Origin of the sequence: Arthrobacter vasquezii (assembly GCF_029455255.1) — a bacterium.
GTDB classification, from domain to species: Bacteria; Actinomycetota; Actinomycetes; order Actinomycetales; family Micrococcaceae; genus Arthrobacter_D; species Arthrobacter_D parietis.
This window is the reverse complement of the sequence record NZ_JAROKN010000029.1, coordinates 1-42,671: the sequence shown is the minus strand read 5'-3', so window position 1 is coordinate 42,671 and position 42,671 is coordinate 1. Positions and strand designations below refer to the sequence as shown.

Here is a 42,671-nt window from a genome sequence, read left to right as displayed (position 1 = left end):
CGCCTCACCTGTCGCCCCGATCGCCGGTGCAATCTCGGCCGTCGGCGTGCTCAGCGGCGCGCTCCTCGCGGGCATCCCCCTGACCGCAGCGGTGCCATCATCGGTGGAATCATCCGCCGTCAGCGCGGGCCCGGGCAGCGTTCCGCAGCCCCACGCGCAAAGCATCAAGGCCGACCCGAAAGCCAGGGTAGATTTCAGCCGTGCTCCGGTGCCCGGTGCTGCCTCCTCCCCAGAGCCGGCGACAGGGTCGGTCGACTCATCCCACTTGTTGGCTGATGGTCCCATCCAGACGGACCCCGGCGATGACGCCGACGAAGAACCTACTACTGAACCTGCGGTCGAACCAGTTGAACAGGCCGGCCTTGGCGCACCACTGGCCCAGATGAGCACGGTCTCGACCTTCGGATATCGCACGAACCCATTGACCGGGGTGCCGGGTGAGATGCACACCGGCATCGACCTCACCGGCTCATGTTCCACCCCCGTCATGGCCGCTGCCAGCGGAGTCATCACCGAAGCCGGATGGAGCCCCTACGGTGGTGGCAACCGGATCGTGATTGATCACGGGGATGGGCTCAAGACCACCTACAACCACCTCGCCACGATTGCTGTCAGCGTTGGCCAGACAGCTACTAGGGGAGACGTTGTGGGCGGAGTCGGAACCACCGGCAACTCCACCGGCTGCCATCTACACTTCGAAGTTATGATCAATGACACGCTCGTGGACCCCGGCAGCTGGTTTTAGTCAAGGACAAGCACTAGAGGGCGAGGAAAAATCCCGGCCTCCGCGGTTTCTCATCCAGTGCGGGAACTGCAGTGTGCGTCGAGCTGCAGCGGAGGGGCCACCGCCGCGCGGGTCGCACCAGTCATATAACCATCCCGCACCGGGTCGACCTGAGCTGATTGCGAGGTCATGATCGACCTGAACCTGCACCTGCATCTGTTCGTTCTGGTTTGTTTCTCCTGGCAGGCCTGCCCGCCCCATCAAGTCGCCGTGCCCAGCATGGTCTTCAGGAAATCTGTTCTCTAGCTGACGCCCGCTTCACTCCGAGTCGAGGAATCAGCCCCACCTAGTGATGGATCGATGGCCGCGATGACACCTGGCCTGGCGTCGTTGGATAGCTAAACGCTGGCCCGTTGGACCTTGGAAGTGGTGAACAGAAGAAAAAGCGGCAAGCACCCCCGTTCCAAGGTGCCTGCCGCTTTCCCATCCTAGGGAAACGCTCTAGGAATACTTAGCCGTTGACTCGCACGTAGGACGAGCCTGCAAGGTCGGACAGCGGGTGCTTGAGGGTGAGGTTCGCACCGTTCATGCCGCTGCTGATGACTTCGCCGTTACCTACGTAAATGCCGATGTGGCCGGGCCGGATGACCAGGTCACCGGGAGCCGGGGTCCCGACGACGGTGCCGTACTGATAGAACTGTTCGGGCCCGAGGTCGCCGACAGACTTGCCGATGGATCGCAGTGCGCGCTCAACGAGGATGGTGCAGTCCTGAATGGAGCCAAGCTGGCCGTACGCCGAGGCGACCAGAGCGGCACCGACACCACTGGAGGAAACAGCCGGAGCCGGAGCTGACCGCTGGGCCGGAGTGATGCTGCTCGAAGCGAGCGAAATACGGGCTTCCTGCTGGCCGCCCACCGTGTAGGAGACCTCGTTCGCCGGTGCTGCTTCAGGAATGGCGGCAGGAGCCGCGGGTACCGAGGCTCCTGCCGAGGCGGCCGCTGCGCCCGACACAGTGATTTGTTGGCCGGGGTAGATGATCGACGTGTAGGACAGGTTGTTCTGGGCCAGCAGGGTGTTGAGTTCAACGCCGTAGCGAGCTGCGATGCTTCCCATGGTGTCACCGGAAACCACGGTGTGAACCGATGCCGAGGATGCAGCCGGAACTTCTGCGACCGGCGCGGGAACAGGTGCCTGAGTGGCCGTGGTAGCCGCTTCCTGGGTGTAGGTTCCCGCCTGGGCAGGTGCCCCCACGCCAGCAACGAGACCGCCGGTTGCTGCGATGATGATGGCCGGCCTGCCCAGTGCAACCGCACCGGCTTTGGTCGAGTGGGACAATCCCTCTAGGGCGATCGAGTGGGTTACGGTGGCGCGGTGGCGCGCCGGAGTGTTTCGTGACATGCGTGGTTGCCTCTCCCATGCCTGCGGGGTGAGCTGTCGGGTTCGGATGGGAGTCACCCGGTCGTTCCTGATATTCCGGGAAGGAAAGCAGCAACGTCTTAACCCCAAGGACCATGTGATGGCCCGTCGATCTGTGGGTCCCCCGTTCCTGCCGAACGGAATTACGGACGAATCCCGGGCAGCGGCAGGACTCAGCATTCTGCACGGAAATATTCTCGGCTGGTGCCGGGAACACCTGATGAGGATACCCCCCACAGGTACCAAATGTCACGTTTAGATAACAGAAGCCCCGGCCTTGCGGGAGGACATGGATCTCGGAGTCCGTCACCATCAGGGCGTATCACTGCCGCGCATCCCATCCGGTGGACCCGAACGGGTGGGACCGGCGGCACTTGTAACCATGCTTAGTGTTCATTAGGGTGGGAAGGCAGGCAGCGTTCGGGAGGGGATAACCATCACGCAGCGAGCACGCGTTCATCTACGTGGCACCGTACAGACGGTGACGCTGGTGACGCTGGCCTTTTCGCTGATAGTCGCGTTCACAACTTCGGCTGCCGCCGCATTGTGCCTGCAGATGGAGCACACTTCTGGTGCGATGACCGGTAGTGCTGTAGCTATGGGTCCGACGGTTCCGACCAGCAGTACCGAGGCCGCAGTCCTGGCCGCGGTCCCGAAGGGGTCGCCGTCCACGCAAGCCTGCTGTCATCAACAGGTCAGCGCTCCTGATGCCGTAGTCCCACCGCAGCGTGCGGTCCCGGCTGAACCAGCTGACGTCCTTCCCCCAGCCCTCGGGCAACTTTTTGCCGAGAATGGGAACGCACCACCGGGGCTGTTTGATCCGGCGCTGGAGAAACTTGACCACCTCACTCCGTCCTTGACTGCGTTGTCGATCAGTCGCACATAAACCCTCCTCACGGGCGCGCGGAGGCCTTCCTTGGCGTGACCTTTTCAGTCTGTTCCCGGGCCGACACCGTCGGTCTATGGCTGCCCACCGGGGTGCCATACCTACAGAACGAACGAAACCGCAGCCTGACCTCGGTCAGCTGCACCCTAAGTTGAGGAGAAACCAATGACACACCATGTGACGTCCATGCTGGATACCTACCCCAAGGACCTTGGGGGAGTGGACAAGGAAAAGCTCGCCGAATGCATCCAGGCGTGCTTTGAATGCGCCCAGACCTGCACCGCCTGTGCCGACGCGTGCCTGAGTGAGGATATGGTCGCGGAACTGACCAAGTGCATCCGCACCAACCTGGACTGCGCGGACATCTGCGCAACGACCGGCAACGTCCTGTCCCGCCACACCGGGTACGACGCGAACCTCACCCGCGCAGTACTGGAGGCCTGCCGCACCGCGTGCAAGGCCTGCGCGGACGAATGCGAACAGCACGCCGAGATGCACGACCACTGCCGGATCTGCGCCGAAGCGTGCCGCCGCTGCGAGAAGGCCTGCGCAGAATTGTTGTCCGTGCTCGGCTAGAGCCTTCCTCTTTCCCTTTCGTGCTGAAAGGGAAAGAGAAACGTGACGAATCGCAGCAGAAACACCCGTGGCCCTGGGCGGGCACAACCGGCCCCAGGGCCCACCGCCGATGATGACCGCGATCGATAGGGGTCATTCGAAAGTTCACAGGTCTACTGCTGTCTGAACCTTCATCTTCAGCAGCCGCCCTGGGATCAATCAGGTATTCAGATACTGAAAAGGAGCAGTCGGTGTCGAACACGGAAAATAGCCGGTCCAACGAGCAAGGTCAGGACGAGCAGCAGTCCCATCACATGCGGAACATGTACCTGCGTTTCGGGGCGATGATCCTGACCGCCATGGTGGTGATGTACTTTGTCATGTTCATCGGCTCCTACGAATGGAGCCATATCCGCTTCAGCGAGAGCCGCGTGTTCATGGCACTCGCGATGGGCGGCACGATGGGGTTGATCATGCTCGGCTGGATGCTGAACATGTACAAAAATACGAAGGCGAACATAGCCGTGGTGGTGGTCAGCCTCCTGCTGCTGGGCGGCGGGGCTTTCCTGGACCGCAGCCAGACCACCGTGGATGATCAGGACTTCATGAGCGCGATGATCCCGCACCATTCCCTCGCAATCACCCGGTCCGAACGCGCGGAACTGGCCGACGTGCGGGTATGTCAGCTCGCAGTCGAAATCAGTGAGGCCCAGCGTAGGGAAATCTTTGAGATGGACTGGCTGATCGAGGACATCGCGCAGAACGGTATCGCGGCAACCGTCCAGGAAGCGGCAGACCGGCCCGTTCCTGAGTACGAGGAACCCGCGGAACGCGAGTGTGCTGGAGAGTAACCGGCTGCCGAGTGTCAACCCGGATAACAGCGGTCCAAGGTCCCCGGCTGGTCCCGACCGATCGGTGGCTGAGGAAGTTTTCCGACTCTCCCGTCACAGGGAAATCGGATAGCTGAGCCGCAGCGCGGTGCGGCCCCTGTACGAGGAGATCACGAGGAGATAGGAAGCATGCCTTGACCTATACCCCCTGGGGGTATAGATTCGTGGGTACCGGAGCGGGAAGTCCGAGCCCATCAGTGGCCGCATACTCCTTGAAGGTCACCTCAGGCGGCTGTAGCCGGCAGGAACGACCACCGGCTGCAGCCGCCGCTGATTCCCGAAAAACCATTCCCTTTTTGTTTGGAGATCACCATGTGCGGCGCTACTTCTTCCGATCTGACCCTGACAGACAAGTCCTCCGCTGGCTGCGCCTGCTGCGCACCCCAGGACACCTCGGCTGAGCTGGTTCCCGCGGCAGCAGACGATGTCACTGCCAGTTTCGCCGTGACCGGGCTGACGTGCGGGTCCTGCGCCTCCCGTGTCACCTCAGCCATCAGCGCTCTCGATGAGGTCAAGGACGTCACGGTTGACCTCGTGTCGGGTGGGGCCTCCACGGTCACCATCCACAGCAGCCAGCCCGTCCCTTCCGCAGCAGTACGCACCGCGGTCGAGCAGGCAGGCTATCAACTCACCAACGCCTGACTTTTCCAGGTCCGGGACACAAGCCCCGTGTGACCGAAGGAGAATTCCCATGAAACACCAGACACCCACCGGCTCCGCGGCCGGTGATCACGACACCCACGGTCAGGCCATGCCCACGCAGGAGCCGACCTCCGCGCTCGACGCCGACCAGCACGAGGGCCACGGGGGACATGCGGATGCTGACCATGAGGTACACACCCACGGACAGCACGCCGGGCACTCCACCGCCATGTTCAAAAACAGGTTCTGGATCAGCCTGATCCTGACCGTCCCGGTCGTCCTGTTCAGCCACATGTTCGCCATGATCGTCGGTTACACGCCGCCGGAATTCCCCGGCTCCATGTGGATCTCCCCGATCCTCGGCACCATCATCTTCATCTACGGCGGTGCCCCCTTCCTCAAGGGCGGACTCACCGAGCTGAAGTCCCGGCAACCCGGCATGATGCTGCTGATCGCGATGGCGATCAGTGTCGCCTTCATCGCGTCCTGGATCACTACCCTCGGCATCGGGAACTTCAACCTCGACTTCTGGTGGGAACTGGCCCTGCTGATCGTCATCATGTTGCTGGGCCACTGGATGGAAATGCGGGCACTCGGCTCCGCCGCCGGCGCCCTCGACGCTCTGGCAGCGCTCCTCCCAGACGAAGCCGACCGTGTCACCGAGACCGGGGTCGAAACCGTCCCGGTCAGCTCACTGACGACCGGGGACGTCGTCCTGGTCCGTTCTGGCGCCCGGGTCCCGGCAGATGGTGACATCGTCGACGGCGCAGCTGAGTTCGACGAATCCATGATCACCGGCGAATCCCGCACCGTCCCACGGACCATCGGTGAGACTGTGGTCGCCGGAACGGTCGCCACCGATAACGCGGTACGGGTCAAGGTCACCGCCGTCGGATCCGACACCACCCTTGCAGGTATCCAACGACTGGTCGCCGAAGCACAAGCCTCCTCATCGAAGGCCCAAGCACTGGCCGACCGCGCAGCAGCCCTGTTGTTCTACTTCGCCCTGATCGCGGGCATCCTCACCTTCATCGCCTGGCTGCTGCTGGGCAGCCCGGATGACGCGGTGATCCGCACCGTCACCGTCCTGGTCATCGCCTGCCCCCACGCCCTCGGCCTGGCCATTCCACTGGTGATCGCCATCTCCACCGAGCGGGCAGCAAAGAGCGGGGTGCTGATCAAGAACCGCATGGCCCTGGAACGGATGCGCACCGTCGACGTCGTCCTATTCGACAAGACCGGCACCCTCACCGAAGGCCGCCACGCCGTCACCGCCACCACCACAACCGGCGGTATCAGCGAGGCGGAAATGCTGGCGTTGGCCGCGGCCGTGGAATCCGACAGCGAACACCCCGTTGCCCGGGCCATCGTCCAGGCGGCCGCGGATCAATCGGAAGCCATGGCGTACGGTTACCGCGGTAACGGATTCTCGTCCATGACCGGGAGGGGCGTCCGCGCGACCGTCAACAGCTCCGAGGTCGCCGTCGGCGGACCGAACATGCTCAAGGAACTTTCTTTGGAGACACCGCCGGACATGACGGGCACCATCCAGGAATGGGTGGGCCGCGGCGCTTCGGTGCTGCACGTGGTCCGCGACGGTGAGGTGATCGGAGCGGTCCGGCTCGAGGACCGCGTCCGCGACGAGTCGAAGGCAGCAGTTAAAGCCCTGCAGGACCGTGGGGTGAAAGTAGCTATGATCACCGGTGATGCCCGGCAGGTCGCCGACGCTGTCGGCGCTGAACTGGGCATTGATGAGGTCTTCGCCGACGTCCTGCCGCAGGACAAGGACTCCAAAATCGCTGAACTGCAATCCCGCGGGCTTAAAGTGGCCATGGTCGGGGACGGCGTCAATGACGCCCCTGCCCTGGCCCGCTCAGAGGTCGGCATCGCGATCGGTGCCGGCACCGACGTCGCCATGGAATCCGCCGGCGTCGTCCTCGCAGGAAACGACCCACGCTCGGTCCTGGCGATGATCGACCTGTCCAGGGCGAGCTACCGCAAGATGATCCAAAACCTCGTCTGGGCCACCGGCTACAACATCCTCGCGGTGCCATTGGCCGCAGGCGTACTCGCCTTCGCCGGTTTCGTCCTCTCACCCGCAGCCGGAGCAGTGCTGATGAGCGTATCAACGATCGTGGTCGCACTCAACGCGCAACTGCTGCGCAGAATCGACCTCAGCCCCGAACGCATCACAACATAGGAACCGACCTGGAAACGTCGGCGTCCCGCCGGATCGCCGATTGGGCAAAGCATGAGTACTCCTTCGGCTGGCTGATACCACGCGTTTTCATAGGCCACCAGCTCGAGACCGGCATCCTTTCGCTCTGTCCGTCTGGAGTGGGTGGACCACAGTTTGACGGCAGTCGGATCAGTTTGGCGGGCCGTGATGATAAGGCCAGTGGGAACAGCAATGATCGAGAGAGAGGAACGTTGGAATGAGTGTTGTGCTGACGATCGTGGGGATCGTGATCATCCTGTTCGGGCTCATGGACATGTTCCACACCTTGTTGCACCCCAGCGGTCAAGGGCACCTCAGCGGGCTCGTACTGGCTGTGGCGTGGCGGTTCTCGAAGATGATCGGACACCGGTTCGGATCAAGCCTCGGGCCAGCAGCAATGGTCACCGTGATCTTGCTGTGGGTGGCAATCCAAGGGACAGGCTGGGCACTGATCTACTATCCCCACATTCCCGGCGGGTTCATGTACTCACCGGGCGTGGATCCGGCAGCCTATCCTGACCTGCACGAAGCGTTCTACATTTCCTTCGTCACTCTCTCTACCCTCGGCTACGGGGACGTCGTCGCTACCGACACATGGATCCGCTTGGCCTCTCCCTTGGAAGCACTGACCGGTTTCGCTCTGCTCACCGCAGCACTGACCTGGTTCACGCAGATCTATCCGCCGCTGTCCCGACGTCGGGCCCTGGCGCTGGAGCTCAAAGGCCTGGCCGATGTCGGTTACGCCGTGCGATCAGGGAAATGGACGCCGCCACCGTGTCACGGGTTCTGGATACTCTCGCTGCTGAAGTGGTGAAAGTGCGCCTGGATTTTACGCAGCATGCCGAGGGCTTCTACTTTCAAGAGCAAAACCCTGATGTGTCTCTATCCCGCCAGCTGCCCTACGCGCTACGCCTGCGCGATGCCGCCCTGGATCGGCAGGAGACCGCGGTACGGCTCAGCGCACGGCAACTCTCTCTGGCGCTGGACCAGTTGGGGTCTGAGCTTAAGGAGAGCTTCCTGCACACCGGGGAAAACCTTGAGGAAATCATCGACGCGTATGCCACGGACCACGGACAGAAACCGCGGAGCTAAACGTCAATGTGGCTAGCCCGAAAATCACGAGGAATCTCAGCCGGCACGGCGCGACAATGAGGCACAAGATCAGCAGTAATGAACACATTGACGTATGGGCCGTTATCGGCAGTTCCGAACTTTGCAGCAGGAGTCCGACGTTCGACCTCGGTCACGTGGTGGGTGTGTGCATGGCACCATGCTCGTTCCGGCTGACCAAGTGCAAGACGGACAAGCAGGCCGAAGCCTGCGCCCATCCATGCAATCAACTCGGGAATCATTGTTCGTGCGCTAACCAGGGAGAAGGGAACGGTCCCCCGTAGCTTCAGTTATCCACGGGGTGTGAACAGTCAGCGCTGCTTCCGCTGCCCGTCCCGGATCTCGCGGATGGAAAGCGCTCCGGTGACGTCTTCGGCGGCTGATCGGCCGAGCACCACCACGCGGTCGGCCAGCCGGAGCGCCTCTTCCATGCTGTTGGTCGCCAGGAGGACGGTGGTGGGAAGCGCGCGGTGAAGGGTCTGCAGTACGTTGTGCAGCACGGTGCGGGCAGCGCCCTCGACGGCTGCAAACGGATTGTCCAGCAGCATGACGCCCGGCCCGCTGGCCAAAGCCCGAGCCAGTGCCGCCCGGCGGACTATTTCAGCGGTGACGTCGGTCGGCAGCAGCTTCGCGAAGCGATGGAGGCCCGCAAGGTCGAGCAGTTCAGCGATCTTCGCCTTGCCTTCGCTGGCGCTGGAACTCTTACGAAGCCCGAGCGCGAGGTTCGCCTGCAGCGAGTGGGTGGGCTGCAGAGCGGCATCGCTCGGCGTCCAGGAACAGCGGTCGTCGGTCCGGCGAACAGGTTCCCCGCCAACCAGAACCGATCCTGACCGGGGATGATCGAGACCGGCGACTGCACGCAGCAGGCGGGAGGCGCCGTCGTTCTCTGTGCCCAGAAGGCTCTCTGTTCCCACGAGGTTCTCGGTGCCGGGCGTGGCTCCTACGAAGGCGAGCACTTCGCCCGCGCGAATCTCGAGATTGACATCCCGCAAGCCCTCGGCGTGGAGGCTCACAAAGGAGACGGGCAACGGCATGGAAGCGCGCTTCACCGCGGCGTGAGGGGGTGGAACCGTGCTGGGACTCATCGGTTACTCCGTAGCATCCAGGTGGCGGGGCAGCCCCGTCCGCCCGCCAGTGATCTCCACTAACCTAGCCGGAGCTGGACTGCATATGGCCACCTCGGGGATATGTCTCGAAACATTACGAACGGCATGTCACCGGCACGGGCGGAACGCTTCTTCGATTCCTGCCGCACTCAAGCTGATCCCGCCTGCCGTCGTGCTAAGCGGTCACCTGACGCTTCGAGGAGATGACTCCAGTGTTGAAGCCAGCCAGGTTGAGGCCGCCATGGAAACGTGCGTGCTCGATCTTCACACAGCGATCCATGACCACGTTCATGCCGGCAGCTTCGGCGTCCCGCGCCACGTCCTCGTGCCAGGAACCCAGCTGAAGCCATAGAGTTTTCGCGCCGGCGGCTTTGGATTCCTCCAGGACCGAGGGGAGGTCATCGTGCTTGCGGAACACGTCAACGATGTCCGGCTGCTCCGGCAAGTCCGCCAGGGACTTGTAAACCGGCTGCCCGAGAATCTCGGTCGCTGTCGGATTCACGAAGTACAGCCGATACGGCGCGGATGACTGCAGGTACGTCGCCACGAAATACGACGCTCGTGACGGCTTGTCCGAGGCCCCGACGATGGCGATCGACTTCGCGTTGCGGAGGATGTTCAGGCGTTCGGGGGCCGACGGGCCCTCCCAGGTGCGGTCCTGTGTGCTCATGCCTTCACTCCCTCTGCGGCGATTTCCTCTTCGCTGACGTCCAGCGTCCGTTCAAGGTGCTCGGATGTTCCTGCAACGGCGGTCTCGAGCGCCTGATCGATATCCCAGAGGATGTCGTCCAGATCCTCAAGGCCAACGGAGATCCGGATGAGATCCTCCGGGATGCCGGCGGCCGCAAGCTGTTCGGTTGAGAGCTGCTGGTGCGTGGTGGATCCGGGGTGGATCACGAGTGTCCGGGCATCGCCGACGTTGGCGAGGTGGGACGCCAACTGCAGGGCTTCGATGAACTTCTGCCCGGCCTCCCGGCCTCCCTTCACGCCGAAGCTGAACACCGAGCCGGGACCCTGCGGCAGGTACTGTTTCGCCCGCTCATGGTGCACGTGCGAGGGGAGCCCCGCATAGTTCACGTACTCAACCCGCGGATCCTTCTCAAGCCACTCGGCAACGGCCTGAGCGTTTGCCACGTGCTCATCGACGCGCTGCGCTAGCGTCTCAACGCCCTGCAGCAATTGGAAGGCCGACGACGGCGACAGCGACGGCCCGATGTCCCGTAACTGTTCGGTGCGCAGCTTGGTGAGGAAACCGTACTCGCCGAAGTTTGCCCACCACTGGATGTTCCCGTAGGAAGCGACAGGCTCGGTCATGGTGGGGAACTTGCCGTTGCCCCAGTTGAATCTGCCGCTTTCAACGATGACCCCGCCCAGCGTGGTGCCATGCCCACCAATGAATTTGGTGGCCGAGTGGATCACGATGTCAGCACCATGCTCAAGGGGGCGGATGAGGTAGGGCGTACTGAGGGTGGAGTCGACGATCAGGGGGACACCGGCGTCGTGCGCTATCTTTGCCAGGCCCGCGATGTCCGCGATTTCACCGCTCGGGTTCGCGATGATCTCTGTGAAGACCGCCTTGGTGTTGTCCTTGATGGCGGCGGCGTAGTCGGCCGGATCGGTGCCTGGAACAAACGTGGTTTCGATGCCGAAGCGACGGAGCGTCACATCGAGCTGCGTAACGGTGCCGCCGTAGAGCTGGGCTGCTGCAACGATGTGATCGCCGGCCTGGCACAGTGCAGCGAAGGTGATGAACTCTGCGCTCATGCCTGATGCCGTCGCTACGGCACCGATGCCGCCCTCAAGCGAGGCGATGCGCTCCTCGAAGGCTGCAACGGTGGGATTGCCGATGCGCGAGTAGATGTTGCCGTACTTCTGCAGCGCGAAAAGGTTGGCGGCGTCATTGGTGTCCTTGAAGACGAACGACGTGGTCTGGTAGATCGGTACGGCTCGTGCGCCGTGTGTGGCGTCCGGGGTTCCGCCGGCGTGCAACGCACGGGTGCGGAAGCCGAAGGTGCGGTCAGTGCCCAATGTTTCCTCCAAATTGATCCAACTTTTGTGCACCTGCGGTGACTTCTGGGCGTTCGAATCCACCATACGTGCCCGAAACTTCCGGTGCCTTCCCCGGTAGGTTCTTCAGGGCGAGGACTTTCGCGATCCGCGGCACGCAGCCCTCGTTCTGCAGCGAGGTGGTGTCGCCGAGCGGCGTTCCCTCGTACAGCTGGGTCAGCAGTCGCCGCATGATCTTCCCGGAACGCGTCTTCGGCACATCCTCCACGACGACGACGGCGCGCGGCTTGGCAATCGGACCGATGGCCTTCGCGACATGGTTGCGCAGGTCCTGTTCAAACGCTGGATTACCTGCCTCGCCATGCACGACGACGAAGGCGGCGATCGCATGCCCCGTCACCGCATCAACCACCGGGCAAACGCCCGCCTCAACTACAAGGGGATGGGACACCAGCGCTGATTCGATCTCGATTGTCGAGAGCCGGTGCCCGGACACATTGATGACGTCGTCAACGCGCCCGAGGATCCAGGTGTCGCCGTCGTCGTCGTATTTGGCGCCGTCACCGGCAAGGAACCAGCCCTGCGCAGCGAACTTCCGCCAGTAGGAATCGAGATAACGCTGCGGATTTCCCCACACTGTGCGGGCCATCGCCGGGCCATGCCGGTCCACCACGATCAGCCCCTGCTCTCCGGGACTGACTGGCTCGCCGTCGTCGTTCACGATGCGCGTGCTCACACCGGGCAGGGCGCGTGAGGCGCAGCCGGGTTTGAAGGAATCATCAGTGGGGCGGGGACTGAGCACTGTCGCGCCGGTTTCCGACTGCCACCACGTGTCCACAACGGGAGCGGTACCGGAGCCGATTTTCTCCCGGAACCAGCGCCACGCCTCGGGATTGGTTGCCTCGCCGACCGTGCCCAGGACTTTGACGGAAGAGCGGTCATAGGAGGACGGAACGCCGTCGGGAAACCAGCCCATCAGCGAACGGATCAGCGTGGGCGCCGTGTAATAGCTGGTGACGCCGTAGCGTTCGATGATCTCGAAGTGCCGCCCGGGATGCGGGGTGTTCGGTGTGCCCTCGAAGATCACCTGAGTGGCACCGTTGGAGAGTGGACCGTAGATCTCGTAGGTGTGTGCCGTGACCCACGCGAGGTCGGCGGTGCACCAGTGGACGTCGTTCACGCGGCACGCGGGATCCGGGTCACTGAAGAGAAACTCGTAACTCCACGACGCCTGCGTCAGGTAACCGCCGGTGGTGTGCACCAGGCCCTTCGGCTTGCCGGTGGTGCCGGAGGTGTACATGATGAACAGCGGCGTCTCGGCGTCGAACGCCTGCGGCTCGTGTACGGGGGAGGCGGTGCCAACAACGTCGTGCCACCACACGTCGCGGCCTTCGGTCCACGCGACATTGCTGCCCGTCCGCCGGATCACCAGCACGTGTTCAATGGCGTTCTTCCCGACGACGGCGGCATCGGCGTTGTCCTTCACCGGCACCGCGGTGCCGCGTCGGTACTGCCCATCGGTGGTCACCAGCAGTTTGGCGCCGGTGTCCTCGACCCGGAAGCGCAGCGCCTCGGCGGAAAAGCCACCGAAGACGAGCGAGTGAACGGCGCCGATACGCGCGCACGCCAGGGTCACGACGACGGTCTCCACCAGCACGGGAAGGTAGATGACCACGCGGTCGCCCTTGCCGATCCCCAGGGCAGTCAGGGCGTTGGCCGCCCGGCACACCTCGTCCTGAAGCTCGGAGTAGGTGACCGTGCGGCGGTCTCCCGACTCGCCCTCGAAGAACAGGGCAGGCTTGTCGCCCAGGCCTGCAGCGACGTGCCGGTCCACGCAGTTGTAGGCGGCATTCAGGGTGCCGCCGGCGAACCACTCAATGCGCGGCACCGACAGCTCGCCGTCCGGTCCCTGCCGTGCCGGATCGAATGTGTGGGCCGTATGCCAGTCGGAGGACCAGTGCAGCCGCCGCGCCTGTTCCTCCCAGAAGGCGATCCGCTCTTCCTCGTTGGTGAAGCCCCCGTGAACAAGGGAATCTACGGCAGTTACGCCCATTTGCGGATAGCCCACTTCTCGAAGACACCCAGGATCGCGTCCGTGAGCTTGCCGAGGATTGCCAGCAGCACTATTGCCAGGAGCAGTCGGTCCACCCGTCCATTGTTCTGAGAATCGGTCAGCAGGAAGCCGAGGCCCATCGAGGACGCCAGGAGCTCAGCCGCGACGAGGAACAACCACGCCTGCGCGAGCGCCAGCCGCAGCCCCGAGATCACCGAGGGGACCACGGCGGGCAGCTGCACCGTGGTGAACAGCCTCAGCCCGTTCAGCCCGAAGGCCCTTCCGGCCTCGACCAGGTTCTTGTCCACGTGCTGCAGGGCCATGGCAACGGTGGTGAAAACGGGGAAAAAGGCGCCGATGGAGATAAGGATGACTTTCGAATCCTCACCGATTCCCACCCAGAGCATCAGCAGGGGAACCCACGCCAGTGACGGCACGGCGCGGATGGCACCGATGGTCGGCGAGAACAGGGTGTCCACCCACCGGGACAGACCGACAAACGCTCCGACCACGAGACCGGCGATGGCACCGATCAGGAAGCCGATGACCACGCGTTGGGTCGAAATAGCAATGTGGATGCGAAGTTCCCCGCGCTGGATCAGATCGACGGCGGCGTCAAAGACAGCGGTTGGCGCCGGCAAGGTGACCGGACTGATCAAACCGACGACGGCGGCCAGTTGCCAGGCCGCCAACAGCGCCAGCGGAACAATCAGTCCCAGTCCGAGCTTGGCGACTGCCTTGCCGCGCGGCTTGCGGCGGGTGAGGGCATTGCCCTGCCTGCCGTCGTCGTCGTTCTGATTTGTTGTGTGCGGGGAGCTTGTCCCCTTGGAGGAGACGACCGAGGCGGGGCCGGTGCCGACGCCGCCGGGCACGCTGTTACCGGTGAGGTAGGGGTTGCTCATTACTCTCCAATAGCGGACGGATCGGCGTTGGTTGCGTAGGTGTCATCAAGAAGGGTGGAGAGGGCTTCGTCGATGTTTTCCTGGCTTGCGACGTCACCGGATTCGACGAACATCGGGCCGACTACCTCGAGCACGTCCAGCTGGGCCTGACCGGGGGTGCCGTTGACGTCGAGGTTGGACCGTTCGGTGATGACCTTGGTGGCCACGGATTCTTCAATGCCCGCAACCTCGGCGAGGATCGCTGCGGTTTCCTCCGGGTTCTCCTGAGCCCACTGGCGTGCCTTCTCATAGGCGTTGACCACGGCCTGGGCGAGCTCAGGGCTTTCCTCCAGGAAGGACTCGGTGGCATTGAGGAAGCCGTAGGTGTTGAAGTCCACGTTGCGGTAGAACAGCTCGGCGCCGTCTTCTTCGGCTGCGGCCATGATGGGATCGAGGCCGGACCAGGCGTCCACCGAGCCGGTGTTGAGGGCGGCCCAGCCATCGGCGTGCTGGATGTTCTGGATGGTCACTTCGCTCGGGTCAACGTTGTGCTCTGCCAATGACTGGAGCAGGAAGAAGTAGGGGTCGGTGCCCTTGGTGGCGGCGATGGACTTGCCGCGGAGATCCTCCGCGGATTCGATACCCGTATCCGCCGTTGTGACCAGTGCGGACCATTCGGGCTGTGAGTAGATGTCGATGGTCTTGATGGGGGAGCCGTTGGCGCGGGCCATCAGCGCTGCCGAACCGGCCGTTGAGGCGACGTCAGCTTCGCCGGAGCGGAGCAGTTCGTTGGCCTTGTTCGATCCGGCGGACTGGACCCATTTGACCGTTACGCCCTCATCTTCCAACTCGGCCTCGAGCCAGCCCTGGTCCTTGATGATGAGGCTCAGCGGGTTGTAGGTGGCGAAGTCCACCGTGAGTTCTCCGCCGGTCGCGGCTGCGGCTTCGCCGACTGAGCCGTCGGCGTTTTCCCCGGCAACGCAGCCGCTAAGGGCGAGGGCGGCGATTGCGGCGGTGGCGGCGAACTGAAAACGTGCGGTGCTCTTCATGGTGATCCTTTTCGGAGAGTGCGTGGGACGGGTGTAGGGGGCTTGTTCTTGGGGGTGTCGGCGCAACATGGCGGCACGGTGGGCGCCGCACGCGCTGGGATACGGCGCTGCGAACTGGCCGCAGGCGCGCGGTTAGTGCTGGTGGCTGTCGACGCCGAGGCTGCTCAGCAGCGAACTGCGTAGCGCGGCAAGTTCGGCTGAGCCGCGGTCGCGCGGACGGTCGCCCGGAACCTCCAGCACGCGGCTGATGGTTGCACCCTGGACGTCAGGCTCCTTCGCGAGAACGATCACCCGGTCGGCGAGCTGCAGCGCTTCGTCAACATCATGGGTGACCAGCAGGACCGTGGTCGGGGTGGTTTGGTGGATACGCAGCAGGAGGTCCTGCATCTTCAGCCGCGTCAGGGCATCGAGTGCGCCGAAGGGTTCGTCGAGGAGCAGGACGCCCGGGTTGCGTGCCAGTGCACGTGCCAGCGATGCCCGCTGTGCCATGCCTCCGGACACTTCGCGGGGCCGGTGGCCGGCGAACCCGTCGAGTTCCACGAGGCCCAAAAGCTCCTCCACCTTCGCCTTGCCCGCGGCGGAACTGGTTTCCCTGGGCAGGCCGATAGCAATGTTCTCGCGCAGCGAGAGCCAGGGGAGGAGTCGGGGTTCCTGGAACGCGACGGCGCAGCGGGGATCGATCCCGTCCACTGCTGTGCTGTCGATGAGTACCGCACCGCTGGTGGGAGCGTCCAGTCCTGCCGCGGCTCGCAGGAGGGTTGATTTCCCGCAACCGCTGGCGCCCACAATGGCGAGAACCTCGCCTGCTTCAACGTCCAGGGTCACGTCGCGAAGCACCACGTGCTGCTCGCTTCCGCTCCCGAAACTTCGGGTCAACGAAGAGAAAGTCAGCGGCAGTGTCTGGTTGCCATCAGTGGAAATGGCCTGGGTACGGTGCGCTCGAAGAACGGTGCTCATGTATAACTCCATCGCTCCTGGCAGTAGCACCCGTTCTCCTGCAAGCAGGTAAGGGTTGCTGCGGCGTCAACGATCCAGGTCTCTCGGCCGCTCGGGATGGTGGAATTCCACTAAACGCTTTTGCAAGGGTCCGGCGCAATATGTGTCGTAACAAAGGAACGCTTCAGCCGGACATCGGCAGCGTGAGAGGGTCATCTACATGATTGAAATTCTGAACGCGAGCGAGTTGGCCAGGGCAAAGGAAGCGGGTGCGCTGGTCGCCAACATTCTGCAGACGGTGAAGAGCCGCAGCACGGTCGGGACAAACCTGCTGGAGATCAACCAATGGACCAAAGAGATGATCGCTGAGGCAGGCGGGGTGTCCTGCTACGTCGACTACGAGCCGCCGTTTGGGCGCGGCCCGTTCGGCGCCTATATCTGCACGTCCGTCAACGATGCTGTGCTCCACGGTCTGCCGCATGACTACTCGCTTGCCGACGGCGACCTGCTCTCCCTGGACCTCGCCGTCTCCCAGCGCGGAATCGTCGCAGACTCCGCCATCAGCTTCATCGTTGGCGAGTCAAAGCCGGCGGAGAGCGTCGCGATGATTGATGCCACCGAACGTGCATTGACTGCCGGGATTGCCGCCGCCAGACCAGGCGCGCGCATCGGCGACATCTCCGCTGCCATTGGTTCAGTCCTCAGCGCCGCGGGATATCCGATCAACACGGAATTCGGCGGTCACGGCGTCGGGTCGACAATGCACCAGGGTCCCCACGTGGCAAACACCGGACGGCCCGGCAGGGGATACGTGCTGCGCCCGGGGCTTTTGCTGGCGCTGGAGCCATGGGTCATGGCGGATACCGCTGAACTGGCAGTCGACGCCGACGGGTGGACACTCCGCAGCGCTACGGGCTGCCGGACCGCGCACAGTGAGCACACCATCGCGATCACCGACGATGGCGCGGAGATCCTGACCCTGCGACAAGAGACCTAGCCAAGCAGCCAGTCCACCGCGCGCTTCATCAGTTCGCGGTGTTCCGGTGAGGAGTACGACGCCGCGTCGTGGCCGAGTGCGTCATAGAAGCTTCGTGCGGATCCAGTCCCGACAGGTCGCTCCAGGGACCACATCAAAGGGTGCAAGTGCCCCTCGTGTTCGTGGCGGGCGTGAACGATGACGTCCGGTGAGGTGCGCAGCCAGCTGTAGCGTTCGTCGTCGAGAGTGAAATCAGGTATCCCAACGGGGAAGGAACCCTCGAGCAGTATGTTTGCAGCGCCGTACTCCGGGTGCATGGACACGTCGCGTACCCAGCGTCCGCCGAGCGCCGCTTCCCAGGACTCGGAATCGACAAAACTCGTGGCGCTCGAGTGCAGGGCGAGCAGCGGACAGCCGCCGGCTTCCCAGGCGTCCAAGCCATCACGGGCGGCATCTGTACCGGGGGAAGTGCCGCCGTCCCGCGGGAGGCCGACATTCACCACCAGCAGATCCGGCCAGGCAGCAGAGTCACGAAAGCTACCGAGGGTGGCGTCGACGTCGTCGGCTGTTTCTACGGTGAGTCCGTGACCGCGGAGCAGGTCCGCGATGGCCGCGGAAGTTTCCGCGAACGGGTGCCAGGGGTCCGCGTACCGGCCGGTGCCGCTGAGGATGAGTGCCGTTGTCATGGGACCCATTCTGCCCATGAACAACGTTCTCGACCCGGGTCACATGTCAGGATGGCACGGTGACGCTGTCGGAACTTGTTGATCGAATAGAGCGCATATCGGCGCGCGAGGCCGGCGTTGTCGTTATTGGGATTGTCGGCGCTCCTGGAGTCGGGAAGACTACCCTCGCGGAGCAGTTGATGGCTTCACTGAACCAGAACAAACCCGACCCGGATCAGCAGCGCTTCGCCCATGTTCCTTTGGACGGGTTCCATCTGTCCGATCAGGAGCTGGCGCGCCTGGGTCTTCTGGAACGCAAGGGCGCACCCGAGACGTTCGACGAGCATGGCTATGCTGCTCTGTTGAAGCGGCTTCGTGGACGGCGGGATTCTGTAGTGTATGCCCCAGGTTTCGAGCGCACCATCGAGCAGCCCATTGCCGGCGTGATCCCTGTGTATCCGTCCGTGCGCACCATTCTCACGGAGGGCAATTACCTGCTGCTCGATCGCCCGGGCTGGCGGCAGGCCCAGGCTCAGTGCACTGAGGTCTGGTACTGCGAGCAGGATGAGAACCTGCGGCTGGACCGGCTGATCCAGCGGCACATCCTGTTCGGAAAGAGTCCGGCTGCGGCGGCGGAGTGGGTAGAGCGGGTGGATGAACCGAACGCGCGATTGATCGAGGCGACGAAGAACCGGGCGGATCTGGTGATTCGGGTCGAGTAGCCGGTCGGGTTCGAACGCAAAGGTGCCGGGGATGCGCAGGATCGTGGGGACGTCACCACGTTCCTGCGCATCTCCGGCACCTTTGCTGCCTCAAGGCTGCTCCACGCTTGACCACCTATCGTTTCTCGATATATTCTCCTTGTTAATCAATCGAAGGAGAATCCCGATGGGAAAGTTGGCCGTCCTCGCATTGCAGGTCGTCATCGCGATGGTCATTGCGGGCTCGTTGTTCATCCAGCTCTGGATGGTCCCGCTGATCTCCGCTGATCTTGAGCAGTCGGGCGTGCCCACTGGGCTGCGCATCACGTTCAACGCGATCGTCGTCTTCGGCATCCTGACGGTTCAAGTGAGCGCCGTCTGCTTGTGGAAGTTGCTCACCATGGTCCGCAGCGGCACGGTCTTCTCCGATGGAGCATTCCGGTATGTCGACATCATCTTCGGGGCCATCGCCGCTGCGTCGGTCCTGGTGTTCGGTCTCGCGGTTCTCCTGGCTCCGGGGGAAATTGCTCCGGGGGTCATCCTGCTCATCTGCGGTGCCTCATTGTTGATCGGCGGTGTTGCGCTGATCGTGCTGGTCCTGCGGGTGCTGCTCGCCCAGGCAGTAGCCCGCGATGCCGAAGCGAAAAACCTGCGCAGCGAACTCGACGAGGTCATCTGATGCCCATCATCGTGGACATCGACGTGATGCTGGCCAGGCGCAAGATGCCCGTGGGTGTGCTGGCCGAACGTATTGGCATCACCCCGGCCAACCTGGCTGTCCTGAAGAACGGCCGCGCCAAAGCCGTCCGCTTCACCACCCTGGAGGCAATCTGCGAGATTCTGGACTGCCAGCCCGGAGACCTGCTGCGCTGGGAGCCGGGAGGCACTGTGGAAAGCAACGACGACGACGGCGGCAACAGCAGGCGCTGACCGCGCACCCGAGATTCGGGCGCGGTACCGCAGCGGCCGCCGATGCTGTGAGAAACTCGCCTAAGCCCCGTTTCCGACGGACGGAATGCGGCGGAGCGCAGCAGACAAGAGTGAGGACGGCACGGTGGCCATCGTTGACAACGGCGTGTATGTGGACGGCCAACGGACCGCTAACCCGGAGAATCTGGACCAGACGTTTGAACTCAAGCGTGATCACGGCGGAATGGCCTGGATCGGGTTGTACCGGCCGGATGATGCTGAAATCCAGCGGGTGGCGGATGAGTTTGCGCTTCACGAACTCGCCGTCGAGGATGCGCTGCACGGCCATCAGCGTTCCAAGCTCGAGCGCTACGGGGAAACCCTCTTCGCGGTCCTCCGGCCGGCCAGGTATCTCGATGCCGAGGAAATGGTGGAGTTCGGGGAACTGCACGTCTTCGTAGGCCCGGACTTCATTGTCACAATCCGCCAGGCCGAATCACCCGACCTCGCGAAGGTCCGGCGGCGTCTGGAAGCGCGGCCCGAACTGCTCGCACTCGGACCCCAGGCAGTGCTCTACGCAATCCTTGACGAGGTCGTTGACCAGTACGCGCCCGTTGTCGCGGGGCTCGAGAATGACATCGACGAAATCGAGGACGAGCTCTTCAGCTCCGCTCCTGACGTAGCACGCCGCATCTATGACCTCTCCCGCGAAGTGATCGGCTTTCAGCGCGCCACTCACCCGCTGCGGCCAATGCTCGATGCGCTCCTGGCTGACGCCGAAAAGGAGGACATGGATTCGGAACTGCAGCCCCGCCTGCGGGATGTGCAGGACCACGTGCTGCGCATCATCGAGCGGATCGACTCCTTCCGGATCCTGCTCCAGAACGCCCTCTCGGTCCATGCGACCCTCGTGACGCAGCGGCAGAACGAGGAAATGCGGCACCTCTCGGAAGCGAGCCTGGCGCAGAGCGAAGAGGTCAAGGCCATTTCGTCCTGGGCTGCAATCCTCTTCGCGCCCACCCTGGTGGGCACCGTCTACGGGATGAACTTCGAATTCATGCCGGAGCTGGACTGGCCGCTGGGCTACCCCTTCGCGCTTGCGCTGATGCTGCTGATGGGCGTCGGCCTGTATCTGACGTTCAAACGCAAGAAATGGCTCTAGAACCCCGCCCCACCGGGACACCCGCTCAATAGAACTCCACAGTGTCAACAACGTTGAGGAGCGGTTCGCCGTCGAGCAGCCGCCGGGCGTTCTCCGCGAAGAGCTCCGCGATTTTCCGTTCCTCTTCCTCATATGTGCCGGCATTGTGGGGGCTTACGAGGACGTTCGGAAGCTCCCACAACGGGCTGTCACCCGGCAGCGGCTCCTGTTCGAAAACGTCGAGCGCGGCAAAACCGACCCGCCCGTCCCTGAGCGCCCCGATGAGCGCTTCCTCGTCCACGGTGGCACCCCGGCCGACGTTGACCACGGTGATGCCTTCCTTCACCTGCTCGAGCAGGTCCCGGCTGAGCATGTGATGGGTTGATTCGGTAGCGGGTAGGCACAGCACCACGGCGTCAACGTCCGGAAGAAGAGCGCCAAGGCGTTCCGGCGGGACGATGCCCGAGACACCTTCCGCTTCAATCTCGCGCCGATGCACACCGATGACGTCCGCCCCCAGCGCACTCAGCTTGCGCGCCACCGCGCGCCCAATTCCGCCCAGCCCGACGACGGCGACACGCTGGTTTGCCACCAGCGGCACCGGGCGCCGTGCTCCCCAGACGCGGTTGCGCTGATCCTCCAGTAACTGGGGCACGCCCTGCGCGCCGGCAAGGACGCCGAACACTGCGAACTCGGCCAGCGGTTCGGCGTGCACGCCGCCTGAAGTGGTGAATGTGATGCGCTCCAGCTCATCCGGAGTGAGCTGCGCCGCTTTCACCTGACTGCCGCCGCCTGCAGGCGTGGTGTGGACCCACCGAAGGTGCGGGTTGGCACGGGCAGTGCGGCGCAACTCCTGCCCCGATTGGCCCGGTACGCCGTACAGGGCCTCCGCGCTGTCAATGAGGCGTTCGTATTTTGCCTGTTGCGATGGCGTCCGCCGGAAGTCCCTGGCGCCCTGGTGGTCGCCCGCGTAGAGCTGAGGAGGCAGCAGCGACTGGTCCCGCACCAATTCGATGCGCGGCTCCAGCTCTTCGATCAGCTCGCAGAGGGGCTCGGGCAGGGGAGTGGGTACAAAGACGCGAAGCTCGGCCACGGTTCTCCAGTCGAAGGGGTTCTTGAAAAAGCATAGGGGAGCTCACTGACAACGGTTCTTCGCCGGAACCCGGGCTTCGCGGTAAGTTCCTAAGCAGAGTCCCAGCCAAACATCTCGACCCGCGAAACGGAGACACTGTGCCCCAGCAGATTCACCACCCCGTCGATCCCCGGCCGCTGGGCGGTACCGGTCTCCTGGCCAGTCCCATCACGCTCGGCACCTCATCGCTCGGTGCCGGAACCAGCTCCGGGGACCGTGAGGAGGCGGCCGCCATCGAACTCGCCCAGGCAATGCTGCACGGCCCGTACGCACTCGTCGACACGTCCAACAACTACGCAAAGGGCCGAAGCGAGGCAGTTCTGGGCCTGGCACTGGCGAACGGCGGCGCTGCCGAGGGCCGGTCAGTTGTCACCAAGGCGGACCAGGACCCCGAAACCGGCTCCTTCGACCGGGACCGGGTCCGGCGGTCCTTCGAAGAGAGCTGCCGGCGGCTGGGAGTAGACCGGCTTCGACTGCTGCACCTGCACGACCCCTACTCCATCACCTTCGAAGAGGCGGCAGCGCCGGGTGGCGCAATCGCCGGAATGCTGGAACTGAAGGAAGAGGGGTTGGTAGATGCCATCGGCATCGCCGCAGGAACTGTCAGCCTGATGCGGCAGTACGTCGCCACCGGAGCCTTCGACGTCCTCCTCACCCACAACCGGTTCACGCTGGTCGACCGAAGTGCACTTCCGCTCATCGACGAGGCAGTGGAGCAGGGGATGGGCGTGTTCAACGCTGCGCCCTTCGGTGGCGGACTCCTCGCTCGCGGCTCCGCCAGCGGCGCAACCTACGCCTACAACGATTCCCCGCCGGAACTCCTCGAATGGGTAGCTCGGGTCGAGGGCCTCTGCGCCAAACATGGAATCGACCTCCCGACGGCGGCACTCCACTTCTCCCTGCGCTCACCTCTGGTCGATTCCACCATCGTCGGCATCTCATCGGTGAAGCGCATCGACCAGCTCGAACAAGCGCGGCAGTCAGAAGTGCCGCCGTCGTTCTGGGAGGAACTGGACAACCTGGGCACACCGCCGTCGCCCATCACCGATTGAGCGGGTCGGCCCGTGAACTTCGCGGTTACTGCGGACCGCACCCGCCTGGCCTGGCGGTCGGACGGCTCCGGGACTCCGCTCCTGCTCATCGCCGGCCAGGCAACCGCGCTGACCGGCTGGGAACCGATCGTTCCCAGTCTGGCCGAGGATTTCCGCGTCATTCGCTTTGACCATCGAGGGGTAGGCGAGAGCGATGACGGCCCCACCGGACACCTCAACACCAGGGACTTCGCCGCCGATGCCCTCGTAGTCCTCGACGCCGCCGGTGTGGAACGCGCGCACATTTACGGGCACTCGATGGGCGGCCGCGTTGCGCAGTGGCTCGCGATCGATCATCCGGACCGGGTTGGCGCCCTCATTCTCGCTGCCACCTCGGCGGGCGGGTTCCTCGGGAAGAACCGCGATCCCGACGCCACCCGGGCGCTCACCAGCGGCGACCCGGCCCAGCTCGAACCGCTCTTCTTCGACGCAGACTGGGCAACCGCGCACAGCTCGGCTGTCCGGACTTTCTTCACATCACGCGCATCGAAGCAGGCCAAACGCCGGCACTTCCGTGCAAGCACAGAGCACGACGCGCGGAACCTCCTCGGCTCGCTGGAGGCGCCGACGCTCATCCTTCACGGCACAGATGATCCCCTCACCCCGCTGGACAACGCACTGGCCCTTCGTGAACTTATTCCGCACTCGGTACTGGTGAAAGTAGCGAAGGGGCGGCACGGCTTTCATCTCGACCATCCCGAAACCGTCGACTGGATCGGACAGTTCATCGCCCGGAAAGCACCGCATCTCTAGCGTGGCTGGATATTACCTATAGGTCGCAAACCTGCCACACTGGCAGCCTGTCTGAGAAGGAGACTCCATGCCGCACTCCAATGACCCAGCCACCATCAAACGGCTGCTGACCACTCCGGCGCGCTGGGCCGTCGTCGGGCTCTCGAACAACCCGCGGCGGGCCGCTATGGGGGTATCGCGCTTCCTGATCGACCAGCTCGGAATGGAGGTTGTTCCGGTCAGTCTGAAAGGTGACGACGTTTACGGCCGCACCGGATACAAGCGGCTGGCCGACGTGCAGGGAGAGATCGACGTCGTCGACTGCTTCGTGAACAGCCAACGGGTGGGCGCGGTGGTCGACGATGCGATCGCAGTGGGCGCCAAGGCGGTTTGGCTGCAGCTCGGAGTGATCGACGAGGCGGCGGCCCAGCGGGCGGCTGATGCAGGACTGGACGTTGTCATGAACACCTGCCCCGCCATCGAGGCTCCGAGGTTGGGGCTGTAAGCACGAAGCCCCCGCACTCACATGCGCTGGTAGCGGGAGCGCACCACCATGAAGACGCCGTACGCGATCAGCCCCAGTGCAACCGCGCCCAGGATGTAGACGCCGAATGGCTGCTCCTGCAGTGACTTGAGTGCGCCGTCCAACCCGCTTGACTTTTCCGGGTCGTGTGTGACGGTCGCGGTGATGACCAGAATGCCCAGCACGCCCAGCGCGATCCCCTTGGCGACATAGCCGATGGTCCCCAGCGTGGTGATGGCCTTGCCTGTCGAGCCCGAGGGCTTGCCTGACAGATGCTCTTCGAACTTCTGGGTAACGCCGCTGTAGACGAAGTACCCCGCCACAATGAGAATACCGACGCCGATCGCGAGCAGGAGCGCCGGCCCGGCGGGGCTCGCCATCAGGGCCGCACTGGTCGACTGGGTTGAGCCGCCTCCGCCTCCGCCCAGCGCGTACTGGGCAAACCCGATTCCGATTGCCGCATACACCACGGCTTTTCCACCGTTTTTCAGCCGGTAGATGACATCCTCCTTGCCGTCGAGGCGCTGCGGCGGAAAGAACACCTCGCTCAGCAGGAACAGCGCAAGGGCACAGCACCCGATTGCACAGGCCCACAGCAGGATCCCGCCGAACGGCGTGCTGGCGAGCGATGACATGGCCCCGGCCTGATCGGGGCTGCCCGATCCTCCCGAGGCAACGCGCACAGCAATCACGCCGATGAGGATGTGCAGCAGGCCCGCCGCGACATACCCTGCACGGGCAGCAATGATGAACGGCTTGGAATCAGCTGCGTCTTCGGCTCCGTCTGCAACCTTCCGCGCCTGTCGGCCCAGGTCTGACATGTGCACTCCTTGATCGTGGTCCCTATAGTGTGTCACCGCTTCGCTGTAGGCTCACTACGTGGATGCAGAACAGCTTCGGGTGGCCTGTCTGGCCTTCCCCGGCACGTTCGAGGACTTCCCGTTCGGGCCGGAAGCCTTCGTTTTCAAGGTGCGCGCACAGGGCAGTGATGCCTGATATCACTCACACCGCAATAGGGTGGACGCGGCTTGGCGCCTGGCCGGCAGGCTTTCGGCCCATGCGCCACCGAATCCGGGTGGGCACGGGAGAAGCCGCCTTTCGCCGGTTGGCCGAGGGCATCCTCACGTTTGAACTCCACCGCCGCTCCAACCTGCGTATCGCGGCGGAACCACGAGCCGCCGTCGGAGGCTCCGTAACCGTGGGGTTCGGTGTGGGCAATTTACGCCTGAATGCGCCGTGTGAAGTGGTATGGGTGGAAGAAGTGAACCCAACCAGCGACGACGACGGCGGTGCCGCTCGCGGCGCCCGCCGGGCCGGCTTTGGTTACGCCACCCTGCCGGGTCATCCGGAGACCGGCGAGGAGAGTTTCGTTGCAGTGCTGGAGGCCGACGGCTCGGTGTTCTTCGAACTGCACGCCTACAGCCGGCATGGGAACTGGTTCTACCGTCTCGGTGCTCCGGTAGCGCGGTTCTGCCAGGAACTCGCTACCCGCTGGTACCTTAATGCTGCCCGCCAGCTGGCGGCGGGTCCAGCGTAAGCAGCTTCAGGCCTGCTGCACCATGGGCAGGGTCAACAGCGCAAGAAGAGGAGGGGCTCCCTGGACTAGGGCGGCAATCCATAGCGACCGGTTGGTGACCACGAGCACGACGGCGGCGAGCACCATGACTGCCAGCGCGAGGACAATCATGCCGTAACCAACGAGGGTGCCGGACAGAGCCAGGCCCACAATCACACCGGCAGCCAGGAAGAGGTTATAGAAGCCCTGGTTGAACGCCATGGGCCGAATGATGTCTGCGTGTTCCTGGGAGGCAATCCCGAACTTCCGCCACGCGGACGGGTGACGCCAACGCACACTTTCGAGCACAAAGATGTACACGTGCAACAGACCCGCAATCATGGCGAAAAGCGCACTCAACAGCGGAAATGTCATACATCAACCCTATCTGCTGGGTTGCTCTACCCATGGACAGCTCACGTAACGATATGGCAGAGCACCGGCGTGCAGTACGCCGGTGCTCTGCCATATCAGCGCTCGCCCGAAGGCTTACGCGAAGTGCTTCGGAAGCGTGGCTTCGTGTGCTTCCTTCAGCTCCGTCAACGGGAGGGTGAAGTGACCCTGCACGTCGAGCGCGTTGCTCTCGACATCCACAACACCGATCCGCGTACGCGGGAAGTTCCGCGCGGCGCACATATCGTTGAACCGCACCTCTTCCGAACGGGGAACGGAAACGACGGCGCGGGCCTGGCTTTCACTGAACAGCGCGGTGAACGCGTCAATTCCGTCGCGCTCGCACAGCTCGTCAATTGCGATCCGCGCACCTACACCGAAGCGCAGGGCTGCCTCCGACAGTGCGGCGGCGAGCCCGCCCTCGGAGAGGTCGTGTGCCGCATCGATCATGCCGTCGCGGGAGGAGTTGATGAGGATCGCCGCGAGCGTCTTCTCGGCACCGAGATCCAGCGCCGGGGGCTGCCCGCCGAGGTGGCCGTGAAGGTTTGCCCACTCGGAGCCGTCGAGCTCATCGCGGGTGGTGCCGAGCAGGTAGATAGCCTGCCCGTCCTCCCGCCAGCCCGACGGCGTGCGGCGGGCGACGTCGTCGAACACGCCCAGCACACCGACCACCGGCGTGGGGTGGATTGCCACGCCGCCCGTCTGGTTGTACAGCGACACGTTGCCGCCTGTCACTGGTACGCCCAGTTCCTGGCAGGCGTCAGCGAGACCGCGAACGGACTCGGCAAACTGCCACATCACCTCCGGGTCCTCGGGGGATCCGAAGTTGAGGCAGTCAGTGACGGCCATCGGCTTCGCACCGGAGGTAGCAACGTTACGGTAGGCCTCCGCGAGAGCCAGGCGGGCGCCGTCGTAAGGGTTGAGGTAGGAGTAGCGGCCGTTTGCGTCAGTGGAGAGCGCGATGCCCAGGCCGGTTTCCTCGTCAACGCGGACCACACCGGCATCATCCGGCATGGCCAGGGCGGTGTTGCCCTGGACGTAGCGGTCGTACTGGTTGGTGATCCAGTCCTTGGAGCACATGTTTGGGGAGGCCATGAGTTCGAGCACCGCTGCCTTGAGGTCGGAAGGCCGGTCTCCGGCGAAGGAATCTGCCTGCACACCGTCCAGCCACTCGGGGCGGGAGTACGGGCGCTCGTAGACCGGGCCGTCGTGGGCAACGGTGCGGGGATCGACGTCGACAATTTTTTCGCCGGCCCACTCGATGATGAGGCGGCCGGTGTCCGTGACCTCACCCAGCCAGGAGTACTCGACGTTCCACTTGTCCATGATGGCCTCGAACGCGGCGGTATTCTCCGGTGTCACCACCGCCATCATGCGTTCCTGCGATTCCGACATAAGGATTTCGCCCGGAGTCAGCGACGGGTCCCGCAGCAGGACGCTGGTGAGCTCGACGTGCATACCGCCGTCGCCGTTCGAAGCCAGCTCCGACGTTGCGCAGGAGATACCGGCTGCGCCGAGATCCTGGATGCCCTCCACCACTGAGGCCTTGAACAGCTCAAGGCAGCACTCAATGAGGACCTTCTCGGCGAATGGGTCACCCACCTGAACGGCGGGGCGCTTCGACGGCTTGGAGGAATCAAACGATTCCGACGCCAGCACCGATGCGCCGCCAATTCCGTCGCCGCCCGTCCGCGCACCGAAGAGCACCACGCGGTTACCGACGCCGGACGCGTTGGCCAGCCGGATGTCCTCGTGGCGAAGGACGCCCACTGCGAGGGCGTTGACCAGCGGGTTGCCCTGGTAGACGGAGTCGAACACCACCTCGCCGCCGATGTTCGGCAGGCCGAGGGAGTTGCCGTACCCGCCGATGCCGGAGACGATGCCGTGCACCAAGCGCGGGGTGTCCGGGTGATCGATAGCTCCGAAACGCAGCGGATCCATGACCGCAACCGGGCGCGCACCCATCGAGATGATGTCGCGGACAATGCCGCCGACGCCCGTCGCCGCGCCCTGATAGGGCTCCACGAACGAGGGGTGGTTGTGGGACTCGACCTTGAAGGTCACCGCCCAGCCGTCACCGATATCCACGACGCCGGCGTTCTCACCGATACCGACGAGCAGGTGCTCCTTCATGGCCTCGGTGACCTTGTCACCAAACTGGCGCAGGTGCACCTTCGAGGACTTGTAGGAGCAGTGCTCGCTCCACATGACCGAGTACATGGCGAGCTCAGCAGCGGTTGGCCGGCGTCCGAGAATCTCGACGACCCGCAGATACTCGTTTTCCTTCAGGCCCAGTTCGGCCCAGGGCAGGGGCTGCTCGGGAGTCTGCTCCGCGTGCTCGACCGTGTCGATATTGAACTTCTTGGACATTGTCTCTGTGGTCACTTGTTAACCAGCTTCTGCAGTACCGAGGTGAAAATGCCGAGTCCGTCCACGCCGCCGCGGACCTCAACCTCACCGAGAGCTGAGGAGTCAGGACCGAAGCCCGCCTCGACTGCATGCTCAGGGTGGGGCATGAGGCCAACAACGTTGCCGTGCTCATTGGTGATGCCGGCGATGTCGCGGCGTGAGCCGTTGGGGTTGCCGCCCAGATAACGAAAGACCACGCGCCCCTCGCCCTCAAGCTCGTCAAGAGTGCGCTCGTCGGCAACGAACTGGCCGTCCTGGTTCTTCAGCGGAACCACAATCTCACTGCCCTCGGCGTAGGAGGAGGTCCACGCCGTCGAGCTGTTCTCCACTTTCAGGCGCTGGTCCTTGCACAGGAAGTGCAGGTGGTTGTTCTTGACCATTGAGCCGGGGAGGAGGTGTGCCTCGGTGAGGACCTGGAAGCCGTTGCAGATGCCGAGCACGGGGAGTGAACCACCGGTTGCAGCAGCGGTGATCTGCTCCATCAGCGGAGCGAAACGCGAGATTGCACCTGCACGCAGGTAATCCCCGTAGGAAAAACCGCCGGGGATGATGACTGCGTCCACATCCTTGAGGTCATGGTCGCCGTGCCACAGCGCGACGCCGGTGCCTCCTGCGAGGCGGACGGCCCGGAGGGCATCGCGATCATCGAGCGATCCGGGGAACGTGACAACACCGACGCGGACGCCCGACAAACTCGAATCCACCACCGCGGCATTCGAATGCCCGATCAGCGGAGTTTCGACGGTCACTGGGCGTCCTCGATAACCTCGACGCGCGTCACGTCCTCGATCACCGGATTGGAGAGCAGGGTAGCGGCCGCATCGCGGGCGGCTTGCAGCACTTCTTCCGTGACATCGCCCTCGACGGACAGCTCGAACCGCTTCCCTTGCCGCACTTCAGCGAAGCCGGTGAATCCGAGGCGGGGGAGGGCGCCGGCAATGGCCTTGCCCTGCGGATCCAGGATTTCGGGTTTGGGCATGACGTCAACAACGATCCGGGGCATCCGGCAACTCCTGTGAAGTGTGCGCACTGGAAAATGCGGTTAAATGCGGGTGCCCGACGGGTGCCGTCTCACGCTTGGATGTTTACAGCCTGTTCCAGCGCTCCGCGAGCTTGCCGTTCCATTCTACCGGCCGAACTCCCCGGCCCGGAAACTCGCGTCCGTTCGCCCGGAATCAGCGTGCGTCAGCGAAGAACTAGCGTGCGCCGGCAGCGCCCAGCACGGTTTCGAGGGCATTCCATCGTGCAATCTCGCAGCCGTCCGTGGCCGAGAAGGAGGCGTACACCCGGTGTCCGTCGACGGTGCCCTTGACTGTTGCTGTCTGCGGACCGCCATACTGCTGGGTGCACATCTGGTTGGGATCCGGCTGTGCGTTGAAGAAGGCAGCGCCCAGACGTTTCACAGCTGCACACGCCGCTTCCGGGTTGGGCACAGTTGTGGTTTCGCCGATGCCGTCCGGAGTGCATTCGAGGAAATACTCGGTTGGCTGGGAGTCCGGGGTGGGCTTGATACTGATGGCCAGCATGGCGGTACCCACGGCGTCGGGGTCCGACGGCAGGCTGGGGGTGGGCTTCTGTGAATCTGTTGGCATGCTGCTCTCCGTGGCTGTCGGCGACGAGGATGGTCCCGCTGATTCGGTACTGGGCGTCGTGGGAGGGGCAGCGGTCAGCTCCGTGCCGGGCTCACCCGCCGTGCCGCACGCTGCCAGGGCAGCCGAGAGTGCCGTGGCGGTAAGGATGCAGGCTATCCTGACGGCAGCGCCGTGTGCCAGTCCCATGGGAAAACTCCTAGTCACCCTCGAAGCACCTTTTCGCAGGGTGATCCCCGCACTCAGCGCCCGACGCCGGGTTGATTTCCCGGCTGAAGTTGATTGATGTACTTGCTTAACTGTGCACGCTTTAGCTGGGATTCAGCCGAGAACTCACGTTGCGCCCGCACATAGTCTGCCCGGCCTGCCGGCGTCTCGATGGCGATCGGAGGGTAGCCCCACTCGGCAAGGTCGTAGGGAGATGCCTTCATGTCCATGATCCGGATCCGCCAGGCGAGTTCAAAGCAGTCCATCACGAGCTCGCTCGGAAGCGCCGGCACCAGCTTGTACGCCCACTTGTAGAGGTCCATGTTCGCGTGCAGGCAGCCTGGCTGTTCAAGGGTCCGCTGTGTTGTGCGAGTCGGTTGAAGTTCGTTCAGCGGGACCGCCTGCGGCGCATAGAAGCGGAAGGCATCGAAGTGTGTGCACCGGATGCGGTTAGCCTCCACCACCTCGTCCGTCCCGCTGGAGCCAAGCCGGAGGTTCAGGTATTCGTGCCGGATGGCGTTGTCCTCCGACTTGTACGCCATGGCCCACTCATGCAGCCCGAAGCAGCCAAGCTGCGCCGGACGGGCAGCCGTGCCGGACAGGATGATTCGCGCGAAGTCCACTGCCTCGCGCCGCGCAGCCAGGAATGCGGCGAGATCCACGGTGACTGCGCCGTCGTCGTCGTTCAGGTTCAGTTGCTGCCGTTCCCTGCCCGTGATCGGGCGGTAGAACTTCCAACCGGCGCGTTCGACGGCGGCCGGTCCGGTCAGCACCGTATGCGCACCCGGATGCCACCGCAGCAGTTGGGCGGGCTTCTGGGTGTAGTAAGTGAAGAGGAAGTCCTCCACCGGATGCTTGCGCTGTTGCGCGCGGCGACGCAGGTACGGCTCGGTGTAGGCGCGAGCACGCTCGGCATGGGCGAGGGCTCGTGGCTCCCACTCTTCCGGAGCCAGGACTGTCAGTGGCACCTCACCATTATCACCTGATGGCCTCGAGCAACCGTCTTCTACCATCCTGGCCGTCCAAAGTGAATGAACGAGCGTTATGAAAACCCGATTTTGCTGGAAGTCTCTGTTTACCGGCAGGATCTGCTCAGGAGTATGCCCTCATGACGTTACTCGGGGGTAGCCTATGTGAGGCTCGGTTGTGATTCAGGGCACAGCCCCACACCAGCTGCTTTCAGTCCGGCAGGTCCGGGCGCTTTTTCGATGAAAGGTATTCTCGCGTGAAAGACCCCCAACACAGGAATCCGCGGGCAGGTGGTCTGCGTGGAGCTACAGCTCTCGTACTCGGCCTGCCGCTGATTCTCGGATCCATGACAGCGGTACCTGCCGCTGCAGCACCCGCTGGTCCTACTGCTACCCAGCAGATCCAGCCGGTCAAGAAAGTGGACCCCAGCAACTACCCGGACGGCCGCTACATCGTTGTGCTCAATGAAGAGCCTGCGGCTACATACGACGGCGGTGTGCCCGGCATCGAAGCCACCAAGCCGGCGAAGGGCGAAAAACTCACCGGCAAGAAGGACTTCCAGAAGTACAAGAAGCACCTGGAGCAGAATCAGCGGGCTGTGGCCGCCGCGGAGGGTGTGGAAATCAACCGCTCCTACGCTGCCGCGCTCAACGGCTTCAGTGCCAAGCTGACATCGGAGCAGGCGGTTGAACTCGCCAAGGATCCGAACGTGCGCATGGTTGCTCCGGACGTCGAAAACGCGCCGGACGATTACTCGAGCATGGACATCCTTGAACTCCGCGGTAAGAAGGGTGCCTGGAAGACCGAGTTCGGCGGCGAGAAGAACGCAGGTGCCGGGACAGTCGTCGGCGTCATCGACACCGGGTACGCACCGGGCAGCGCGTTCTTCGCGGGCGAGGAAGTACAGCCGCTCAAGGGCAACGCGAAGCCGAAGGTCGGCGTCCCCTACCTCAACGCTGAAGGCCAGATCGCCATGTTGAAGGCGGACGGCTCCACCTTCCTCGGTGAGTGCCAGGCCGGCGAAGGTTTCACCGGCGAGGAGTGCAACTCCAAGGTTCTTGCGGCACAGTACTTTGCCGAGGACTTCATCCGCTTCGTTCCCGAAGCGAATCGTGCACCGGAGGAGCTCCTGTCCCCGGTCGACGTCGACACGCACGGAACCCACACGGCGAGCACCGCCGCGGGCAACAGCGGCGTCACGCAGACCGTTGACGGCCGCGACTTCGGTGTGTCTGCGGGCGTAGCTCCAGCGGCCAAGCTGTCGGTCTACAAGGTCTGCTGGGCCGATGATGATCCCGCTACCGGCGGCTGCTACTCGTCCTCCTCAGTTGCTGCCATCGAGCAGGCAACTCTTGACGGCGTAGACGTGCTGAACTACTCGATCTCAGGCAGCGCGACCACCACCACCGATCCTGTGTCGCTGGCCTTCCTCGGCGCAGCATCCGCAGGAGTCTTCGTGGCAGCCTCAGCCGGTAACTCCGGTCCGACCGCCAGCACCGTCAACCACGGTGCGCCATGGGTCACGACCGTCGCAGCGAGCACCTTCAGCCACGCGCTGCAGGGCACTGCCGAGTTCTCCGACGGGACCAAGTTCCGCGGCGCCAGCATCATGAACGCCGGCGTACCCGCCAGCCCGGTTATTCTCAGTGCCGACGCGGCTGCAGCAGGCGGGGTCAGCCCTGCCCTGTGTGGACCCGATTCGCTTGACCCCGCACTGGTGACCGGCAAGATCGTTGTCTGTGATCGCGGTGTCTTTGACCGCGTTGCCAAGTCCGCTGAGGTGAAACGAGCGGGCGGCATCGGCATGATCCTGGTCAACCTCACCGATTCCTCGATGGACACGGACAAGCACTCGGTACCTACCGTGCACGTCAATGCTCCCCAGAGCCTCGCGCTCAAGGAGAAGGTTGCAGCCAACCCGGACATCAAGGTAGCGCTGGTCCCGGAGGACACCACCGGAGAGCCGTTGCCTCCCGTCCCGCAGATCGCAGGCTTCTCCTCACGCGGTCCGCTGCTCGCAACGGGTTCGGACCTCCTGAAGCCGGACATCGCAGCTCCCGGCGTGGCCGTTCTCGCAGGTGTTTCACCGATCGGTACCGGCGGTGACGAGTTCGGGTTCCTTTCCGGAACCTCGATGGCGTCCCCGCATGTTGCCGGCGTTGGAGCCCTTATTCTGGCCGAGAACCCCAAGTGGTCACCCGCTGCGGTCAAGTCCGCCATGATGACCACTGCAACCCCCGTGAAGAACGCTGAAGGCGGCGTAGACGGCGACGTCTTCGCAACCGGCGCAGGCCAGGTCAACCCTTCTGGCGTGCTCAGCCCGGGCCTCATCTACGACGCCGGTCTGAAAGAATACCTGCAGTTCGTTGAGGGAACCGGCTTTGCGGACGTCGATGGCCTCGAGGGCATCGACGCCAAGGACATGAACGTCCCGTCCTTCGCCGTGGGCAACCTGACCGGTAAGGTCACCGTCACCCGTACGGTCACCGGTATGAAGCCGGGCACCTACACCGCATCAGCGAACGTGCCTGGTGTGGATGTGACGGTTACCCCGTCGGTCCTGAAGTTCACCAAGCCGGGCGAAAGCCAGAGCTTCACGGTGACCTTCGAGAACGACACAGCGGCCCTCGGCCAGTTCGCCAAGGGCTCGCTCACCTGGCAGAGCAAGCAGGAAGCGGTTACGTCGCCTGTTGCAGTTCGGCCCCAGTCGGTAGAGGCTCCGTCCGAGGTGTCCTTCACCTCCGAGGGTCCTGACGGCAGCGGAACGATCCCGGTAACCTCGGGATCCAACGCTCCTATCGCCATGGAACTTCTCGGTTTGTCCAAGGCAACCAGTGAAGACTTCTCACTGGTCCCGAATGGCGGAGGACTTTCCCTCTCAACGAACGCATCAAACTACGTGAGTACCCTGACTATCCCTGAGGGCACTCCGTTCGCGAAGCTGTCCGTTGTCTCCGCCGATCCGACTGCGGACTTTGACTTCTTCGTGGTCAACTCGCGTAATCAGATTGCTTATCAGGCAGCTACGGGCTCGGCAAGCGAGAGCCTGAACCTGCAGAATCCCACTCCGGGTACCTACAGGGTGATCGTCAACCTGTTCGCTAGCCCTGACGGTCGGGCAACTGCCGGAACCTTCGACGCCGCCATCCTGGGCGCCGATGAGGGCAACGCCTCGCTCACACCGAACCCGCTGGAGCTCGCCAACGGTGAGTCCGGTGAAGTCACGCTGAACTGGACCGGCCTCGAGCCGGGCTCCTACGTAGGTCGCGTGACCTACGAAGGATCCGCAGCCGTAACGTTCGTTTCGGTTGTTGTAGGCGCTGACGGTGTAGCCGCACCGACGGCAGTGTCATCGACCGGTGATGCAGACAAGCTGCGCACTGCCCCTCAGGGGGACGCTACTCCGACAAACGGTAAGTAGCATTCGCCGGTAGGAAAGCACAGCAAATCCCCCGCACTGGTAACGGTGCGGGGGATTTCTGCGTTCAGCAGGCTCTTTTTACCCCGTACGGACTTAAGATGTGGGTACTCGACCAGCCGCAGAGAGAAGGCGATACCCATGGCTGAGAGAAACCGGCGCCGCTGGATCAGGAATCCGATACCGATCTTCCTCGGTCCTGCCGAGAGGGACGATCTCGATGGGCCTGTAGTACACCGGCATGATGAGTTCGAGCAGGCTTCAGAAACTGAACTCGCTGAACTCAACATCGAGGTGGACTCGGACGGGCATCACTACGCCGTCCGGAGGCATCCGGACCACGAGGCGGTGCGCCGTACCGAACCGGTCCAGAAGTACCCGGACTACTTCACGAAGCCTGTCCTTCACACCGAGGATTGACGCGTGGTTTAGCGACCCGTGCCCGCATAGACGGTGGCGACGGCCTCACCGTCGAGGTCGAACGCGGCATGCACCGCGCGTACCGCAGTGTCGAGCAGATCTGCGCTGGTCACTACCGAGATACGGATCTCGGAGGTGGAGATCATGTCGATGTTCACACCGGCGTCGGACAGTGCCTTGAAGAACTTGTAGGAGACGCCGGGATTTGATCGCATGCCGGCGCCGATGAGCGACAGCTTGCCGATCTGCTCGTCGTATTCAACACTCTCGTAGCCGACATCCGCCTGGGCGGTCTTCAATGCCGCGCGGGCATCTGCGCCTTCAACAATCGGCAGGGTGAAGGAAATATCCGTGCGCCCGGAGCCGTGCGTCGAAACGTTCTGGACGATCATGTCGATGTTCGAGTGGGCGCCTGCAACGATCCCGAAAATCTCAGCTGCCTTGCCCGGGATGTCCGGCACGCCGACCACGGTGACCTTTGCTTCTGACCGATCATGGGCAACACCGGAGATGATGGGCTGTTCCAAGGGTTCTCCCTCTTGAATCTTGATGGTGTCATCGGGGTTGGGCAGTACCCAGGTCCCCTCGAGCTGGCTGAAGGATGAGCGGACGTGCAGCGGAACGCCGAACCGGCGAGCGTACTCCACGCAGCGAAGGTGCAGGATTTTTGCCCCTGAGGCGGCCATCTCGAGCATTTCCTCGCTGGAGATGGTGGAGATCTTCCGGGCGGCAGGGACAACACGCGGATCAGCCGTGTAGACGCCGTCGACGTCGGTATAAATTTCGCAGACGTCGGCATTCAGCGCCGCTGCGAGCGCAACAGCCGTGGTGTCCGAACCTCCGCGGCCGAGAGTGGTGATGTCATTGCTGTCCTGGCTCATCCCCTGGAACCCGGCGACAATCGCGATGTCGCCTTTGTCGATTGAGGTCTTGATCCGGTGCGGCGATACGGCGATGATCCGGGCCTTGCCGTGGATGGCATCGGTGATCATGCCGGCCTGGCTGCCGGTGAAGGACTGCGCGCTGGAGCCTGCTTCATGGATGGCCATGGCGAGCAGTGCCATGGAGATGCGTTCCCCCGCGCTGAGGAGCATGTCCATCTCCCGCGGGTTGGAGGACGAGCTGACCTGCCCGGCCAGATCAAGCAGTTCATCGGTGCTGTCTCCCATGGCGGAAACGACGACGACGACCCGGTTGCCTGCGGCCTGTGTCTCGACGACGCGTTTGGCGACGCGTTTGATTCCTTCGGCGTCCGCCACGGACGAGCCACCGAACTTCTGGACAATTAGGGCCATGCGCACGCTCGCTGAAACTTGGGAGATGATGTCCGGCGGCGTCTTCGGCGCCCGAAACTGGTCAGTTGCGCGGGATTGCTCCCGTGCTGGAGACCGGCCGTGGGATCGAAATGAACCACCGGTAACCGCACACCATGTTAACTGTTCGGATTCGGCTCACCCAATTGGAAGTCGAATTGTGCCGGGATGTCAGTGTGCCTTGCTAGTGTCACATCATGACCAATGGGTATGGGGGAATCATTGCCAGGGGTATTCAACGAAGTTTCGGTTCGGTTGCTGCCGTCCGCAACATCGATTTTGAGGCGCCGCCGGGAGAGGTGACAGCGCTGATCGGGCCCAATGGGTCCGGCAAGACCACCCTGCTGCTGATCCTCGCCTCGCTGTTGGCGCCGGATGCCGGCACTTTGTCCGTCGGCGGATCAGATCCGGGGAAGGACACGGCGGCCGTACGGCGCAAGGTCGGCTGGATGCCTGACACGCTGGGCGTGTGGGAATCCCTCAAGGCCCGGGAGATTCTCACCACCGTCGGTGCGCTCTACGGACTGAGCCCGACGGCGGCGGCTCACCGCGCCGCTGAACTGCTGGCAGAAGTTCGGCTCAGCGACTACGCCGATGCCCCCGCGAGGGTACTGTCCCGTGGCCAGCAGCAGCGGCTCAGCCTGGCCCGGGCGCTCATTCACAACCCGGAGGTACTCCTGCTGGATGAACCGGCATCCGGACTGGACCCGGGTTCCCGGGTGGAACTGCGGATCATGCTGAGGCGGCTGGCAGGAGAAGGCAAGACCATCGTTGTGTCCAGCCACGTCCTGTCGGAATTGGATGAGATCGCGGATCGCGCCGTTTTCGTCAACCGCGGTGAATCCGTGAAGAGCCAGACACTGGATGAGGCAGGAACGCAGCTGCGCAGATACTGCATTCAGGCTGAACCGATGGGAGCGCTCGCCGACGCCTTGACGAGCCACGGCGTCGTCTTCGAGGAGCCCGGTGATTCCCGGCGCGTCGAGTATCAGGTGCTCCTCAGCAGCACCGAACAGGCAGCGTGGCTGTTGCGCACGCTCATCCTGGCGGACGTCGTCGTCACCGCCTTCGCGCCTGCGGGCGGCGCCCTTGAAGAGACTTACATGAGCCTGGATACGGAGCGGCAATGAGCGCCATGGAGACCCAGTCCCTGCAGGAGAGCAGTACACACCACCTTGGCTACGTGACGGGAGTGCGCACCATCTTCGGCTTGGAGATGAAGCAGCGGCTGCGGGGCCGTGCCTGGTACATCATGATGGCCGTCTGGTTCCTTGTGATCGGCCTGGTGTTCCTGCTCGCCACACTGACGACGGCGACCATGGACGGCGCGGGTCCGTTCCTGTTTGACCTGGTGGTCGGCTTTGTCCTGCTCTTTGGCCTGCTGGTGGCGCCGGGGCTTTCAGCGAACGCAATCAATGGCGACCGGACTGGCGGAACCCTTGCCATTCTCCAGATCACGCTGCTCACGCCAGGGCAGATCCTGTGGGGTAAATGGCTGGCGTCCTGGGTTGCGTCACTGGGGTTTCTTGCACTGAGCTCGCCGTTTATCTTCTGGGCGCTGGCGCTGGGAGGGGTCAACCCGCTTGAGGCGTTCGTCTCGCTGCTGGTGCTGGCCATTGAGCTGGGCCTTGTGTGCGCACTCGGTGTCGGGATTTCGGCGCTTGCGGGCAGGCCCCTGTTCTCGATCGTCACCACCTACATGATGGTTGCGTTGCTGTGCATCGGTACGCTGATTGCCTTCGGCCTGAGCATGTCGCTCGTGATCGAGGAGGACGTGCGGGTCACGCAGTCCTTTTACGACTATCCCCAGGAAGCCATCGAGAGCGGGCAGATGCTCACCGAGGAGGATCTCGAGTGCGTCACCAACGAGGTGCTCACGCCGGTCCTGCACACCGAAAGAACTGCGTGGCTTCTCGCTGCCAATCCGTTTGTGCTTGTGGCCGACGCGGTGCCGTATGACCGTGATGCAGGAGATGCGAACTCCGGCGTACTGACCGCAAACTACCGCGCTCCCGGAGTGATGGAAAGCATCAGCGAGCAGGTCCGCCTTGCCCAAGCAGGTCCGGACTACGAGGTCACCTGTGAGGAGGCGCAGTTCTTTGGACCCGGTTCCCGTGACATCGACTCCGAGCCACTGCCGATCTGGCCGCTGGGCCTTGCCCTGCAGGGTGCACTGGCCGGCCTGGTGCTATGGGCGGGCCGTCGGAAGCTGGTGACGCCGGTTCGTCGTCTCGCGCGGGGCACGCGCATCGCGTGACCGCGCCTGATAGAAGTTGCGCACCAGCCTGATGAAACCGGAGCGGGCACGCTTGGCCAGCGCAAAAGTCAGGAGACGGTGCGGCGGCCCTCGAAGGCGCGGCCAAGGGTGATCTCGTCGGCATACTCGAGGTCCCCGCCCACGGGGAGTCCGGAGGCCAGGCGCGTGACCTTGATGCCGATGGTTTTCAGCATGCGCACCAGGTACGTTGCTGTTGCTTCGCCCTCGAGGTTGGGGTCGGTGGCGATAATGATCTCCTGGACCTGGTCATCCGAGAGGCGGCTTAACAGTTCACGGATGCGCAACTGCTCGGGACCGATCCCCGCGATTGGATTGATGGACCCCCCGAGAACGTGGTATTTGCCGCGGAAAGAACGGGTGCGTTCAACGGCGATGACGTCCTTGGACTCTTCGACCACGCAGATTGCGCTTGGGTCCCGCCGCGGATCGTGGCAGATCCCGCAGGTTTCCTGCTCTGCAACGTTCCCGCAGATGGTGCAGAATTTGACCCGTTCCTTCACGGTGACAATGGCGTTGACGAGGCGCTTGGTGTCTTCCCCGTCAGATTCGAGGATGTAGAACGCGATGCGCTGTGCCGATTTGGGGCCCACGCCGGGAAGGCGTCCCAGCTCGTCGATGAGCTCCTGAACTGCGCCTTCGTACACGGGTGTATGCCTTAGCTGTAGGTGGTGCTGGGCTGGTTCTGGACGGCCCGACTACTGATCGAGGCTGCGTTCCTCGATCAACCGGCCGTTGAGGATCCGTTCGATGGCCTGGCGGCCGACCAATCCGGATTGTTCGATGGTCTCATCATCCGCACTGGGAATGTCTTCAACGTAGCTCAAGTCTACGGCGCCGGCCGGGCGCTCCTGCTGCTTCGGTCGGGCGGCTTCTGCACGTGCAGCTTCATCGAGCAGCTGTTGGTAGCGGCTCGGCCGCGCGGGAGGTTCCCCCTCGAACGAGGGTTCCTCAGGGCCCGGGTCATCAGGATCCTTCGCCGGTTCCGCGGCCAGCCAACTGTCGGCGGCTGGTGACGGGCCGGCTGGTGACGGGTCTCCTGTTGCCCGATCGGCTGGTGACCGGTCGGCGGGAGTGGGTTGAACCGTAGGTGCGGGCGCAGGCGCAGCTACGGGTGTTGACGGCACTGAGGTCGTGCCACCGCTCGGCTGGGATGCCGGAGCGGCGGTAGGAAGCCCCCACACATCGTCCACCATTGCTGACTTGGCTTCGCCCTCCGGAACGGGTGTGACGGGGGTGACGGGGGTGACGGGGGTGACGGGAGTGACGGCGGTAACGGCTGGACTGACGACCCGCGGTTCCTGCGCCTCTGCCGGCTGATCCCGGCTAGTTAATACTTTTGGGTCGGGTTCACCCGCTGCCGCGGAGCCGTCGTGGATGGCTTCGATGCTGCAGCTCAGGCCGAGCACCTTATTGATGGCCTGCTTCAGGTTGTCTGTGTGCTGGCCGCGCTGGAAACCGAGCGCATTGCCCTGCGAAGCGAACGCCAGTATGAGCTGGTTGTCGCTGAAGGAACGCGGCTTCGCGTCGGCGTTGACGTTCAGCCAGGTGCTGCGCTTGATACGAGCCAGCTCGTCCATGATCTCCGGCCACGCCCTGCGGATCATCTCGATCTGACCGGACGCCTGCGCTGATTGCGAAGGAGACTGCGCTGCCTGCTCCTGCGAGGGTTGCGTGGCGGGAGATGCCGGCGCGTGCGGCTCGCGCGTAGCGGTCGAAGGACGCTCTTCGGTGTTGGGTGCATCGGAGGGCAAACCCCATCCGCCGCCCCAGTCGGCAGCACCAGGTTCCTGGGCAGGCTCCGAGACCCGCTCCAGTTTCTCTGCGGGGGCCGGTGTTGCCGCTGAAGCCGAAGCTTCCTGCTGAGTCTCGGGCGGCTGTTGGCCGGCGCCTCGGGATGCCGAAACTGCGGGCGGTGCATCTTCTGATGTGTTGGAGGCAGCGGGTTGGAGAACGGCGGCCGGCGCCGGTTCCGGCTTCGCAGCCGAGGCAGGACCAGCCGGAACCGCGGATGGCGCGGGCAGCGATCCCGCTGTACCCGCACCAGCGGAGCCTCCCGCCTCGGGGAGGCCGCTCGCGTAGCTGAGCCGGCGCTCAATCCGGTCAACACGGGCAAGCGTGCCCTGCTCCGACTGGTCCGCAGCGGGCAGCAGGATGCGGGCACAGAGCAGTTCGAGGTGCAATCGCGGAGAGGTTGCGCCAGTCATTTCGGTCAACGCGGTATTGGTGATGTCAGCAGCTCGGGAAAGCTCGGCGCGTCCAAGCTGCTGCGACTGGGTCCGCATCCGGTTCAGTTGGTCATCAGGGATGCCCCGGAGGATGGACGCGGCGGCGTCGGGGACTGCATTGACGATGATCAGGTCCCGAAAGCGCTCCAGCAGGTCCTCAACAAAGCGACGCGGGTCATGGCCCGTCTGGATGACGCGATCAACGGCACCGAAGACGGTCGCGGAATCACCGGCTGCAATGGCGTCAACGACGTCGTCGAGCAGGGATGCGTGCGTGTAACCGAGCAGCGAAACCGCCAGCTCGTAATCAAGGCCGGACGCCCCCGCCCCGGCCATCAGCTGATCCAGCACGGACAGGGAATCGCGGACTGATCCGCCACCCGCACGAACCACCAGGGACAGTACGCCCGGCGCCACCGGGATGTTCTCCTGGTTGCACAGCAGCTCCAGGTACGCCATGAGCGGCTCGGGTGGAACGAGCCGGAATGGATAATGGTGGGTCCGGGAACGGATGGTTCCGATCACTTTATCCGGCTCAGTTGTGGCGAAGATGAACTTGATGTGCTCCGGCGGCTCTTCGACGATTTTCAGCAGCGCGTTGAAGCCGGCGCTGGTGACCATGTGTGCCTCATCAATGATGAAGATTTTGAAGCGGTCCCGGACCGGTGCAAAGGTTGCGCGCTCGCGGAGGTCCCGGGCATCATCCACGCCACCGTGGGAGGCAGCGTCAATCTCGATGACATCCAGGCTTCCCGAGCCGTTACGGGCCAGTTCGACGCAGCTGTCACAGGTGCCGCAGGGGACCGGCGTTGGCCCCTGCGCGCAGTTGAGGCAGCGCGCAAGGATGCGCGCTGAGGTGGTCTTGCCGCAGCCGCGCGGACCGGAGAAAAGATAGGCGTGGTTGACCCTGTTCTTGGAGATCGCCGTCATCAATGGTTCGGTGACGTGCTCCTGGCCGATCACGTCGGAGAACGTCTCCGGACGATACCGGCGGTAAAGGGCTGTACTCACAGAAGAACTCTATCGGTTGGGTGGAACGGTCGCGGCATCGGTGGAGGACAGGTGGGACGGGTCAACAATCCATGGTTCACGAGGCAGCCGGAAAGGATCAAACGCACCCAGCGCAGCGTCGAGTGAGGTGTCCGGCAGGCCGAGTGAGCGCAGGATGAGCGACCGCACTGCCGCTGCCTCCCAGCCCTCCGCGGCGAGCGCTTCGAGAGTTACGGCGCCGTCCCGCTTGGCCAACCGGCGTCGTTCCGGGTTGAGGGCCAGCGGTACGTGCGCATACTCAACCGGCGGCAATCCAAGCAGTGAGCCGAGATGCGCCTGCCGAGGAGCTGAGCTGAGTAGATCGTCGCCGCGCACCACCTGGTCGATGCCCTGCTGCGCATCATCGACGACGACGGCGAGGTTGTACGCAGGCACCCCGTCATTGCGGACCACCACAAAATCATCCACCGCCCCGGTATATCCACCGTGCAGTATGTCCCGGATTTCATACTGCCCGACGTCGGTGCGCAGCCGCAGCGCCGCCGGCCGCACCCTGCGGCG

At 63.7% G+C, this 42,671-nt stretch carries 41 protein-coding genes, 1 pseudogene and 2 riboswitches; of the genes and pseudogenes, 21 read left to right on the top strand and 21 right to left on the bottom strand.

Translation table 11 applies throughout. The features are described 5' to 3' along the window. Positions 1–745: M23 family metallopeptidase (locus tag P4U43_RS11365; RefSeq protein ID WP_404800729.1), on the top strand; the 745-nt coding region annotated here is incomplete at its 5' end. A gap of 490 nt (positions 746–1,235) precedes the next feature. On the opposite strand, the gene P4U43_RS11360 is transcribed toward P4U43_RS11365, so the two are convergent. Next, on the bottom strand, positions 1,236–2,123 hold the full coding sequence (locus P4U43_RS11360) for a LysM peptidoglycan-binding domain-containing protein (protein ID WP_277358837.1): 888 nt from the start codon (positions 2,121–2,123) through the stop codon (positions 1,236–1,238). Positions 2,124–2,126: 3 nt separating this feature from the next. Next, positions 2,127–2,301, bottom strand: a riboswitch (cyclic di-AMP (ydaO/yuaA leader). An 891-nt stretch (positions 2,302–3,192) separates the two neighbouring features. On the opposite strand from P4U43_RS11360, the gene P4U43_RS11355 reads away from it, so the two are divergent. The 6 genes from P4U43_RS11355 (at position 3,193) to P4U43_RS11330 (ending at position 8,424) form a co-directional block, all read left to right on the top strand. Further along, entirely contained in the window at positions 3,193–3,603 is a 411-nt protein-coding gene (locus P4U43_RS11355; protein WP_277358836.1) for a four-helix bundle copper-binding protein, read from the top strand. A 230-nt stretch (positions 3,604–3,833) separates the two neighbouring features. Beyond that, positions 3,834–4,433, top strand: coding sequence for a DUF305 domain-containing protein (locus P4U43_RS11350; protein WP_277358835.1), 600 nt, complete (start codon positions 3,834–3,836; stop codon positions 4,431–4,433). 351 nt (positions 4,434–4,784) lie between these two features. Then, a complete protein-coding gene (locus P4U43_RS11345) occupies positions 4,785–5,114 on the top strand; it encodes a heavy-metal-associated domain-containing protein (protein WP_277358834.1) in 330 nt (109 codons plus the stop codon). Between the two features lie 49 nt (positions 5,115–5,163). Beyond that, entirely contained in the window at positions 5,164–7,314 is a 2,151-nt protein-coding gene (locus P4U43_RS11340) for a heavy metal translocating P-type ATPase (RefSeq protein ID WP_404800728.1), read from the top strand. A gap of 235 nt (positions 7,315–7,549) precedes the next feature. Further along, positions 7,550–8,146, top strand: coding sequence for a potassium channel family protein (locus P4U43_RS11335; protein ID WP_277358833.1), 597 nt, complete (start codon positions 7,550–7,552; stop codon positions 8,144–8,146). A 2-nt stretch (positions 8,147–8,148) separates the two neighbouring features. Next, positions 8,149–8,424 carry a hypothetical protein gene (locus tag P4U43_RS11330; RefSeq protein ID WP_277358832.1) on the top strand — a complete coding sequence of 92 codons (276 nt, stop codon included), beginning with the start codon at positions 8,149–8,151 and terminating at the stop codon, positions 8,422–8,424. A gap of 329 nt (positions 8,425–8,753) precedes the next feature. Here the strand turns inward: P4U43_RS11330 and P4U43_RS11325 are convergent, their stop codons facing one another. The 7 genes from P4U43_RS11325 to P4U43_RS11295 all read right to left on the bottom strand — a co-directional run bounded on the left by P4U43_RS11325 (position 8,754) and on the right by P4U43_RS11295 (position 16,495). Continuing rightward, entirely contained in the window at positions 8,754–9,527 is a 774-nt protein-coding gene (locus P4U43_RS11325; RefSeq protein ID WP_277358831.1) for an ATP-binding cassette domain-containing protein, read from the bottom strand. A 196-nt stretch (positions 9,528–9,723) separates the two neighbouring features. Continuing rightward, the gene (locus P4U43_RS11320) at positions 9,724–10,218 is read right to left on the bottom strand and encodes a CoA-binding protein (protein WP_277358830.1); all 495 of its coding nucleotides are present in this window, start codon (positions 10,216–10,218) and stop codon (positions 9,724–9,726) included. Next, entirely contained in the window at positions 10,215–11,576 is a 1,362-nt protein-coding gene (locus P4U43_RS11315; protein ID WP_277358829.1) for an O-acetylhomoserine aminocarboxypropyltransferase/cysteine synthase family protein, read from the bottom strand. Before P4U43_RS11315 ends, P4U43_RS11320 begins: the two co-directional genes overlap by 4 nt. Further along, positions 11,566–13,608, bottom strand: coding sequence for an acetate--CoA ligase (acs, locus tag P4U43_RS11310; RefSeq protein ID WP_277358828.1), 2,043 nt, complete (start codon positions 13,606–13,608; stop codon positions 11,566–11,568). The genes P4U43_RS11315 and acs overlap by 11 nt, the downstream gene beginning before the upstream one ends. Next, positions 13,599–14,510 (bottom strand): ABC transporter permease, encoded by a 912-nt coding sequence (locus P4U43_RS11305; protein ID WP_277358827.1) that lies wholly within the window; start codon positions 14,508–14,510, stop codon positions 13,599–13,601. The genes acs and P4U43_RS11305 overlap by 10 nt, the downstream gene beginning before the upstream one ends. Next, complete coding sequence (locus P4U43_RS11300; RefSeq protein ID WP_277358826.1) at positions 14,510–15,538, bottom strand: aliphatic sulfonate ABC transporter substrate-binding protein; 1,029 nt, start codon at positions 15,536–15,538, stop codon at positions 14,510–14,512. The genes P4U43_RS11305 and P4U43_RS11300 overlap by 1 nt, the downstream gene beginning before the upstream one ends. Before the next feature lie 132 nt (positions 15,539–15,670). Beyond that, positions 15,671–16,495 (bottom strand): ABC transporter ATP-binding protein, encoded by an 825-nt coding sequence (locus tag P4U43_RS11295; protein ID WP_277358825.1) that lies wholly within the window; start codon positions 16,493–16,495, stop codon positions 15,671–15,673. A 5-nt stretch (positions 16,496–16,500) separates the two neighbouring features. Then, positions 16,501–16,598: riboswitch (SAM riboswitch) on the bottom strand. A 96-nt stretch (positions 16,599–16,694) separates the two neighbouring features. Here P4U43_RS11295 and map point away from each other — a divergent pair. Beyond that, a complete protein-coding gene (gene map / locus P4U43_RS11290) occupies positions 16,695–17,471 on the top strand; it encodes a type I methionyl aminopeptidase (RefSeq protein ID WP_277358824.1) in 777 nt (258 codons plus the stop codon). Here map and P4U43_RS11285 read toward each other — a convergent pair. Continuing rightward, positions 17,468–18,136 carry a ThuA domain-containing protein gene (locus P4U43_RS11285; protein ID WP_277358823.1) on the bottom strand — a complete coding sequence of 223 codons (669 nt, stop codon included), beginning with the start codon at positions 18,134–18,136 and terminating at the stop codon, positions 17,468–17,470. The two genes, map and P4U43_RS11285, sit on opposite strands and share 4 nt — an antisense overlap. A gap of 59 nt (positions 18,137–18,195) precedes the next feature. On the opposite strand from P4U43_RS11285, the gene P4U43_RS11280 reads away from it, so the two are divergent. The 4 genes from P4U43_RS11280 (at position 18,196) to corA (ending at position 20,887) form a co-directional block, all read left to right on the top strand. Further along, a complete protein-coding gene (locus tag P4U43_RS11280) occupies positions 18,196–18,837 on the top strand; it encodes a nucleoside/nucleotide kinase family protein (protein WP_277358822.1) in 642 nt (213 codons plus the stop codon). A gap of 166 nt (positions 18,838–19,003) precedes the next feature. Then, complete coding sequence (locus tag P4U43_RS11275; protein WP_277358821.1) at positions 19,004–19,495, top strand: DUF2975 domain-containing protein; 492 nt, start codon at positions 19,004–19,006, stop codon at positions 19,493–19,495. Next, a complete protein-coding gene (locus P4U43_RS11270; RefSeq protein WP_277358820.1) occupies positions 19,495–19,746 on the top strand; it encodes a helix-turn-helix domain-containing protein in 252 nt (83 codons plus the stop codon). Before P4U43_RS11275 ends, P4U43_RS11270 begins: the two co-directional genes overlap by 1 nt. Positions 19,747–19,870: 124 nt before the next feature. Then, positions 19,871–20,887: a magnesium/cobalt transporter CorA gene (corA, locus tag P4U43_RS11265; RefSeq protein WP_277358819.1), complete on the top strand. Its 1,017-nt coding sequence runs from the start codon at positions 19,871–19,873 to the stop codon at positions 20,885–20,887. Between the two features lie 25 nt (positions 20,888–20,912). Here the strand turns inward: corA and P4U43_RS11260 are convergent, their stop codons facing one another. Continuing rightward, positions 20,913–21,959: a D-2-hydroxyacid dehydrogenase gene (locus tag P4U43_RS11260; protein ID WP_277358818.1), complete on the bottom strand. Its 1,047-nt coding sequence runs from the start codon at positions 21,957–21,959 to the stop codon at positions 20,913–20,915. 137 nt (positions 21,960–22,096) lie between these two features. On the opposite strand from P4U43_RS11260, the gene P4U43_RS11255 reads away from it, so the two are divergent. The 3 genes from P4U43_RS11255 to P4U43_RS11245 all read left to right on the top strand — a co-directional run bounded on the left by P4U43_RS11255 (position 22,097) and on the right by P4U43_RS11245 (position 24,326). Beyond that, positions 22,097–23,050, top strand: coding sequence for an aldo/keto reductase (locus P4U43_RS11255; RefSeq protein ID WP_277358817.1), 954 nt, complete (start codon positions 22,097–22,099; stop codon positions 23,048–23,050). A 12-nt stretch (positions 23,051–23,062) separates the two neighbouring features. Further along, positions 23,063–23,842 carry an alpha/beta fold hydrolase gene (locus P4U43_RS11250; protein ID WP_277358816.1) on the top strand — a complete coding sequence of 260 codons (780 nt, stop codon included), beginning with the start codon at positions 23,063–23,065 and terminating at the stop codon, positions 23,840–23,842. A gap of 67 nt (positions 23,843–23,909) precedes the next feature. After that, positions 23,910–24,326, top strand: coding sequence for a CoA-binding protein (locus P4U43_RS11245; RefSeq protein ID WP_277358815.1), 417 nt, complete (start codon positions 23,910–23,912; stop codon positions 24,324–24,326). A gap of 17 nt (positions 24,327–24,343) precedes the next feature. Here P4U43_RS11245 and P4U43_RS11240 read toward each other — a convergent pair whose 3' ends face one another. Continuing rightward, complete coding sequence (locus P4U43_RS11240) at positions 24,344–25,165, bottom strand: DUF1206 domain-containing protein (protein ID WP_056546074.1); 822 nt, start codon at positions 25,163–25,165, stop codon at positions 24,344–24,346. A gap of 58 nt (positions 25,166–25,223) precedes the next feature. Here P4U43_RS11240 and P4U43_RS11235 point away from each other — a divergent pair. Continuing rightward, positions 25,224–25,322, top strand: a pseudogene (locus P4U43_RS11235) (MmcQ/YjbR family DNA-binding protein); the annotation flags it as partial. 10 nt (positions 25,323–25,332) lie between these two features. Continuing rightward, the gene (locus P4U43_RS11230; protein ID WP_277358814.1) at positions 25,333–25,881 is read left to right on the top strand and encodes a DUF1990 family protein; all 549 of its coding nucleotides are present in this window, start codon (positions 25,333–25,335) and stop codon (positions 25,879–25,881) included. Between the two features lie 6 nt (positions 25,882–25,887). On the opposite strand, the gene P4U43_RS11225 is transcribed toward P4U43_RS11230, so the two are convergent. The 6 genes from P4U43_RS11225 to P4U43_RS11200 all read right to left on the bottom strand — a co-directional run bounded on the left by P4U43_RS11225 (position 25,888) and on the right by P4U43_RS11200 (position 31,510). Continuing rightward, entirely contained in the window at positions 25,888–26,274 is a 387-nt protein-coding gene (locus P4U43_RS11225; protein WP_277358813.1) for a DUF1304 domain-containing protein, read from the bottom strand. A gap of 114 nt (positions 26,275–26,388) precedes the next feature. Further along, on the bottom strand, positions 26,389–28,662 hold the full coding sequence (purL, locus tag P4U43_RS11220) for a phosphoribosylformylglycinamidine synthase subunit PurL (RefSeq protein ID WP_404800730.1): 2,274 nt from the start codon (positions 28,660–28,662) through the stop codon (positions 26,389–26,391). A gap of 11 nt (positions 28,663–28,673) precedes the next feature. Continuing rightward, complete coding sequence (gene purQ / locus P4U43_RS11215) at positions 28,674–29,450, bottom strand: phosphoribosylformylglycinamidine synthase subunit PurQ (protein WP_056546083.1); 777 nt, start codon at positions 29,448–29,450, stop codon at positions 28,674–28,676. After that, on the bottom strand, positions 29,447–29,704 hold the full coding sequence (purS, locus tag P4U43_RS11210) for a phosphoribosylformylglycinamidine synthase subunit PurS (protein WP_277358811.1): 258 nt from the start codon (positions 29,702–29,704) through the stop codon (positions 29,447–29,449). Before purS ends, purQ begins: the two co-directional genes overlap by 4 nt. 193 nt (positions 29,705–29,897) lie before the next feature. Then, the gene (locus P4U43_RS11205) at positions 29,898–30,479 is read right to left on the bottom strand and encodes an SSI family serine proteinase inhibitor (RefSeq protein WP_277358810.1); all 582 of its coding nucleotides are present in this window, start codon (positions 30,477–30,479) and stop codon (positions 29,898–29,900) included. A 53-nt stretch (positions 30,480–30,532) separates the two neighbouring features. Beyond that, a complete protein-coding gene (locus P4U43_RS11200; protein WP_277358809.1) occupies positions 30,533–31,510 on the bottom strand; it encodes a 3-methyladenine DNA glycosylase in 978 nt (325 codons plus the stop codon). 302 nt (positions 31,511–31,812) lie between these two features. Between P4U43_RS11200 and P4U43_RS11195 the strand changes: the two genes are divergently transcribed. Beyond that, positions 31,813–34,887 (top strand): S8 family peptidase, encoded by a 3,075-nt coding sequence (locus tag P4U43_RS11195; RefSeq protein WP_277358838.1) that lies wholly within the window; start codon positions 31,813–31,815, stop codon positions 34,885–34,887. Positions 34,888–35,025: 138 nt separating this feature from the next. Further along, positions 35,026–35,304, top strand: coding sequence for a hypothetical protein (locus P4U43_RS11190; protein WP_235563176.1), 279 nt, complete (start codon positions 35,026–35,028; stop codon positions 35,302–35,304). A gap of 8 nt (positions 35,305–35,312) precedes the next feature. Here P4U43_RS11190 and P4U43_RS11185 read toward each other — a convergent pair whose 3' ends face one another. Continuing rightward, positions 35,313–36,599, bottom strand: a complete 1,287-nt coding sequence (locus P4U43_RS11185; protein ID WP_277358808.1) for an aspartate kinase — start codon at positions 36,597–36,599, stop codon at positions 35,313–35,315. A 215-nt stretch (positions 36,600–36,814) separates the two neighbouring features. Here P4U43_RS11185 and P4U43_RS11180 point away from each other — a divergent pair, with 215 nt between their 5' ends. Beyond that, on the top strand, positions 36,815–37,747 hold the full coding sequence (locus tag P4U43_RS11180) for an ABC transporter ATP-binding protein (protein WP_277358807.1): 933 nt from the start codon (positions 36,815–36,817) through the stop codon (positions 37,745–37,747). Next, positions 37,744–38,874 (top strand): ABC transporter permease, encoded by a 1,131-nt coding sequence (locus P4U43_RS11175; RefSeq protein WP_277358806.1) that lies wholly within the window; start codon positions 37,744–37,746, stop codon positions 38,872–38,874. The genes P4U43_RS11180 and P4U43_RS11175 overlap by 4 nt, the downstream gene beginning before the upstream one ends. Positions 38,875–38,942: 68 nt before the next feature. Here P4U43_RS11175 and recR read toward each other — a convergent pair whose 3' ends face one another. The 3 genes from recR to P4U43_RS11160 all read right to left on the bottom strand — a co-directional run. Continuing rightward, positions 38,943–39,539, bottom strand: coding sequence for a recombination mediator RecR (gene recR / locus P4U43_RS11170; protein WP_277358805.1), 597 nt, complete (start codon positions 39,537–39,539; stop codon positions 38,943–38,945). A 51-nt stretch (positions 39,540–39,590) separates the two neighbouring features. After that, positions 39,591–42,131: a DNA polymerase III subunit gamma and tau gene (locus P4U43_RS11165; RefSeq protein ID WP_277358804.1), complete on the bottom strand. Its 2,541-nt coding sequence runs from the start codon at positions 42,129–42,131 to the stop codon at positions 39,591–39,593. Between the two features lie 9 nt (positions 42,132–42,140). After that, a partial coding sequence (locus P4U43_RS11160) for a glutamate--tRNA ligase family protein (protein WP_277358803.1) occupies positions 42,141–42,671 on the bottom strand: 531 nt, incomplete at its 5' end.

What these genes read in the sequence shown, in the direction of transcription:
- P4U43_RS11360 (WP_277358837.1), bottom strand. Translation starts at nt 2,123, where the DNA reads ATGTCACGAAACACTCCGGCGCGCCACCGCGCCACCGTAACCCACTCG.
- P4U43_RS11355 (WP_277358836.1), top strand. Translation starts at nt 3,193, where the DNA reads ATGACACACCATGTGACGTCCATGCTGGATACCTACCCCAAGGACCTT.
- P4U43_RS11345 (WP_277358834.1), top strand. Translation starts at nt 4,785, where the DNA reads ATGTGCGGCGCTACTTCTTCCGATCTGACCCTGACAGACAAGTCCTCC.
- P4U43_RS11340 (WP_404800728.1), top strand. Translation starts at nt 5,164, where the DNA reads ATGAAACACCAGACACCCACCGGCTCCGCGGCCGGTGATCACGACACC.
- P4U43_RS11335 (WP_277358833.1), top strand. Translation starts at nt 7,550, where the DNA reads ATGAGTGTTGTGCTGACGATCGTGGGGATCGTGATCATCCTGTTCGGG.
- P4U43_RS11325 (WP_277358831.1), bottom strand. Translation starts at nt 9,527, where the DNA reads ATGAGTCCCAGCACGGTTCCACCCCCTCACGCCGCGGTGAAGCGCGCT.
- P4U43_RS11320 (WP_277358830.1), bottom strand. Translation starts at nt 10,218, where the DNA reads ATGAGCACACAGGACCGCACCTGGGAGGGCCCGTCGGCCCCCGAACGC.
- acs (WP_277358828.1), bottom strand. Translation starts at nt 13,608, where the DNA reads ATGGGCGTAACTGCCGTAGATTCCCTTGTTCACGGGGGCTTCACCAAC.
- P4U43_RS11305 (WP_277358827.1), bottom strand. Translation starts at nt 14,510, where the DNA reads ATGAGCAACCCCTACCTCACCGGTAACAGCGTGCCCGGCGGCGTCGGC.
- P4U43_RS11300 (WP_277358826.1), bottom strand. Translation starts at nt 15,538, where the DNA reads ATGAAGAGCACCGCACGTTTTCAGTTCGCCGCCACCGCCGCAATCGCC.
- P4U43_RS11295 (WP_277358825.1), bottom strand. Translation starts at nt 16,495, where the DNA reads ATGAGCACCGTTCTTCGAGCGCACCGTACCCAGGCCATTTCCACTGAT.
- map (WP_277358824.1), top strand. Translation starts at nt 16,695, where the DNA reads ATGATTGAAATTCTGAACGCGAGCGAGTTGGCCAGGGCAAAGGAAGCG.
- P4U43_RS11285 (WP_277358823.1), bottom strand. Translation starts at nt 18,136, where the DNA reads ATGACAACGGCACTCATCCTCAGCGGCACCGGCCGGTACGCGGACCCC.
- P4U43_RS11275 (WP_277358821.1), top strand. Translation starts at nt 19,004, where the DNA reads ATGGGAAAGTTGGCCGTCCTCGCATTGCAGGTCGTCATCGCGATGGTC.
- P4U43_RS11270 (WP_277358820.1), top strand. Translation starts at nt 19,495, where the DNA reads ATGCCCATCATCGTGGACATCGACGTGATGCTGGCCAGGCGCAAGATG.
- P4U43_RS11245 (WP_277358815.1), top strand. Translation starts at nt 23,910, where the DNA reads ATGCCGCACTCCAATGACCCAGCCACCATCAAACGGCTGCTGACCACT.
- P4U43_RS11240 (WP_056546074.1), bottom strand. Translation starts at nt 25,165, where the DNA reads ATGTCAGACCTGGGCCGACAGGCGCGGAAGGTTGCAGACGGAGCCGAA.
- P4U43_RS11230 (WP_277358814.1), top strand. Translation starts at nt 25,333, where the DNA reads ATGCCTGATATCACTCACACCGCAATAGGGTGGACGCGGCTTGGCGCC.
- P4U43_RS11225 (WP_277358813.1), bottom strand. Translation starts at nt 26,274, where the DNA reads ATGACATTTCCGCTGTTGAGTGCGCTTTTCGCCATGATTGCGGGTCTG.
- purL (WP_404800730.1), bottom strand. Translation starts at nt 28,662, where the DNA reads ATGTCCAAGAAGTTCAATATCGACACGGTCGAGCACGCGGAGCAGACT.
- purS (WP_277358811.1), bottom strand. Translation starts at nt 29,704, where the DNA reads ATGCCCCGGATCGTTGTTGACGTCATGCCCAAACCCGAAATCCTGGAT.
- P4U43_RS11205 (WP_277358810.1), bottom strand. Translation starts at nt 30,479, where the DNA reads ATGGGACTGGCACACGGCGCTGCCGTCAGGATAGCCTGCATCCTTACC.
- P4U43_RS11200 (WP_277358809.1), bottom strand. Translation starts at nt 31,510, where the DNA reads ATGGTAGAAGACGGTTGCTCGAGGCCATCAGGTGATAATGGTGAGGTG.
- P4U43_RS11195 (WP_277358838.1), top strand. Translation starts at nt 31,813, where the DNA reads ATGACAGCGGTACCTGCCGCTGCAGCACCCGCTGGTCCTACTGCTACC.
- P4U43_RS11190 (WP_235563176.1), top strand. Translation starts at nt 35,026, where the DNA reads ATGGCTGAGAGAAACCGGCGCCGCTGGATCAGGAATCCGATACCGATC.
- P4U43_RS11185 (WP_277358808.1), bottom strand. Translation starts at nt 36,599, where the DNA reads ATGGCCCTAATTGTCCAGAAGTTCGGTGGCTCGTCCGTGGCGGACGCC.
- P4U43_RS11180 (WP_277358807.1), top strand. Translation starts at nt 36,815, where the DNA reads ATGACCAATGGGTATGGGGGAATCATTGCCAGGGGTATTCAACGAAGT.
- P4U43_RS11175 (WP_277358806.1), top strand. Translation starts at nt 37,744, where the DNA reads ATGAGCGCCATGGAGACCCAGTCCCTGCAGGAGAGCAGTACACACCAC.